We start from the raw sequence: 56,759 nt of genomic DNA on the forward strand, positions 1-56,759 counted from the left end.
CTGATCCACCCCGAAGGGCTTCACCGTTCGACTTGCATGTGTTAAGCACGCCGCCAGCGTTCGTCCTGAGCCAGGATCAAACTCTCCGTGAATGTTTACTCGGCCCCACATTGAAGAGGGCCGGTCGACACCCGCGTTGAGCGGCACGGCAACCACCGGAATAGGGTGATCCCGCGCACTGCGTCCTCGCTAGTGTTTTACTTCAAAAGGAATCTCCAACCCCAGAAGATTCTGAGGCCGGGGATGTCAACATATCTGGCGTTGACTTTTGGCACGCTGTTGAGTTCTCAAGGAACGGACACTTCCTTCGGACCGCCTTCCAGCGGGCCCTCCGGGCGCTTCGTTCTTTCGTGTTCCCAGCTTACCAGATGTTTTCCGCTCCGTTTCCGGTGCTTCGTTCATCCAACTCGCTGGTGTCTTCTGCGGCTTGACGCCCCGTCCGACGTTTCAAACTCTAGCCGATCCCTGCTCCGAAAAGCGAATCGACCGCAATCCAATAAAACGAACAAGCCGAATAGGAACCAAGCCGCGACAAGACGCGACCCAGCCCGAACCGGGAAGTGGTGTTTCGAAAGGATTGGCTACGGCGGGACCGTCCGCGCAAATGCGTGTCCGGTGCTCCCTGCCAGGCAGCTCGAAGAACACTAGACCTCGGGCAAGGCCGAGTCAAGCGCCGGTTCCGCCTCGGTGGCGCTCTCTTCGGCCACCTCTTCCTCCGCCTTCTCCTCCGCCTCCTCCGCCGGCAGGTGGAAGGCCAGGACGGCGACGTCGTCGTCGTGCTCGGAGGTCACGCCCATCGCCCGCAGGAGGCGGGCGCAGATCACCTCCGGGGCCCCGACCGCGCCGGTGAGGGTGCGGGCGAGGAGGTCGAGGCCCTCGTCGATGTCCTCGTCGCGGCGTTCGACCAGGCCGTCCGTATAGAGGACGCCGGTGGTCCCGGGCAGCAGGCGCAGGGTGTGCGAGACGTGGAGGCCGTCGCCGGTACCGAGCGGCGGGCCGTTCTGCTCCTCGCTGCGCAGGACCGTCCCGTCGGGGCAGCGCAGCAGCATGGGGAGGTGCCCGGCGGAGGCGTAGGAGAGGGTGCGGCGCTGCGGGTCCCAGACGGCGTACGTGCAGGTGGCGATCTGGTTGGCGTCGATCTCCATGGCGAGGCCGTCGAGCAGGCGCATCACCTCGTGCGGGGGCAGGTCGAGCCGGGCGTAGGCGCGGACGGCGGTGCGCAGCTGGCCCATGACGGCGGCGGCGCGCAGGCCTCGCCCCATCACGTCGCCGATGACCAGGGCGGTTCGGCCGCCGTCGATGGCGATGACGTCGTACCAGTCGCCGCCGACGGCGGCCTCGGCGCCGCCGGGCTGGTAGGTGGCGGCGACCCTCAGGTCGGCCGGCTGGTCGAGCTTCTGCGGGAGGAGGCTGCGCTGGAGGGTGACGGCGGCCTCGCGCTGGCGGCGTTCGGCTTCGCGGAGCCGGGCGGCGGCGAGGACCTGGTCGGTGACCTCGGCGGCGAAGATCAGGACGCCGGCGGGCGGTCCCTCGGTGGGGGTGTCCCCGGTGTCCCCGGTGTCCCCGGGGCCGAGCGGGACGCAGGAGACGTTGTAGTAGCGGTTGCCGGTGAGGCCGAGGATGCAGCGGGCCTTGACGCTGCGCGGGCGGCCGCCGCGGATGACCTGGTCCATCAGGGCCAGGACGCCCATGGTGCCGAGTTCGGGGAGGGCTTCTCCGGCGGGCAGGCCGGTGGTGCGGTCTCCGAAGAGTTCGCGGTAGGCGCGGTTCGCGTAGCCGAGCTGGTGGAGCGGGCCGTAGGTGACGGCCACCGGGGCGGGGATCCGGTTGAGGACCTCGCGCAGGTTCTGGGGTTTGTGCAGGTCGAGGAGTTCGGCGGCGGTGGCCAGGTTGGTGGGGTCGCGGGGGCCGGGGACGACGACGCCGTCGGCGGAGGGCGCGCCCTCGTCGGTGCCGGCCCCGGTCGGCGGGGCGGCACGCCAAGGGACTCCGGTGAGCCGGGCGCTCCAGCGCATGAGGTTCAAACGACGGCCGCTTCCTCGATTTCCAGGCATATCATCACTTTTTGTGTGCGCATCAGCACACGGGGTAATGACTAGGTTGGGCTGATCCTGTCAGGCAAGGGCCCGATTCCGGAAGTCGCCCGCCCGGCGTGGCCGCCCGTTCCGCCCCGGCGCGGGGCACCGGGGCGCTCACCGCGGGGCGTCCGGACCGCCGTCGGGCCGCGGCCCGGACCCGGCCTCGAACTCCGGACGCGGATGCTCCGCCGCCCCCAGCGAGACCACCTCGCGGGAGAACAGCCCGCCCAGCACCCAGTCCATCAGCACCCGCACCCGGCGCTCCGCGCTCGGCAGGCGCCGCAGGTGCCGGGCCCGGTGCAGCCACCAGGCCCGCCGCCCGGTGATCCGGCGGCCGCGCCGGGTGTGGGCGACGGCCCGGCGCAGGCCCAGCGAGGTCGAGCAGGCGGCGTGGCCCGGCCGGTACTCGGCGAGGCCCGGGGCGTGCGGTCCGGCGTCCAGGGCGACCGCGATGTTCCGGGCGAGCAGCTCGGCCTGGGCGAAGGCGTGCTGGGCGTTGGGCGCGCAGGGCGCCCCGTCCGCGTCGGGGTCCGGTACGGCGGCGCAGTCCCCGGCCGCCCAGACGCCGGGCAGCGCGCGTCCGTCCGGGCCGACGGCTTGCAGGGTGGCGAGGCAGCGGACCCGGCCGAGGGTGTCCAGCGGCAGGTCGGTGTCGCGCAGCAGCGGGGCCGGCCGCACCCCGGCCGTCCAGACCAGGGTGCGGGCACCGAAGCGGCTGCCGTCGGACAGGGCGACGACCCGGTCCGCGGCGGACGCCAGGGTGGTGCGCAACCGGATGTCGACGCCGCGTTCGCGGAGCTGGCCGAGGGTGTGCTCGGCCAGCTCCGGCGACTCCTCGGCCAGGATCCGGTCGGTGGCCTCGACCAGGACCCAGCGCAGGTCCTCGGGGCGGACGTTGTGGTAGCCGCGCACCGCGGTCCGGGCCATGTCCTCCAGTTCGGCGAGCGCGCCGACGCCCGCGTACCCGGCGCCGACGAAGACGAAGGTGAGCGCGGCCTGGCGCAGGGCCGGGTCGCGGGTGGCGGAGGCGAGGTCGAGCTGTTCCAGGACGTGGTTGCGCAGGCCCACGGCCTCGCCGACGGTGGAGAAGCCGCGGCCGTGTTCGGCCAGGCCGGGCACCGGCGCCGTCCGGGAGACCGAGCCGGGCGCCACCACCAGGACGTCGTAGGGGAGTTCGATCGGCGCGGCGGCCTCTCCGGGTCCCGCGGCGTCGGCGAAGGCGCGGCGGGCGGCGTGTTCGATCCGGGTGATCCGGGCGGTCAGCACCCGGCAGTCCGGCAGGGCCCGGCGGAGCGGGACGACCACGTGCCGGGGGTCGATCGAGCCAGCCGCGACCTCGGCCAGCAGCGGGTGGTAGGTGAAGTAGGCCTGGGGCTCGACGACGGTGATCTCGACCTCGCCGCGTCGCAGCCGTTCCCGCAGGCCGCGCTGGAGGTGCAGCGCGGTGGCCATCCCGGCGCAGCCTCCGCCGGCGATCAGGATTCTGATGGTGCACCTCCTGCCGATTGGCGCTTCCTCCCGGCCCCGCGGCCGGGGGTGTCCCCCCTCGCGCCCCCCTATGAAGGACCGGCAGGGGCGGTCTTGTCCACAGTCCGTACCGCGCCGGATGTGACGGGAGTCGACGGGTGGGGCCAGTTGTGCTGCCCGGGCGACTTTCTGACGGACTTTCGGCCGCGAACGGGCGTGAACTATGGTCGGATTGTGTGCCGGAGCGGTTACCGCCATGACAATCGGCGGCGACGCACCGTGGAGCGGCCACTACGGCCAGTTCCAGCGTTGGCTCGAGAACCCGACTGCGGGACAGTCATCCGGGGAAGGGTAGTTCCCGGACAAGGCCCCGGACGGTGCCGACGCGCCGAGCCGGACGCGAGCCGGCCCGGAGGCACGAACCGTGGTCACGAAACGGGACGGGCGGCAACGAGCGATGGGTCATCAGGTCATTTCTGACGGGCTGAGCTGCACCGGGGGGTGCAGGGGCGGGCGACGACAGGGTCCGGGTTCGGGCGCCTGCGGGGGAGAGTTGGGATGATGGAGCAGGAGCAGGTGTTGGGGCGAACGGGAACACCGCACGCCGGCCAGGGCATGGTGCCGGAACAACGCGGCCCGGTGGACCTGCCACCGGAGGTCGGGGCCGCCTATCCGGGCGTCCCCTACCGGGTGGAGCCACCACCGGCCACCGTGCACGTCCCCGGGGCCCGACTACGGGTGGACGCCCGGCGGAATCTGGAGAGCGTGCTGCGGGCCGCCCGCGAGGTGTTCGGCGAGTTCGGCTACGGCGCGCCGATGGAGGAGGTCGCACGCCGGGCCGGGGTCGGCGTCGGGACGGTCTACCGGCGCTTCCCGAGCAAGGAGGTGCTGGTCCAGCGGATCGCCGCCGAGGAGGTGGCCTGGCTGACCGCGCAGGCGCGGGAGTCGCTGTACGGCGGCGGCGGCGCCTGGGAGTCGCTGGCCGGTTACCTGGCCCGGGCGGTCAGCACCGGTGCCGGGCGGCTGCTGCCGCCGGAGGCGTTCCGGTACGCGGAGGAGCTGGGCCGGGTGCCCGAGCAGCGGGTGCCCGAGCCGGCCGCCGTCCGGTTCGACCTGCGCGGCGAGGACGCGCAGAACGGTGCGGCCGTCGAGCCGTCGGCGGCCGACGCCGATCCCCGGCTGCTGCTGCAACTGCTGGCCGCCCTGGTCGCCCGGGTCGGCGCGGCCGGCGAACTGCGGCCGGGCGTCACGGTGTCGGACGTCGTGCTGGTGCTGACCGCCTCGGTGCCGGTGCACGCGGCCCGTACCGCGCCGACCACGGCCGGCTTCTCGGCCGGGGTGCAGCAGGCGGAGGGGCAGCAGGCGGAGGGGCAGCCGACCGCCGGCCCCTCGGACCGGCTGCTGGAGATCCTGCTGGACGGCCTGCGGGCACGCTGACGCGCCACCACGGGCGCGGCCCCCGCAGGTGGCGGGGACGGGAGTTGGACGGGAGACCGGCGCGCGGACCAGTCACGCGCGCCGGGTGCGGGCGGTACGCAACCACCCGCCCTGTGCTGGCCGAACACATCCGCGACGGCTCCTCGGAAGAGTGGGTCCCGGCCGGTCCGGCTACCGCCCATCTCTGCGCTATGCCATCCTTTGCCCGTGGTTGGAGCCAATGTCCCGATGCGCGCCCTTCGCGCGCCCTCGGCGCCGTACAGCGCGGAACCGTGCGCCCACGCGCTCCCGCGCGCCCTGCCACACTGCGGGGGCTGTCGTGGAATCTGGGGTCCGTTGTGAGCGCCGAGGAACAGAACGACTACGGGTACGGCCTCGACTTCGGCCCGTCCGGAGGCTTGACCGGGGGACTGGCCGACGGCTCGTCCGGCAGCACGTCCAGCACGTCCAGTACGTCCGAAGGCCCCGCCACGGCCTCCGGCGGCCCGGCCCAAGTACCCGGCGCCGCACCGGGTTCGGCCACCGGCCCGACCACCGGACACGTGCCCGACCAGGCGGGCATGCCCAGCCGCGAGTCCCTCTCCGCCTCCGCCGCCGCGCTGCCACCCGGACGGGTGCCCGGCCAGGCCCCGGCCGGCCGGGGCGGCGTCGCCCCCGAGGCGTTCGTCGGCGCCGGCCGCCCCGCCCGCCCCACCGTGCCCGCCCCCGCCGACCCGGTCGACGGCGAGCGCCCGGCCTCCGACGCCGAGTTGACCGCCCGGGTCCGGGCCGGCGACGACACCGCGTACGAGGAGATCTACCGCCGGCACGCCGACTCGGTGCGCCGCTACGCCCGCACCTGCTGCCGGGACAGCTTCACCGCGGAAGACCTCGCCGGCGAGGTCTTCGCCCGCACCCTGCAAGCCCTGAGGGCGGGCAAGGGCCCGGAGTTCGCCGTCCGCGCCTACCTGCTGACCGCCGTCCGGAACGTCGCCGCCGCCTGGACCCGCAGCGAGCGGCGCGAGCAACTCGTCGACGACTTCAGCGTGTTCGCCCAGACCTCGGCCGCCGTCGTCGACCTCGACCTGGCCGACCCCGGCGCCGATGCCTGGGCGATGGCCATGGCCGACCAGCGCATGGTCATGCAGGCCTACGCCGAACTGCCCGAGGACGACCGGGTGGTGCTCTGGCACACCGAGGTCGAGCGGGAGTCCCCGAAGACCGTCGCCGTGATGCTCGGCAAGACCGCCAACGCCACCGCCGTCCAGGCCCACCGGGCCCGCGACCGGCTCGCCGCCGCCTTCCTCCAGGCGCACGTCTCCGGCAGCCAGGACCGCACCTGCGAGGCGTACGCCAACCGGCTCGGCGCGTACGCGCGCGGATCGCTGCGCAAGCGGGCCTCGGCGGAGGTCGGACGGCACCTCCAGGGGTGCGACCGCTGCACGGCCGCCTGCCTCGAACTCACCGAGATCAACACCGGCCTGCGCGCGCTGCTGCCCGGCGGCGTGCTCGTCTGGATCGGGGTCGGCGGGTTCGGCGCCGCCGCGGCGGCCGTCGGCGGAGCCGCCGCGGTCGGCGGTGCGGCTGCGGGCACCGCGGCGGCCACCTCCGGAACCGCGGGAGCCGGTTCGGGTGCGGGTGCAGCGGGTGCGGGCGCCGGTGCGGCCTCCGGCGGAGGCGGGGCCGGAGCCGGCGCCGCGGCCGGCGAGGGCCTGGGCACCGCTGCCAAGGCCGGGATCGCCGCCGCCGTCGCGGTGGCCGCAGCCGCCGTCGCCGCGTACGCGCTCACCGGCTCGCCCGAACCCAAGCCCCCCACGGCCGCGCCTCCCGCCGCCGGCGCCCCCGCCACCCCCCGGCCGCAGGCCCCCGCACCCGGGCCGCCCGCGCCCGCCGACCCGGCGCCCAGCAGCACCGCGGCCGCCCCGGCACCGTCCGAGCCGAGCCCGAGCCCGAGCGCGACGCCGGTCACCCGGTCGACGCCCGCCCCGGCAGCCGCCCAGACCACGACGAAGGCCGCGTCGCCGGTCACGCCGAGCTCGACGACGCCCAAGCGGACCCCCACGCCGCCGCCGGCCCCGGACGTCCCCGCCGTGCCGACGCCCAGCGTGCCGCCGCTGCCCACGCCCGAGCCGCCGGTCATCCCCGTCGTGCCCACGCCCACCGTGCCGCCGCTGCCCACCCCGACGGTCACCCCGCCCTCGCCGCCCGCGCCCACCGACTTCTGGGCCGACTCACTGCCCGTGGTCAAGCCCGGCAACAACCGGGTGCCGCCGCCCGGCCCCAGCATCCGGCAGAAGGGCAGCGACTGGTTCTGGCAGCACGACAGCGCCTGGATCGGCGGCGAACGCCACGGGCACGCCATCACCGTGCACGCCCCGGCGACCACCCTGATCGACCTCAACCGCAGCTGCACGTCCTTCGACGCGGTCGCCGGAGTCGACGACGCCACGCTCTCGCCGGGCGGCGTGGTCTTCTCCGTCCAGGGCGGCGACGGCGGCACCCTGTGGCGCTCCCTCCCGCTCGCCGCGGGGGACGACGCGGTACCGGTGCACGTGCCGCTGGCCGGGCAGAAGTCGATCCGGCTGGTGGTCACCCCGGTGCACGGGATCTGGTCGGCGCTCAACGTGGCGGACTGGGCCGAGGCCCGCTTCAGGTGTTCCTGAAACGGGCCTCGGCGGGGGCTGCGTGGGGTGGGACCCACACGGGGTGGGGCTTGTACGGGGTGGGCCTGTGCGGGGTCAGATCGCGCAGGAGCCGTCCGCGCAGGCCTCCCCCGCCGGGGCGACCTGCACCGGCGCCGGGCGGGTCTCGCCGATCTCGGCGGCGACCTGCTCCAGCACCTTGCGGAAGGTCTCGGCGTCCTGGCCGCCCTGCACCGCCCACTTGCCCTCGAACACGAAGGTCGGCACGGCGGTGATGCCCAGCTCCCGGGCCTCGGCCAGCTGCGCGCTCACCTCGGTGGCGCCCTCGTCGCCCGCCAGGTAGGCGGTCACCCGCGCCCGGTCCAGGCCGGCTGCCACGGCGACGTCGGTCAGCGCGGCGCGGTCGCCGACGTCGACACCGTCGGTGAAGTGCGCCTTCAGCAGCTCCTCCTTCAGCCGCCCCTGGACGGCCGCGCCGTACTCGGTCTCGGCGAGGTGCAGCAGGCGGTGGCCCAGGAAGGTGTTGGCGTGCAGCGCGGCGTCGAAGTCGTACGTGATGCCCTCGGCGCGGCCCAGCTCGGCCACCCGTGCGTCCATCGCCACCGACTGCGGGCCGTAGCGCTCGGCCAGCCACGCGCGGTGCGGGCTCGCCGTCGCCGGCGCGTCCGGGACCAGCTGGTACGGCCGGTAGACCACCTCGACGCCCTCCTTGCCGGCGAAGCCCTCCAGGGCCTGCTCGAAACGGCGCTTACCGATGTAGCACCACGGGCAGGCGATGTCGGACCAGATCTCGACCTTCATGAGGGGACTCCAGGGGTGGGGCGGGGACGGGTATCGGGATAGGTGAACGATGAACCATCTCGGTACATTCCCGGCACCCCGGTCAGCTTCCCTGGTCAGCGACGCCCTGACCCGGGCTGGTCAGCACCCCGACCCCGCCCCGGATCAGCCTTCCGCGGGCGCCGGAACCACCAGCACCGGGCACGCCGCGTGGTGCACCGCCGCCGAACTCACCGAACCCAGTAGCAACCGCGCGAACCCCCCGTTCCCCCGCGTGCCGAGCACCAGCGTGTGCTGCCGGGTCGAGGCCTCCAGCAGCACCTCGATCACGTTCCCCAGCACCACGTGCAGCGACATCTCCCCCGCGTACGGCCGGGAACGCTGCCCCTGCACGGCCACCACCGCCCGGCGCAGCCCGTCCGCCATGCTCTCCACCAGCGTCTCGACGCTCTCCTGCACCAGCTCCGCCATCCCCGGCGGGTAGCCGGCCGGCGCCGGGTTCACCACGGCCAGCACGTACAGCGGTAGCCCGAACGACTCCGCCTCGGTCATCGCCCGGTCCAGCGCCCACAGCGACCCGTCCGACCCGTCGCAGGCCGCCAGTACCCCCGGCGGGCGCCCCGTCGGCGGCCGTCCCGACACCGACAGCACGACGGGAACGGACTGCTCCGGGCTCACGCTGGCCACCACGGCTCTCCTCACCGACGGACTCATTGCCCGCCATCATCACCTGCCCCGGCTCCCGGACCCCGCCGCCCGGCCGGGCGCGGCGCCCGGAGGGGGTCAGGAGGGCCGGACGGGGCCGAGGGCCGGGGGTTGGGCCAGGGGAAGGCCGGTCCAGCAGGCTCCGTGGCGGCGGGCGCGGACTCGGCGGAGCCAGAGTTCGGTGGAGACCAGGTCGGCGAGGCCCGCCAGGGCGGCCGGGGAGAGGGGGGTGGCGGGGTCGGCGAGGCCGGCGCGGACGGCGGGGAGGTCGATGAGGCCGGCTTCGGCGAGGAGGGGGGCGTCGAAGAGTTCGGCGAGGCCGTCGGCGGCGAGGCGCAGGCCGGCCCGGGCGGGGGCGGTGCGGTCGGGGCGGGGGCCGCGGCCCCAGTCGGGGGGCAGGTCGGTGCGGCCGGCGCCGGTGAGGACGGCGTGCAGGAGGGCGTGCCGGGCTCCGGGTTGGAGGCGGACGTCGTCGGGGAGCAGGCGGGCGGCGCGGACCACCTGGTTGTCGAGGAACGGCGCGTGCAGCCGCTGGCCGGGCTGTTCGGCGGCGTGGACGAGGGTGCGGTAGGAGCGCGCGTGCCGGTAGAGGGCGTGCCGGGCACGGTGTGCGCCCGGGCGTTCGTCGGGCGCCGGTCTGCGCGCTGCCAGTCGCAGCCGGAGGGCGACGGAGGAGAGCGCCTCGTCGGAGAGCCAGCGGGCGGCCGGGCCGGGGACGCACCAGGCGAGGTCGCCGACCGAACGGTCGCCCGCCGTACGGCCGCCGCCCGGGAGGTGGCGGGCCGTCAACTTGGCGGCGGCGTCGTCCAGCGCCTCGGCGTACCGGACCCGGGAGAGCCGGTGGGCGGCCCGGACCACGGTGAGCGGGGTGCGCAGCGCGCCGGCCAGGACGCCGACGACGGCCCGGTCGGCACCGGCCAGCGCGGCGACCGGGGGCAGCAGTTCGCGCGGGCGGCCGGCCCGGATGAGGTCGGCGAGCCGGGCCGGGTGGCCGTCGAGGACCTGGCGGGCACCGTAGCCGGTGAGGTGGTCGGTGCCGCCGGCGTCGAAGCGGGCCTCGGCACGGGCGGCGGCGACGAGTTCGGGCCCGGGCTCGTCGGTGAGCCGGCCGGGCGGTGCGTCGGCGTGCAGTCCGGCGTACGGGAGGGTGTCGGGGCCGGGGTGGAGCACGGTGTGCCGCAGCCGGGGGGTGTCGGGGGCGAGCGCGAGGGTGGTGGGGGGTTCGGTCTCGCCGAGCGTGACGGCGGCCAACTGTTCCGGGGTGGAGGGTTCTTGGGCGGCGACGCGGGCCCAGGAGCCCTTGACCGCGCCGTTCCTGGCCCCGGCGCCGACGGCCGGCAGGCGCTCCGGGCCCGTGCTCGCGGGCACCGGCGGCAGCGGCACGGCGGCGGCGAGCAGGGCGACGGTGGCGGAGGCGGTGCCGTAGGAGAGGTCGACGCCGAGCCGGGCGCGGCCGGCCGGGCCCCGCGCGGTGGCGGGCGCGGTGGTGCGGACCCGGGAGCGGACGGACTCCAGCAGCGCGCGGGTGAGTTCGCGGACGGCGGGCGCCTCGTCGCGCGGCTGCTCCCGGACGGCGGGGTCGTCGTAGGCGGAGAGGTAGGGGTGGCCACTGCGGATGGCGAGCACGTGGCCGGGCGGCACCCGCTGGACGCCCAGGTACGGGGTTCCGGCGCCGAGGGCCTCGGGCGATTCGGGGCAGGCGAGCCGGGCGGCGAGGTGTCCGGTGTCCAGCGGGGCGCCGACTAGGTCGGCGAGCGGGAGTGCGGCGGTGGCGTACGCGGTGCCGCCGGCCCAGGGGGTGTGGAAGACCGGCTGGGCGCCGGCCAGGTCGGTGAGCAGCAGGGTGGAGCGGGTGCCGGTGCGCAGGACGGCGGTGTAGCTGCCGGGCCAGGCGGTGAGGTGGCGGACGGCGCCGCCGCGGGCGGCGGCGAGGCCGGCTGCGAGTTCCGCGTCGGTGGCGCCGCAGTGGCCGAGGACGGCGAGGCGCAGGGTGGCGGGGGTGTCCTCGACGGGGTCGGGGGCGGTGGGGCCGGTGGTGACCGTGGCGGGGGCGCCGGGGCGGAGGGTGGCGAGGCGGATCTCCTCGGGGCGCCAGTCCCCGACGGCCCAGAGCGGGTTGGGTCCGGTCCACAGGGGGCGCGCGGCGATCGGTGCGACCGTACCGAGTGCCTCGTGCGCTGGTGCGCCCGCCCGGGGCGTGCCCGTGCTCCAGCCCGTCAGCCACCGCATCGCGCCTCCACCGGACGAGGACCTGCACCCGTACGGCGCTTCCGCCGCCGGGCGGCTCCTCGCCGGTCCGCGGTGTGCCGTGGCGGCCGCCCCGGGTACCGGCGCGCCGTCAGGAGACATCGTGCCACCGGTTGGCGCTCCCGTGGCCCGTGTTGCCGGTTCCGGTTCCGCCGGTGGTCCCGGTGCGGGGCGGTTCCGGCCCCGGCGGCGATCCCGTTGCGGGCAACGGGTGTTGACGTGTTCGCGTGGTCCGCGGGGCGGGCCGGGCCTTCCCCTCCCCGGCCCGGACCGCCCCCCGTGCCGCCTTTGGCATGGGCATCGCGAGATGGCCGAAAGGCGTCGCCCAGCCCGGGAGGGCATCCGCATGCCCTCCCGGACTCAGCCGCCGCCCGCGGGGATTGAGGCGGCGGCATCCCCCGGCCCGCCGGGTCCTCGACGGCGGGCCGACCCACGACCACCAGCGAATCGCCGACCAGCCGGTCGAGCCAGGGGGCACGGCCGGGCGCACGTGAACACAGGACCGGAGCACGACGCTCCGGCGCGCGGCACCCCCGGCCCGATCCGAGTGGTCCGGACCAACCCCGGCGAGGAGCCGGCGCCGCACCGCCGGGTGCACGATCCCGCCATCCGGAATGCGGCCTCTTAACCGTCGGAACGCGTCCGACTACTCTAGGTACAGCAGCTACGGCCCGGTGCCGCCCGGGCCCCGAGCACAAGGCCGCAGGAGGTGCCGCCGCCACCATGACCGTCAGCCCACGAGGACCGAACGAACGGCTCGGCACGCTCCTGACCCTCGCCCAGATCAGCAACGCCGGACTGGCCCGCCGGGTCAACGACCTGGGCGCCCAGCGCGGGCTGACCCTGCGGTACGACAAGACCTCGGTGGCCCGCTGGGTCAGCAAGGGCATGGTCCCGCAGGGTCCCGTCCCGCACCTGATCGCCACCGCGATCGGCGGCAAGCTCGGCCGCCCGGTGCCGCTGGAGGAGATCGGCCTCGGCGACACCGACCCGGCCCCCGAACTCGGCCTGGCCTTCCCCCGCGACGTCGCCGAGGCGGTCCGCTCCGCCACCGACCTGTGGCGGGTCGACCTCGACCTGCGCCGCGGCCCCGGCGGCGGCCGCTGGAGCGACAGCCTGGCCGGCACCTTCTCGGTCGCCGCCTACGCGACGCCGGTGTCCCGCTGGCTGATCACCCCGGCGGACGGTTCGGTCGCCCGGGAGGCGCCGCGCGCGCCCAGTGAGGCGTCCTCCTACCGGGTCGGCCACTCGGACGCCGCCAAGCTCCGCGAGGCCGCCCAGGAGGCCCGCCGCTGGGACTCCAAGTACGGCGGCGGGGACTGGCGTTCGTCGATGGTGCCGGAGTGCCTGCGGGTGGAGGCGGCCCCGCTGCTGCTGGCCTCGTACAGCGACACCGTCGGCCGGGCGCTGTTCGGCGCGACCGCCGAACTGACCAGGCTGGCCGGGTGGATGGCCTTCGACACCGGGCAGCACGAGGCCGCCCAGCGCTACTACATCCAGGCCCTGCGGCTCGCCCGGGCCGCCGCCGACGTGCCGCTCGGCGGCTACGTGCTCGCCTCGATGAGCCTCCAGGCCGGCTACCGGGGCTTCGCCGAGGAGGCGGTGGACCTCGCCCAGGCCGCCCTGGAGCGCAACCGGGGCCTGGCCACCGCCCGGACGATGAGCTTCTTCCACCTGGTGGAGGCCCGGGCCCAGGCCAAGGCCCGCAACGCGGCGGCGTGCGCGACGGCGCTCGGCGCGGCGGAGAGCGCACTCGAACGGGCCCGCGCCGGGGATCCCGATCCGGCGTGGATCGACTTCTACGCCTACGACCGGCTCGCCGCCGACGCCGCCGAGTGCTTCCGCGACCTCGGAGTGCCCTCCAAGGTCCGCCAGTTCACCCGCGAGGCACTGGCCAAGCCCACCGAGGGCTTCGTCCGCTCGCACGGACTGCGACTGGTGGTCTCGGCGATGGCCGAGGCCGAGGCCGGCAACCTGGACGCCGCGGTCGCCGCCGGCGAGCGCGCCGTCGAGGTGGCCGGCCGGATCTCCTCCCAGCGCAGCCGGGAGTACGTGGTGGAGATGCTGCGCCGCCTGGAGCCCTTCCAGGGCGAGCGCCGTGTCCGGGAGCTGACCGAACGGGCCCGCGCGGTCCTGGTCGCCCCGGCGTGACCGGGGGCGTGCCCGGCGGCAGTTGAGGTGCACCGGCGAGAGGGGCCCGGGCACTCAGGTACGGCACCGCCACCTGGGCCCGGGCCCCCTCGACCGGTCCCGCCCGGCGTGGCAGCATCGGCGGCGGGGGAGCCGGGCGGACTGCGAGGAGCGGGCGGTGGCGTACGACTTCGACGTGCTGGTGGTGGGCGGCGGGATCGTCGGCCTCGCCACCGCGTACGCGCTGACCCGGGCCCGGCCGGGGCTGCGGCTCGCGGTGCTGGAGAAGGAGCCCGGCTTCGCCGCCCACCAGACCGGACGCAACAGCGGGGTGATCCACAGCGGCGTCTACTACCGGCCGGGCTCGTACAAGGCCCGGTACGCGGTGGCGGGCGCCGCCGAGCTGGTGGCGTTCTGCCGCGAGCAGGGCGTCCCGCACGAGGTCACCGGCAAGCTGATCGTGGCCACCGGCACGGAGGAGCTGCCCCGGCTGGCGGCGCTGGCCGAGCGCGGGCGGGCGAACGGCATCCCCGTCACCGAGGTGGACCGGGCCGGGATCGCCCGGTACGAGCCGCAGGTCACCGGGGTGGCGGGGCTGCACGTCGGCACGACCGGCGTCTGCGACTTCCCGGCCGTCGCCACCGCCTACGCCCGGCTGGCCCGGGAGGCGGGTGCGGAGCTCCGGCTCGGCTGCGAGCTGCGGGCGGTGGCCCGGCGGGCGGACGGCGTGACGGTACAGACCTCCACCGGGGAGCTGCGCTGCCAGGTGCTGGTGAACTGCGCCGGGCTGCACAGCGACCGGATCGCCCGGCTGACCGGGGACGAGCCCGGGGTGCGGATCGTGCCGTTCCGCGGCGAGTACTACGAACTGGCCGAGGGGCGACGGGACTTGGTGCGCGGCCTGGTCTACCCGGTGCCCGACCCGGCCTTCCCGTTCCTCGGCGTGCACCTCACCCGGGGCGTCCACGGGGACGTGCACGTCGGCCCGAACGCGGTGCCCGCGCTGGCCCGCGAGGGCTACGACTGGCGCACCGTGCGCCCGCGCGACCTGGCCGGGACACTGGCCTTCCCCGGCGCCTGGCGGATCGCCCGGCGGCACTGGCGCCAGGAGGTGGGCGAGTTGCACCGCTCGCTGTCGAAGCGGGCGTTCACCGCCGCCGTGCGGCGGCTGCTGCCCGCCGTCGCCCCCGAGGACCTGGTACCGGCTGGCGCCGGGGTCCGGGCCCAGGCCGTGGCCCGGGACGGCTCGCTGCTGGACGACTTCGCCTTCGCCGGTTTCGACCCGGCCGACCCGCGCTCCCCGCGCCGCGCGGTGCACGTGCTGAACGCCCCCTCCCCCGCCGCCACGGCCTCGCTGCCGATCGGCCGCGAGGTGGCCCGCCGGGCGCTGGCGGCACTGGAGGCCGGCGGATGAGCCCGGTCACAGCACCTTCGGGAGGGGCCCGGGGGCCCCGTAGACTCGGGGAACTGTGACTGCCACCGCCCCGATCCCCCAGCCCTCGCCGTCCGCCCGGTTGTCCGCCGCACCGGCCGGCTACCCCGCGCCGATGTACCCGCACAAGGCCACCGAGGCCCAGCACCGCGAGCGGCGCATCCGCAGCTTCCAGCCGCGCCGGGGCCGGATGACCAACGCCCAGGCGGGCGCCCTGGACCGGGGCTGGGAGGCGTACGGCATACCGATCGACGGCAGCCCGCTCGACCTGCGGGAGCTGTTCGGCGAGCTGCCGGTCACCCTGGAGATCGGCTTCGGCATGGGCGAGACCACGGCCGCCATGGCCGCCGCCGACCCGGCCATGGGCATCCTCGCCGCCGACGTCCACACCCCCGGCCACGGCAACCTGCTCGGCCTGCTGGAGCGCGACGGCTCGCGGAACGTGCGGCCGGCCGCCGGCGACGCCGTGATCCTGCTGCGCGACATGCTGGCGGACGCCTCGCTGGCCGGCCTGCGGGTCTACTTCGCCGACCCGTGGCCCAAGCCCAAGCACCACAAGCGCCGGCTGGTCCAGCCGTCCTTCCTGGAGCTCGTGCTGCCCCGGCTCGCCCCCGGCGCCCTGGTGCACTGCGCGACCGACTGGGAGCCGTACGCGGAGCAGATGCTGGCCGTGCTGTCCGCCTCGCCGGAGCTGGAGAACCTGCACCCCGAGGGTGACGGCAGCGGCTGGCTGGAGCCCGCGGACCACCCGGACGGCAGCATCCCCGGCTACGCGCCGAGGCCGGACTGGCGCCCGGTCACCAAGTTCGAACGGGCCGGGCTGGCCAAGGGACACGTCGTCCACGACCTGCTGTTCCGCCGCCGCTGAGCCGCCGCCGGCCGTTCGAACAGGCCACCGCGCGATGACCGGTGGGCCGTTCCCCGGACGGACGGTTCGTCCCGAGTCCTCCCGACGGGCGGGTGCGGTGGCCTACCCTGTGCCGCATGGGCAGCCCGGCCGGCGGCGGGTCCCGGGCCACCGTCCAGGCCGCCGCTGACGCACCGGAGACGGTCCCGCGCACCGGCGACACCCGGACCATCCCGGGGCCCCGGAGGCGCCGGGCCCACCGCCTCGCGCCCTGGGCCGGCGCCGCGTCACCGCCGCCGGCCGGAGCCGTCGCACCGCCCCGGCGCGGCCGCTCGGTGGCAATCTCCTCCGTCACCGCCACCGCCGTACTGACCCTGGCCGGCTGCGGGGTGCTGATCCTGCACCTGGTCCAGCGGCAGACCGGCACCGTCGGGCTGCTGGTCGGCGTCGGCCTGGCGATGGTGCCGCTGCCGTTCGTGCTCGGCGCCCTGGCCTGGCTCAACCTGACCGCCCGGGTACCGCTGCGGCACACCGTGTTCTGCCTCGCCTGGGGCGCCTGCGCGGCCACCACCGTCGCCATCGTGGCCAACAACTGGACCGCCAGCTACCTGACCTCGCACCAGGGCCCGCTCGGCGAACTGCTGGGCGCCGGCATCGCCACCCCGCTGATCGAGGAGACCGCCAAGGCCACCGCCCTGCTGGTGCTGCTGCTGCCGCTCGGCCAGCGGCTGCGCTGCCACGGCCGCCGCACCGGCCGCCCCTGCGCGCCGCTGCTGCACCGGCTGCCGGCCCCCCGGCTCCCCCGGACGTACGCCCGCCGCCCGGCCGGTCCGCACGCCCGGGGCCGGCTGCGGCTGCGCCCGTACCTGCGCCCGCTGCCGTACCTGCGCCCGGCCCCGCCCTCCGGCGGCGGCCCGCACCGCCGCTCCCGGCCCCGCACCCTGGCGGCCGGGGTGGTGCTCGGCGGGATGACCGCCTGCGGCTTCGCCTTCACCGAGAACGCCCTCTACCTGGGCCGGGCGTTCACCACCGACCAGCGGCAGCGGCTGGACAGCATCGGCCTCGGCGATCCGCCCAGCCTGCGCGACTTCGACGGCACCGTGCAGACCTTCGTGCTGCGCGCCCTGCTCTCCCCCTTCGCGCACCCGCTGTTCACCGCGCTCACCGGGATCGGCCTGGCCGTCGCCCTGACCACCGGGCGGCGCTGGCTGGCCCGGCTGGCCGCGCCGACCGGGCTGCTGCTGGCGATGGCGCTGCACGGCACCTGGAACGCCGCCGCCGACCTCGGCACGGACGGCTTCCTGGCGGTGTACGGGGCACTGATGGTGCCCTGCTTCGCCGCGTTGGTCTGCTTCGCGGCCTGGGCCAGGTCCCGGGCGTCCCGGCACGCCGCCCGGCGCGGCAGGCGCTCTGCCGGGGTGGTCTGAAGAACCGATTTCCCATCTCGGCGACTTCCCCGTATTGTTGTGTTCACCGACGCGGGGTGGAGCAGCTCGGTAGCTCGCTGGGCTCATAACCCAGAGGTCGCAGGTTCAAATCCTGTCCCCGCTACTCAGTAGCAACGAAGGGCCCGGAGGATTCGTCCTCCGGGCCCTTCGCGTTCCCCGGCACGGCGAAGGAACGTTCTGCCGCGAAGCCGCAACGGACCTGGGCCCCCGTCAGCGGAGACCGCCCGAACGACGCCGCCGGGCCGCCGATAAATCCGTTGCCCTCCGGCCGGTGGGCTGCCTATCGTGGCGGCACACTGAAGGGAGGTGATCCTGAATTGAGTTCCATCAGGATGCGTGAGGTGGCTGCTCGCTAGAGCCGCCCCTGCCTGCGCGGGGTGAGGCCTGAGGCCTCCGGCAGGCGAAATCCATAGCAGTCACCCGGCCCGCAGGCCCACCGGTACATCCCCGGTGCCTCGGCGCCAGGCCAGTGCACGGGCCGGCGCGGAGGAGCAGCCTGCGGGCTGTCTGCGTTCTCCACCGCTCTCCGGTGTCTTCCGCCGCTCTTCGCCGTCACCCGCGCCCCGTCCGGGGCGCCCCCGCGTCGTACCCGGGGCGCCCCCGGGTCGTTCCCGGGGTGGGGCCGCGGCGCTAGAGTCGGCGCGGGTTCCGGAGCGGAGCGGCGCAGGCACAGGGGGTAGGCGATGGCGAAGGCCCGGCGGCGGAGCGGCACGACGACCCTGCGGACGGCCCGGTGGGCCGCGACCGGGGTGCTGGCCGGGACGGGCCTGCTCGGGCTGCTGCTCTTCTCGCTCGGCCGGGAGCAGGCCTGGCAGGCGTTCGGCGGCGGGCTGGTGGTGGCCGGGGCCTCGACGGTGCTCGGCGGCGCGCTCGGCTTCCTGTTCGGGGTGCCCCGGGTACGCAGCGGCAGCGGCGAGCCGCAGGGCTCGTACGCCCCGAACACCAACCTGGAGCAGGTGTCCGACTGGCTGACCAAGGTGCTGCTGGGCGTCGGGCTGACCCAGCTCGGCTCGCTCGGCGAGCGGCTGCACCAGCTCGGCACCGCGCTGGCCCCCGCACTGGGCGGGGAGGACGCCGCGGTGCCGTTCGCGGCGGCACTGGTGCTGTACTTCGTGGTCTTCGGCTTCCTGGCCGGCTGGCTGGTGACCAGGCTCGCGCTGCCGCAGGTGCTGACCGACGCCGACCAGGCCCTGGACCTCTTCCTCGCCGGGCAGGACCGCGACCGGCGGGGCGACAAGGTGGGTGCCGACGACCTGCGGGTCCGGGCGATGCAGCAGCTCGGGCTGCTGGGGGGCAGCGCGGAGCAGTCGGCCGCGCTCGCCGCGCAGCTGCCGCCCGCCTCCTCGCCCTCGTCCGGGCCGGAGGGCGTGGTGGCCGAGGTCCGCTCGACGGCGCGGCGCTCGGCGCTGACCGCCGACCAGGTGCGGGCCCTGTACGCGGACGGCTCCGAGGGCCGCCGGATCCAGGCGCTCGCGCTGATGCAGGGCGACCCGTCGCTGGCCGACCTGCCGAGCCTGCTGGACGCGATCGAGCGTCCACGCTCCGGCTTCGAGCAGTACCACGCGCTGCTGGCCGCCCGGGGCCTGCTCTCCCGGCTGCCCGGCGCCGAGGCGCAGCGGCTGCGGGACGCGGTGGCCGGGCAGTTGGTGCTGCCGGAGGGGATCCCGTACGGGTCGGACCGCAGCTGGCTGGCGGAGAAGATACTGTCCCGGCTGGAGGCGACGGCCTTCGTCCCGACGCAGCCGGCCCGACCCGCCGAGCCTGACCACCCGGGACAGCCGGGACAGCCGGTCCCACCCGCTCAGCCCGCTCAGCCAGCTCAGCCCGTCCAGTCGGCTCCGTCGGCGGGCGACCCCAGCTAGCTGCCGAACTCCTTGACGGTGAAGCGCAGTTCGGGCTGCTCCCAGGGCGTCTTGACCTGCGGCGGGCGGGTGCCCGTGCGCTCGGCGCCCACCTGGAGGTAGAAGCCCTCGGCGGGCGGGTGGGACACCACCTTGACCGAGGCGATCCCGGCGGCCCGGGCGCGCTCCAGCATGTCCGCGATCAGCTTCCGCCCGATGCCGAGCCCCTGGGCCTCGTCGGCGACGAACATGAGGTCCAGTTCGGCCGGTTCGCGGATCAGGCCGTAGAAGCCGAGCAGCCGGTCGGTGGTCGGGTCCGAGGCCAGGAACACCTCGTGCCGGGCGATGTACTCGGGGGTGACCTGGTAGCCGTCGATCATCGCCGAGTAGTGGCCGCGGTAGGCGGTGGAGGCCTGTATCAGCTCGGTGAGCCGGTCGGCGTCGGCCGCCCCGGCACGCCTGACGGTCGTCTCGTTCATGCGGGCGAGTATAGGGGCGCTGACCAGGAGAGACCATTACTTTTCGGCAGCAGACCGGCGGCGGCGGTCGGCGGCCCGCAGGACCAGGACCCGGCGGGTGCGGCCGTCCGCGGCGCGGGGGAAGCGGCGGATCTCGCTGGCGACGCGGCGCTCGCCGAGCGCGTACCGCAGCGGGTCGAGGTGGGCGCAGCGGAGGCCGTGGCCGTCGTGCAGCGGCTGGACGCGGACCTCGCCGTCCGGGGAGGTCACCCGGACGAGTTCCACCAGGGCGTCCAACTGCCTTTCGGGGCCGAACAGTTCGGGGTAGGCGAAGAGCAGGTAGCCGCTCAGGGTGAGCGCGAAGGCGCCGTCCGCGAACGGCAGTCGGGGCAGCGCGGCGGCCACGTACTGCTGCGGGTGCGCGGCCGAGTCGGCGGCGAACAGGCGACGGGCGCGGTCCCAGCTGCGCAGGTAGCGGTCCGGTCGGCAGGAGCGCGGTGACGGGTACAGGTGCGGACGGGCGGCCATCGCGGTGGCCATCGACGCCCGGGCCGCCAGCGCGTGGGCCGCGACCTCGGGTGCGGGGAGCGCGTACGCCGGGTCGGCGGCGATCACCCGGCAGCCGAGCCGACGCGCCTCGGCGGCCAGGCCGGCCGCACCGCCCGGGCAGTCCAGCACCGGGCCCGGCAGCGCGGCGAGCTGGGCCCGGGTGAGGTCGAACAGGTCGCAGTACTCGTCCAGCGGGCGGGAGGTGACCAGGATGTCCCGGCCCAGGGCGCCCGGGTCGGCGGGGGTGTGTGCGGCGGCCACCCGGCCATCCCAACACGGGCCGGCCCCACCCGCATCCGGAGCACGTCCGGGTGTGGGCGGGGCCGGGGAGGCGGGCGGGGCAGGCGGGGAGGGCCGCGGGGTTCAGCGGCCGAGCAGGCCCTGGGCGGCGGCCCGGTTCACGTTGGTCAGGCCGCGGACCAGCTGGGCGGTGAGGATGATGAGCAGCACCCCGACCAGCGAGAGGCCGGCGATCTGCCAGGCCCCCTCGATGTAGTAGACGTGCTGGACGTTGTCGCTGTCGTAGAAGTCGAAGATCCGGTACCCGCGCCAGGAGGTGAAGGCCGGAAAGACCCAGTGGTAGAGCGGGTACAGCGCCATCGCCCAGCCGAGCAGCAGGAACACCAGCGACAGGACGAAGCTGAGGACCGCCCACGGGAACATCACCACCTGGTAGAACGCGGCCTTCCACCCGGCCGGGTCCGCCAGCCGCGCGGTGATCGCCCCCCAGGTGCCCGGGCGGGTCTGGCGCACCGGCGCCGGGGCGGGCACGTCCAGGGCCAGCATGCCGCGCACCCGGGCCCGCTCCATCCGGCCCATGCCGCGGGCGACGGTGGTCAGGAGGGCGAGGACGGGCAGGCCGAGGACGGTGACGAAGGTGCCGATCCCCATGCAGAACAGCACGATCGAGACGGAGAAGCCGATGACCGACAGCGGCAGGCCGGTGAGCGTGTAGCCGATCTCGCGGTAGTAGTGCCCGGAGAACGGCGCCCGCCAGACGGCCGGCGGCTCCTCGGTCCGGTGGGCCCGAGCGGGACGCGGGTCGTCGCCGTAACCACCGAGGACGTCCCACTCGCGGTCCTGCGTGCTTCGGCTGATGCTCATGTCCCGGCCCCGGTCCCTCGTTCTCGACTGCTGATGGCACCAGTCTGGTCGAACGGCGGGCCGGGGAGGATCCGGAGGCCTGGCGGATCGGGGGTGGGGTTAACCCCCCGGGCCTGACCCGGCAGGCCTGCCCCCAGGTCCGCGTGGACGTCCGCGTCGGACGTCCACGCCGGACGTCCACGCCGGGCCGTCAGCCGGTCGCGCCGCGCCACTCGTCGGCGAGCAGCGAGTACAGGTACGAGTCGGACCAGGCGCCACCCTTGTAGAGGTCGTGCCGGACCCGCCCCTCCAACTGGAACCCGAGCCGGAGGAGCACCTTGGCCGAGGCGCCGTTGTCCACGTCGACCCGGGCCGCCAGCCGGTGCACGCCGAGGGCCTCGAAGGAGAGCTCGCAGAGCAGGCCGGCGATCTCGCCCGCGTAGCCGCGGCCCCAGACGTCGCGGCCCAGCACGTAGCCGAGGTGGGCGGAGCGGTGCTTGCCGAGGGTGAGGGAGGCGTGGGCGATCGGCACGGCGTCCACCGGGTCCTCGGCGTCGTCGCGCCGGGTGACGGCCAGCCGGTAGGTGTCCCGTTCCGGCGCCATCGCCTCCTCCAGGTAGAGCTCGATCTGGTCGGCGCAGGTTTCACGGTCGCGCGGCTCGAAGGGGAGGTAGCGGGTGACCTCCGGGTCGCTGAACAGCCCGTACAGCGCGTCCACGTCGCCGGCGGTGTGGTGATACTCGCGGATGGCCAGCCGGGGGCCGGTGAGTCGTACGGGGACCATGGCAGCCGACCCTACCCCCGGCCAGCGGTTACCGTTCGAGCTATGAACGACGAAGACCTGCGGCTCGCCCCGCGCACCAGGGCCTCCGACCTGCTCGCCTGGGCGGCGGAAGAGGACCGCGCCCCGGTGGCCGAAGCGCCGCTGCGCGCGGTGCTGGCCCTGCTGGAGCTGGGCGAGGGCAGGATGCACGACGGCTGGCCCGAACTGACCTCGAACGCGGTGGAGCACCTGCTGTACGAGCGGCTCTACCTGTACGTCCAACCCGAACCGGAGGCGGACCCGCTGGCGTACGGCGCCGCCGTCCGGCTGCTGACCGACCACCAGCGGGCCGCCAAGCGGCTCAACGCCAAGCGCCAGGAGCGGCTGCACGCCGAGGCCGAGTGGCAGGGCGAGGTCGCGGCCGGGCTGCTGCGCCGCGCCGACCTGGTGACCTGGCCCCGGCTGTACGCGCTGCTGCTGCACGCGTACGGGGCGGACGTCGCGGATCCGGAGGCGGTGCGGGAGTGGCTGACCGGCTTCCGGGAGCTGGCGCAGGAGGAGCGGCTGGCCGTGTTCGCCGCACTGGCGCAGACCGGCTGGCTGGACGAGGTGGACGAGCAGGGCTGGAGCCCGACCCGGGTGATCTCGGTCGGCATGGCCACCGACGGCGCGCGCCGGCTGCTGGAGCAGGGCCTGATGCGGCGCAGCTACCGCAACCTGGCCGAGCTGACCGCGCTGGGCCAGCCGATGCCGGACGAACTGGCCGGGGACTTCGGAGCGTTCGAGGAGGCGGCGGTGGAAGCCGCGCTCGACCTGTACGGGGAGTGGACGGTGCCCGGGCTGCCACGACTGCTGGTGGAGGAGTTCCCGGACCTCGCGCCGGAGCCGGGGCAGGAGGAGATCGACGCGTACCTGGCCGGGCTGGCGCAGGAGGAGTTCGACGCCCGCCTGGAGGGGCTGGCGGGGCCGGCGCAGGAGGAGTTCGACGCGCACCCGGCGGAGCCGGCAGACCCGGCGCAGGAGTGACGCGGCGAAGCCCCGGCCGCGGTGCCTTCTGGTTCCGGCGGCCGGGGCTTCGCGGGTGCGTCAGGGGTTGAGGCCGCGCTGCTGGTTCCGGCGGCCGGGGCTTCGCGGGTGCGTCAGGGGTTGACGCCGCGCTGCTGGAACCAGGTCTCCGGGTCGACGGGGGCGCCGCCACCGGGGCGGACCTCCACGTGCAGGTGCGCGCCGGTGACGTTGCCGGTGGCGCCGACCTTGCCGATCTGCTGGCCGGAGCCGACCTTGCCGGAGCCCTTGATGATCGAGGAGAGGTGGCAGTACCAGATCTCGGTGCCGTCGGGCAGGGTCTCGACGATCCGGTAGCCGTACGAGCCGGACCAGCCGGCCGAGGTGATGGTGCCCTGGCCGACCGCGTAGACGGGGGTCCCGGTGTCGGCGGCGAAGTCCAGGCCGGTGTGCAGGTGGGCCCAGTAGCGGGCGCTCTGGCCGTAGTGGGCGGTGAGGTGGTAGTCGCGCACCGGCAGGGTGAGGGCGGCGGCCTTGGCCCGCTCGGCTTCCTCGGCGGCCCGCTTGGCCTCGGCCTCCTTGGCGGCGGCCTTGGCCTCCGCCTCCTTCGCGGCCTGGACGCGGGCGTCCTCCTCGGCGGCGGTGCGCTGGCTGTCGGCCTGCAGCTGGATGCGGGCGGCGAGCGCGAGGCCGGGGTCGGCGGAGAGGGCGACCGGGGTCTCGTCCGGGGTCTCGATGGCGGGGGCGGCGGCCGGGGTGGCGGAGGCGAAGCCGGTGGCGCCCAGGGTGGCGGCGACGGCGGTGACGCCGAGCAGCGGGGAGGCCCCACGGACCTGACGCGGCATCCGGTGCCGGTTGGTCTCGGCCTCCGGGCCCGCGTACTCGGGGCCGTCCGGGCCGGGGTGGTCGAGGAGCCGGGTACCTGCTGCGAGGCCGGCCGGGTGTGCCGGAGTGTGCGTCGACGCCACGGAGGCGCGCTCCTTTCCTTCCTTCGCGCCTACCGGGTTAGCTGACGGGTTCGGAGCAGGAAGGTCTCCTACGGCCGGGCCGGAGCCCCGCCGATTCACCCCAAGGAACGTGGTTCCCCGGCTCCCTGACCTGCCCGGAGGCCGGTCGGCGGGATTAGGCGACGGCGCACGGTGCCGTCTGGGTACGGCGTTGACGACCGCGCTGCGTTATCAAACGTTAATCCTAGGAGGCCCTGATTCCAAGCCGTTCGCCCGGGACGACCGGAGACGGGCGGGGCACTCCGGGGCACGACGGGCGTTTTGTTCCCCTTGGACACCCCTGCACCCCCTTGAGCACCGTTGACGCCACCTCACGTGATCGGACGTCAACGAACGACCCTTCATCCGCGCACCCCCCGCCGGCCTCCCCCGCTCCGCAGGGCGCGAGGGCTTGACGGCTAAGGCTATTAGCCTTAGCTTTATGGCTATCGGCGGCAGCACCGAAGCCCCGCACCGGCAACCCTCCGGAGGCCCACCATGAACGCCACCAGCGCCCCCACCACCCAGTACCTCGACGTCACCGGCGGCCGCCTCGCCTACGACGACACCCGACAGGGCGACGGCGCCCCCGTCGTGCTGCTCCCCGGAATGCTCGACACCCGCGCCGCCTACCGGCACCTCCGCCCGCTGCTGGCCGCCGCCGGCCGCCGGGTCATCACCATGGACCTGCGCGGCTTCGGGGAATCCTCGATCATCTGGGACGACTACTCCCCCGCCGCCATCGCCACCGACGTCCTCGCCCTGCTCGACCACCTCGGCATCGACCGCGCCGTCCTGGTCGGCAACTCCTACACCGGCGCGACGGTCGTCAAGGCCGCCGGCGACGCCCCCGAGCGGGTCGCCGGCATCGCCCTGATCGACGCCTTCATCGAGAACCCCCCGCCCGGCGCCCTCATGCGCGGCGCCCTCCGCGTCATGGGCTTCCTGACCGTCCACTCGCCCGCCTTCTGGGGCCTCTACCACCGCAAGCTGGCCTACCCGGGCGCCAGGCCCGCCGACTTCGACCCGTACGTGGCCGGACTCGTCGCCGCCATGCGCACCCCCGGCCGCAAGACCGCCACCCGCGGACACGTCAGCGGGGACTCCGCGCCCGTCGGCTGGACCGCGGCCGTGCGCTGCCCCTCGCTCGTCATCATGGGCAGCAAGGACCCCGACTTCCCCGAGCCGGAAGCCGTCGCCGACCGGCAGGCCATCGCGCTCAACGCGCGGAAGGTCATGATCGACGGATCCGGGCACTACCCGATGGCCGACAACCCGCAGGCCACCGCCGACGCCCTGCTGCCCTTCCTCGCCGAACTCGCCTGAGCCCCGCCCGCCCACGTCAGCCCCGCCACGCCACGCCACGTACGCCTTCCACCGACGGAGAGCCCACACCATGCCCCGAGTAGGACTCACCCCCGAGCAGGTCGTCGACCACGCCATCGCCCTCATCGACGAGCAGGGCGCCGACGCCCTCACCCTGGCCGCCGTCGCCGCCCGGGCCGGGGTCGCCACCCCGTCGCTGTACAAGCACGTCAGCGGCGGCCTCGCCGAACTGCGGCGGCTCATCGCCGTCCGGGTCACCGAGGAACTCGCCGACCGGCTCGCCGAGGCCGCCGTCGGCCGCAGCGGCGACGACGCCGTCGACACCGTCCTGCGCGCCTACCACGCGTACGCCACCGAGTACCCGCACCGCTACAACGCCCTCCCGCAAGCCCCGCAGCCGGACGACGACCTCACCCGCGCGGCCGGACGGCTCGTCGGGGTGATCATCGCCGTCCTGCGGGAGTACGGCCTCGACGGCGCGGAGGCGATCCACGCCGCCCGCACCGTCCGCTCCGTCGCCCACGGCTTCGCCTCCCTCTCCATCGGCGGCGGCTTCCAGCTCGCCGAAGACCTGGCCACCACCCAGAGCCGCCTCATCACCCTCCTCACCACCGGGCTCCGCACCTGGCCCACCCCCTGAGACGCCGGCCACCGCACCGGCCGCGGCACGACCCACCCGGTCTCCCACGACGACGGAACGGCCGGCGCACCGGGTGAGGCGTGCGCGAGAAGTCGGACCCGCCGACTTCCCGTGCGGCGGGCAGGCAGCGGGCCTGGGGGTCGTGGGGGCGGACGGGTTAGTGTGGCCGGGCTGACTGGTGGTCATGACAGGGGACCGCCGACCCCTTGGCGGAGGTCCACGTGCCCGCACCGATAGCGAGGGCGCGGCGGTGGTACCTGCGGCTGCTGGACGGGAACGCCCGGGCCGCGCGGTACGCGCTGGGGGTGCTGCTCGGGGTGACCGCGGTGCTGAGCGTGCTGCCGATCGTGCTGCCGTACAGCTGGCCGCCGTCGGCGCTGGTGCTGCCGCTGGTGGTCGGCGGGCTGCTGTTGCGACGCGGGCAGCTGCTGGTGCTGGTGTGCGCGGCGCTGGCCGGCGGGGTGCTGGGGGCGGTGGTGCGGGATCCGCTCGGGGTGCGGATCGGGGTGACGCTGGTACTGGCCGCGACCGCGGTGACGGTGCTGGCCGCGAACCGGTTCCGGCACCGGCTGGGTCTGCGCGGGACCCAGGGCGATTCGATGCTGCTGGAGCTGGCCGAGCACACCCGGACGCTGGCCCGGCTTCCGGAGCGGCTGCTCGACTGGCACTTCGACAGTGCGCTGGCGCCGGCCGGCGACACCTCGTTCTCGGGTGACTTCCTGCTGTGCGCGCACCGCCCCGAGGAGGATCTGCTGGAGCTGCTGCTGGTGGACGTGTCGGGCAAGGGCAGCCGGGCGGCGGCCCGCTCGACGCACCTGTCGGGCGCGTTCGCGATGCTGCTGGGGCGGGTGCCGCCGAAGGCGTTCCTGCCGGCGGCCAACGACCACCTGGTGCGGATGGGCTGGGAGGACGACTTCGCGACGGCGGTGCACCTCGCGCTGCGCCCGGCGACGGGCGACTACCTGCTGTTCAACGCAGGCCATCCGGCGCCCGCGCAGTTCCGCCGGGCGGACGGCGGCGGCTGGGCGCGGTCGGGGCACGGCGGCCCGGCGCTGGGGCTGGTGTCGGGCGCGCTGTATCCGGCGGTGTCGGGGCGGCTGCGGCGGGGCGATTCGCTGCTGCTGTTCAGTGACGGCCTGGTGGAGGTGCCGGGTCGGGATCTGGACGAGGGGGTGGGTCGGCTGCTGGCGGCGGCCGAGCCCGTGGTGCGGCCGTGGCGGACGCAGCAGCAGCTCACCCGGGGTGCGGCGGAGCGGCTGGTCCGGACGGTGGCGCGGGACGCGGCGGACGACCGGACGCTGGTGCTGGTGCGCCGTCTGGGTCACCATTCACCCGCTTCAGCACCCGCTTGAGAAATAAGGTATTAAGAATTAAGTGCCCGTTCGGGCACCCAGAGGGCACCCACCCCCCGAGAGCGGAAAGGCCGGGTATCCGATGGACCTGAGCTCTCCGTGGGTTCCCCCCTCCGAGGACGAGAGCCGGACGCCGCGCAGCAGTCCCACCGCCCGCAGCCCCATGCGCTGCGTGCGCTTATTGCTCGGCTGCACCAGCGCCGCCGAACTGCTCGGCACCGTCCTCGCCGAGGGGCCGGGGTGGATCACCGGCGAGGGTTCCGCGCTCTACCTGCTGGATTCCGCCGGGATGCTCCGACTGACCGCCTCGCACGGGCTGCCGGACTGGGCCCACGAGCGCTACAGCACCGTCGATCCGGCCAGTGACCTCCCCGCCGCGATGGCCCTGCGGTTACGCCGCCCCTACCTGCTCAGTCCCGAGCACACCAGCGTCGACTACCCGAACAAGAACGTCGGCATGGGCACCGGCATGGTCGCCGTGATCGCCCTGCCGATGGTCGTCGACGAGCGGCCGGTCGGCGTCCTCGCCCTCGCGCTGGCCCACCGGGGCACCGTCCCCCGCCGCGACCTGGACGTCCTGGAGACCATCGGCGAGGCCTGCGCCCACCGGCTGTCCCACCTACTCGACCACGCGGACGCCCGGATACCCCAGGATCCGGCCGGGGCACCGCCGGACGGGGCCGGGAGCCTCCCCGCCGGGCTGGCCCACCCGATGCTGTCGCTCGCCGTCCGGGCGGCCGGGCACGGCGCCTTCGAGCGCGATCTGGTCACCGGCGAGAGCTACTGGGACGCCGCGGCGTTCCGGGTCACCGGCCAGCCCGCCACCGCCGACGGCTCCGCTCCGGAGCTGGACCGGATCGTCCACCCGGAGGACCTGCCGGACGTGCAGGCCGCGCTCGCCGAGTCGCTGACCACCGGCGGGTGGTACCGGATCGGGTACCGGGTGCTGCGCGGGGGCGGCAAGGTGGCGCGGATCGAGGAGACCGGCGAGGTGATGCTGGACGTCCACGGCCGGCCGGTCCGGGTCGCCGGGCTGCTCTCCGACCGGGACCAGGGCCGGGCCCAGGGCCAGGACCGGGACCAGCGCCGGGAACACCCCCGGGAGCAGGCCGAGGAGCAGGCCACCCCAGGCGGGGCCCGGACGGCACTGCTGCTCGCGCTCACCCGGTCGCTGTCGCGGGCGGTGACCGTCCGGGACGTCACCACCGCCGTCACCGACGTCGCCCGCCCGGCGTTCGGCGCCGCCAGCATCGTCCTGGACCTGGTGGACGAGGGCCGGCTGCTGCCCGTCTCGCACACCGTGTACGGCGGGCCGAGGCGCACCGAGCTGACCCGGCTGGCGGACCTCTCCGAGAACGTGATGCAGCACGCGCTGACCCGCTCGGCCCCGCTGTTCAGCGAGCCCGACGCGGGCCGGGGCCGGCACGGCCCGCTCACCCCGGCCTCCTGGGCGGTGCTGCCGCTGGTCGCCTCCGGGCGGCAGGTGGGCTCCTGCCTGATCACCTTCTCCGCCGAGCGGGCGTTCGGCCGGGAGGACCGCACCCTGTACTCGGCCTTCGCCGGGATCCTGGCGCAGTCCCTGGAGCGGGCCCGGCTGTACGACACCCACCACCACCGCGCCACCGAGCTGCAGCGCGCGATGCTGCCGCGCACCCTGCCCCGGCTGCCCGGGATCGCCAGCGCCGCCCGCTACCTGCCGAGCACCGAGGGCATGCAGATCGGCGGCGACTGGTACGACCTGCTGAGGCTGCCGGACGGCCGGATCGGGCTGGTGATCGGCGACGTCCAGGGCCACAACGCGGAGGCGACGGCGGTGATGGGCCAGCTGCGCAGCGGCCTGCGGGCGTACGCGACGGACGGGCACGATCCGGCCGCCACGCTGGCCCGGACCAGCCGGCTGCTGACCGAGCTGGACACCGACCTGTTCGCGACCTGCCTCTTCCTGGCCCTGGACCCGGCCGACGGCGCGCTGACCGCGGCCCGGGCCGGGCATCCCGCGCCGGTGCGGATCGCGGACGCCGGGGCCGTCGAGCTCGACCTGCCGGGCGGGCCGCCGCTGGGCGTGGACCCGGGGCAGCCGTACCCGCTGACGGCCGGTCGGCTGGCGGTCGGCGAGACGCTGCTGGTGTACACCGACGGGCTGGTCGAGGACCGCGAGGAGGACTACGACGAGTCGGTGCAGCGGATGCTCGGCGGGCTGGAGCTGTGGGCCCGGCAGACCGGCCCGACCCGGGCCGGCGCGGCGCCCGCGCTGGAGCGGCTGGCCGACCTGCTCACGCTGAACGTGACCGAGCGGCGGTCCCGGCCGGACGACGTGGCGCTGTTGCTCCTGCACCGGACGTCGCCCCTTCCGTAACACCGTGCGCACGTTCCCCACACATCCCAGGACGTGACTCGGCCATCTCCCGCCCGGCCCGGACGACGCGCCGCAGGCGCCCCACCGGGGACGAACCTCCTCGGGCCGCCCGGATCGCGGTCGAACGGCGCCGGTTTGACGCCGTATTGACTGGATATTGACGAGATCTGGTCACTTGGCGAGATCCGTTCACACCTTCGTAGGATCATCACCCTAGAATTCGCGGCGTGACGATGACTCAGTGGTGCGCAACGGCAACCGGCGTACTCGCCGCCCTCGCCCTCGTGGCCACCGCCCGGTACCGCGCCGTGTCCGTCACCCAGCGCCGCCGCGCCGACCGGCTGCGGCGCGACCTCGCCCGGCTCCAGGAGCAGCTCGGCGCCGAACTCTCCCGCCGCGGCGCCGACCTGGCCGCCGTCCAGCAGGAGCAGGAACTCACCGCCTCCACCCAGCGGGCCTTCCTCAGCGTCGCCCGCCGCATCCTCGTCATGGCCCACGACCAGCAGGCCCTGCTCGACGAGATGGAACGCACCCACGACGACCCGGCGCTGCTGGAGGGCCTGCTCAAGGCCGACCACGCCGCCGCCCAACAGGCCAGGCTGGCCCAGACCCTGGCCGTGCTGTGCGGCGCGCGGGCCGGCCGCCACTGGCCCGAGCCGGTCTCGCTGGAGGACGTCGTGCGCGGCGCCCAGTCCCGCATCCTGCCGTTCCAGCGGGTGGTGGTCCGCAGCCGGATCGAGACCGCGGTGGTCGGCGCCGCCGCCGAGGCGCTGATCCACGCCGTCGCCGAGCTGCTGGACAACGCCACCCGCTACTCCCCGCCCAGCACCCAGGTGTTCGTCACCCTGATGCCGGTGCACAACGGAGCCGTCATCGAGATCGACGACGGTGGCGTCGGCATGCCGGAACAGGCCGTCGCCAAGGCCGCCGCCGCCCTCGCCGGCGGCACCAGCCTGGAGGTCTCCCGGCTCGGCGAGGTGCCGCAACTGGGCCTCGCCGCGGTCGGCCGGCTGGCCGAGCAGTACGGCTTCCGGGTCACCCTCAGCTCAGCGCCCTCGCCGTACGGCGGCGTCCGCGTCGTCGTGATGCTGCCGAACGCCCTGCTCACCGAACCGCTGCCGCCCACCGTCCCCGGCCTCGGACCGGACGACCTGGCGTTCAGCACCGACCTCCGGCCGACCGGACACCCCGCCGGACACCCCCTGGTGGAGACCCCGCCGGCCGGCCGACCCCCCGCGGCCGCCGACACCCCGCCGCCGCTGCCCCGCCGGAGCCACCGACGCGACCGCGCCGCCCGCCCCGCCCAGCACGCCTCTCCCGCGCCGCCGCCCGCCCCGCCGTACCGCTCGGCCCGGGACGCGCAGGCGTTCATGGCGATGTTCCAGGCCGGCACCGCCAGCGGCCGATCGGCCGCCCGGGCCCAGGCCCAGCCCGACCCTTCCCTGCCCGCTTCCCCCCGACTTCCCCAGCGCTCCGGAGAGTTCCATGACCACCACCCCTGATCTCGGCTGGATGCTCGCCGACATCGTCAACGTCCCGCAGGTCCAGCACGCCGTCGTCGTCTCCAACGACGGCCTGGAGATCGGCCGCAGCGCGAACATCGCGCGCGAGGACGCCGAACGGCTCGCCGCCGCCTGCTCCGGACTCCAGTCGCTGGCCCGCGGCGTCGCGACCGGGTTCGGCGGACCGGGCAGCGCCACCCGCCAGATCATCATCGAGTACGGCGGCGGCTACCTGTTCATCGTCGCCGCCGGGGTCGGCGCGCACCTGGCCGTGGTGACCAGCGACGCCGTGGACGCCGGCCTGGTCGCCTACCAGATGCAGGTCCTGGTCGAACGGATCGGCAGCCACCTCACCAGCCCGCCGCGGGTCGACCACGCGGCGGGGGGACACCGGTGAGCGGGCCGGTCCGGCCCTACGTCATCACCGGTGGCCGCAGCCGGTCCACCCGGGCCGAGCTGGCCATCGAGAGCCTGGTCAGCGCGTTACCCGAGCCGCCGGAGCTCCCCGACCACGCCCTGCTCAACCGCGAGCACCGGCGCATCCTCGCGCTCTGCCACAGCCTGCTGTCGATCGCCGAGGTGGCGGCCCACCTGGGGCTGCCGCTCGGCGTCGTCAAGGTGCTGGTCGGCGACCTCTGGGACCTCGGCGCCGTCCAGGTCCTCCCGCCCGTCCCGCAGGCCGAACGCCTGCCCGCAACCCTTCTGGAAGAGGTGCTCGTTGGCCTCCGCCAACTCCGCTGAAGCCCCCGGGGCCACCGCCGACCTGCCCGCCGAGCCGCGGTACCTGCCGTCCTCGGTCCAGGGCGCGGTGAAGATCCTGGTCACCGGCCCGTTCGGGGTCGGCAAGACCACGCTGGTCGGCTCGCTCAGCGAGATCACTCCGCTGCGCACCGAGGAGACGATGACCGCCGCCAGCAGCGGCATCGACGACCTCACCGGGCGCGGCGACAAGACCACCACCACGGTCGCGCTCGACTTCGGCCGGATCACGCTCAACCCGCGGCTCGCGCTGTACCTGTTCGGCACGCCCGGGCAGCGGCGGTTCTGGCCGCTCTGGGACGACCTGTCACGCGGCGCGCTCGGCGCCATCGCCATGGTCGACCTGCGCCGCCCGGACGAGAGCTTCGACGTGCTCGGCCGCCTGGAGGAGCAGCGCATCCCGTTCGCCGTGGCGGTCAACACCTTCTCGGACACGCCGAGTTACCCCGAGGAGGAGCTGCGCTCCGCCCTCGACCTGCTGCCGGAGGTACCGATCCTGCACTGCGACGCCCGCGACCGGCGGCAGTCCTACGACCTGCTGATCGACTTCGTCGACCACCTGCACCGCAGCTCGATCCTGGAGCTCCAGGGATGACCGCGCCCGAACCCGGCACCGCCTCCCCCGGCTGCCCGGTCCCGCACGGCGGCAGCCTGCCCACCGGCATCCCGCTGACCCCGCTGTACGGCCACGCCGTCGCCGAGGACCCGCACGGCCTGTACGCCCGGCTGCGCCAGCGCTACGGCCCGGTCGCGCCGATCGAGCTGGAGCCCGGGGTCGAGGCCTGGCTCGTCCTCGGCTACGCCGAACTGCTCGAACTCACCCGCAACGAGGCGCTGTTCTCCAAGGACTCGCGCCGCTGGCGGGTGCCCGCCGAGGGCCGGCTGTCCCCCGACTCCCGGCTGCTGCCGATGACCTCCTGGCGGCCCACCCTGCTCAACCTGGACGGCGCCGAGCACCAGCGGCTGCGCTCCGCCGTCTCGGACACCCTCTCCCAGATCGACCACCGCCAGCTGCGCGAGACCACCGAGGCCTGCGCCAACGACCTCATCGACAGCTGGGGCCCGGACGGCACCGCCGACCTGATCGCCCAGTACGCCCGCCCGCTGCCGCTGCTGGTCTTCACCCAGCTGGTCGGCCTGCCCCGCGAGGCCGGGCCCCACCTGGTCGAGCTGATCAGCCACTTCGTGGACAGCGGCCCCAAGTCGGTGCGCGCCAACGCCGAGTTCCAGGCGATCCTGGTCGACCTGGTCCGGCGGCGCCGCACCGCCCCCAGCGCCGACCTCACCTCCTGGCTGCTCGCCCACCCGGCCGCGCTCACCGACGAGGAGGCCGTGCACCACCTGGTGGTGATGCTGGTCGCGGGCAACGAGACCAGCATCAACTGGACCGGCAACACGCTGCGGCTGCTGCTCACCGACCGCCGGTTCCGGGCCACCCTCACCGGCGGGCGGCTCACCGTCTCCGACGCGCTGGAGGAGGTGCTCTGGCGCGACCCGCCGACGCAGAACTTCCCCGGCCGCTGGGCCACCGGCGACACCGTCCTCGGCGGCCAGTACATCAGCGCCGGCGACATGCTCGTCCTCGGCCTGGCCGCGGCCAACGCCGACCCGGCCGCCCAGGGCGTCGCCTCCGCCGCCCAGGGCTCGCTCGGCGGCAACCGGGCCCACCTCGCCTGGGGCGCCGGACGGCACGTCTGCCCGGCCCAGCACCCGGCCCGGATCATCGTCGAGACCGCCGTCGAGACCCTGCTGCACCGCCTGCCCGATCTCCAACTCGCCGTGCCGTCCGGCGACCTGGGATGGCGCCCGTCCCCGTGGTCACGGGCCCTGCTCGGCCTGCCGGTGCTGTACAGCGCCTTCACCCCGCCCCGCCCGCCAGCCCCCGAGAGGCCCGCATGGACACCGCCGTCGACCCCCGACCCGAGCCCGTCAGACTCGACCCCTTCGGACGCGACCAGCACCAGGAGAACGCCCGCCTCCGGGCGGCCGGCCCCGCGGTCCTGGTGGAGCTCCCTGGCGGGGTGGTGGTCTGGGCGATAACCCACCACGACACCCTCCAGGCGCTGCTCGCCGACCACCGGGTGGGCAAGAACGCCCAGCTGTGGACGACCTTCCGGGAGGGCCGGCTGCCCCAGGGCTGGCCGCTGCTCAACTTCGTCACCGTGCCCGGCATGGTCACCGCCGACGGCGACGACCACCGACGGCTGCGCGGCCTGGTCAGCCAGGCCTTCACCCCGCGCCGAATAGCCGACCTGGCGCCCGCGATCGAGGCCCGCACCGTCTCGCTGCTCGACCGGGTCGCCGAGCTGGACGGCGCGTTCGACCTGCGCGAGCACTTCGCCTACCCGCTGCCGATGCAGGTGATCGGCGAACTGCTCGGACTGGCGCTGGACGAGCAGGACAGGCTGCACGAGCTCTCCGACACCCTGGTCTCCAGCTCGGCCACCCCGGCGGCGGCCGCCGCCGCGCAGCAGGCCCTGTACGCGCTGCTGGGCTCCGTGGTGGCGGCCAAGCGGGCCGCGCCCGGCGACGACCTCACCACCGACCTGATCGCCGCCCGCGAGGCCGGGGACCGGCTCAGCGAAGCCGAGCTGGTCGGCACCCTGCTGCTGATGCTGGTCGCCGGGCACGAGACCACGCTCAACCTGATCACCAACGCCGTCCGGGCCCTGCTCGCCCACCCCGACCAGCTGCGGCTGGTGCTCTCCGGCGAGCAGCCGTGGTCGGCGGTCATCGAGGAGACGCTGCGCTACGACTCGCCGGTCGGCCAGTTCCCGCTGCGCTACGCGACCGAGGACATCGAGGTCGGTGACGTGGTGATCCGGCGCGGCGAGGCGCTGCTCGCCTCCTACGCGGCGGCCGGCCGCGACGCCGGGCACCACCCGGACGCCGACCGCTTCGACGTCACCCGCCGGCCCAACCGGCACCTGTCGCTCGGTCACGGCCCGCACTTCTGCCTCGGTTCCGGGCTGGCCCGGCTGGAGGCCGAGACCGCGCTGCGGCACCTGTTCGAGCGGTTCCCCGGGCTGGCCCTCGCCGAGGGCGACGCGCCGGAGCCGATCGGCTCCTTCATCAGCAACAGCGTGCGAACCCTGCGGGTGACGGTCTGAGCCGTCCGGTTACCTGAAGGCGGCCCGGGTCGTTCGGCAGTGCATGAAGAAACTCGCCACCCTGGCCGCCCTCACCATGGCGGGCCTCGCGCTCGCCGCCCCGGCGGCGTCCGCCACCACCCAGACCGCGAGCTCCCCGGACGCCACCGGGGGCCTCACCGACGGTCTCAACCTCTCCCCGGCCGACCTCGCCATCCACGCCGCCGGCAAGCTGCCGGTGGTCGGCCACGCCGCCCAGGAGGTGGAGGCCGTCGGCACCAACCAGATGACCCACCCGGGGCTCAGCGGTCAGATCGGCTGACCCGGATCGGCCGACCACGCCCGCCGGGCACCGCCCCGGTTGCCGCCACCCCCGTCGACGGCAGCCGGGGCTTCGCCGTGCGCGGGCCCGCCAGGCCCGCCCGGCGCCGCCGGTCGGGCCAGCGCCGCCGGTCCGCTCAGCGCCGGACGGACCGCGAGAAGCCCGCTCAGAAGAGGCCGTTCAGCTCCTGGTAGGTCAGCCCGCCCTCCAGGGCGGTGTAGGTGCCGCTCGCGTACACCTCCGCGGCGGCCCGGCGCACCGCCGCGTACGCCACCTCGGCCAGCCCGGGGCCGAGGCTGACCCGGGCCACGCCCAGCTTCGCCAGCTCCGGGACGGACGGCGCGCCCGGCCCCGCCAGCACGTTCAGCGGCACCGGGACGGCCGCGGCCAGCGCGGCGATCGTCTCCCGGTCCGCGACACCGGGCACGAACACGCCGTCCGCACCCGCCTCGACGTAGGCCCGCAGCCGGCGCACCGCGTCGTCCAACCGGCCCTCCGGCGCGCCGATCCCGTGCAGGAACACGTCGGTGCGCGCGTTGACGAAAGCGGGCACGCCCGCCGCGTCCGCCGCCGCCCGGGCCGCCGCGATCCGCTCGGCGGCCTCGGCCGCCGGCCGGCCCTCGTCCTCCAGGTTGACGCCGACCGCGCCGGTGGCCAGCAGCGCGGCGACGGACTCGCCGACGCCGGCGGCGGTCCGCGCGAAGCCGCTCTCCAGGTCGGCGGTGACCGGCAGGTCCACCGCGCGGACCACCTGCGCCGTCCGTACGAGGACCTGTTCGAGGTCGGCGCCGCCGCCGTCCCGGCTGCCGAGCGACCAGGAGACGCTCGCACTGGCCGTCGCCACCGCCCGCGCTCCGGCGGCGGCGACCAGACGGGCGCTCGCCGCGTCCCACACGTTGGCGAGCACCAGCGGCTCGCCCGGCCGGTGCAGCTCCCGGAGCAGCCGGGCCTTCTCCTGCTGGACGTCCACCATGTCCGTCATGTCCGCCATGTTCCCGGGCCTCACTTGGCGGCCGGGCTGAGCCGGGAGGCCACCCCGATCCGGTTCCAGGCGTTGATGGTGACGATCAGCGCGATCAACTGGGCCAGCTCGGTCTCGTCGAACCGGGCGGCGGCCTCGGCGTAGACCGCGTCCGGGACGTGTCCCTGGGTCAGCAGGGTGACCGACTCGGTGAGGGCCAGCGCGGCCCGCTCCCGGGCGGTGAACCAGGGGGTCTCGCGCCAGGCCGGGAGGGAGAGCAGCCGGTGGTCCTGCTCGCCGCCCTTCAGGGCGTCGGTGCTGTGCATGTCGATGCAGAAGGCGCAGCCGTTGATCATCGAGGCGTGCACCTTGACCAGCTCGGCGAGCGTGTGGTCGATGCCCTTCCGGGCGGCGCGGTCCACCGCGATCATGGCCTGGTAGAAGTCGGGGGCCAGGCTGTGCAGCGCGAGGCGCTGGGCGGGGGCCGGGACGGGCGCTTCGGTCGGCTGGTGCTCGTTCGTCGTCATGACCGCCAGCCTAGGGACCTGGTGGACCCGCTTCCTGGTGCATTCGAACCACAGAATCCTGGGCCACTTCGCGTGCGCCCGGCCGTGGGGCGAGTGTGGCACGGCGGCGGCCGAAAAGGGAGGGCCCGGGGGAACCTCCGGGCGCGGACGCGCACTCCCGGCGCGCGAACGGGAGTGCGAGGATCGACCGCGGGGGCGCCACCACGCGTGCCCCCGCCGGGCGAGGTCAGGGGGCCGCGATCGTGTGTACGGCGTTCGTCAGCATCGAACCGGGGGCGGCTGTGCCGGTGCTGCTCCTCTCCGTCCGGGACGAGTACCTCGGGCGCGACTGGCTGCCGCCGGACCACCACTGGCCGGACCGGCCGGCCCTGGTCGGCGGACTCGACCTCGCCGCCGGCGGCACCTGGCTGGCCGTCGACCCCGGGCGGCGGACCGCCGCCTGCCTACTGAACGGCTTCGGGCCGCTCGCCCCCACCGACACCCGGCTCTCCCGTGGCGAACTGCCGCTCACCGCCGTCCGGGACGGCGGGATCGGCCACCTCGACCTCACCCCGTACGACCCGTTCCACCTCGTCCTGGTCCGGCCCGACGGCGCCCGGGTCGCCAGCTGGGGCGGCGGCCGGCTGGAGGAGCGCGAACTGCCGGTCGGCCTCAGCGTGGTGCTCAACGACGGGCTGGAGGGCGCGGCCGCCAACCGGACCGCCTCCGAGCGGATCCGCGCGCTGATGGCCGCCCGCGCCGACCGCTTCCGGGCCCGCCTCGCCGCCGCGCCCCGGCCGGAGCCGACCGGCGACGGGTCCGCCGAACGGGCCTGGGGCGACTGGCTGCCGATCGTCGCGGGCGACGGCCTGCCGCTGGACGACGACGCGGCGCTGATCCAGCGGCGGGACTTCGGCGACGGGCGGATCTGGGGGTCCTCCTCGATCTCGCTGCTCGCGCTCGGGCCGGACGGGCCGCGCTACGACTTCGCCCCCGCGCCGGTGCCCGCCGGCGGCGGGGCGTGGCGGCGGGTGCCGCTCGGCGGAGGCGGGTCGGCGGCGCGGTCCGGCGACTGACCGGCGGCTGACCGGCGGCGGTGGCGCCCAGACGTCCGCTCGATGAACTTCTGGCGGCGGGGCTGCCGGGCGTCTACATGCCCGTAGTAGCTTCGCGGGGCTCCCCCGGATCCAGACCCCCGAGCGAAGGTGCGCGATGTCCACCCTGACCTACCCGGAAGCGATAGGCGTCGGCCTGCTGCAGGGTGTGACGGAACTCTTCCCGGTCTCCAGCCTGGGCCACAGCATCCTGCTCCCCGCCCTGATCGGCGGGAAGATCCAGCGGGACCTCGACATGACCGCCGAGGGCTCCTCCTACCTCGCCGTCCTGGTCGGCCTGCACCTGGCCACCGCGTTCGCGCTGGTGGTGTTCTTCCGCAAGGACTGGGTCCGGGTGATCGGCGGCTTCTTCAGCTCGATCCGCCGCCGCCGGGTCGAGAGCCGGGACGAGAAGCTCGCCTGGCTGCTGATCATCTCCACCATCCCGGTCGGGGTGGCGGGCCTCGCCCTGGAGAAGGCGCTGCGCAACGCGCTCGGCAAGCCCGTCCCGGCCGCCGTCTTCCTGGCCCTCAACGGGCTGGTGCTGCTCGGTGCCGAACGGCTCAAGCGCGGCGGCACCGGCCGCCGGCGGGCCGGGCACGCCGCCCCGCCCACCGAGGAACCGGGCCTCGACCCGGCGATCGCCTCAGACCACCGCCTCGCCCGGCTCGGCTTCGTCCAGGGCGCCTGGATCGGCGCCGCCCAGATCCTCGCGCTCTTCCCCGGTATCAGCCGCTCCGGTGTCACCATGAGCGCCGGCATCCTGCGCGGCCTGCACCACGAGGACGCCGCCCGCTTCTCCTTCCTGCTCGCGACCCCGGTCATCCTGGCCGCCTCCGTGCTGAAGGTGCCGGAGCTGTTCAAGCCGGAGAACTCCGCCGTCCTCGGCCCGGTCGTCGCCGGCAGCATCGCCGCCTTCGTCGCCGGCTACGTCTCGGTGCGCTTCCTCACCAAGTACTTCGAGACCCGCAGCCTGACGCCGTTCGCGCTCTACTGCTTCCTCGCCGGCGTCGGCAGCGCGGTCTACCTGTCGGTCTGATCCGCCACCGACTCGCGGTCGAGGATGCCGGGCCGCGCGATAATCGGGCCCGTGAGCAGCTCCTGGACCTCCTTCGGCGGCGACTTGCACCTGGACCTCACCGAGCGGCGCGCCGCCGGGGCCGGGCTGCGGGCCGCTCTGGAGGACGCGCTGCGCGAGGCCGTCCAGGACGGGCGGCTCGTGCCCGGCACCCGGCTGCCGTCCTCGCGGGCCCTCGGCGAGGACCTCGGGATCGCCCGGAACACCGTGGTCGAGGCGTACGGGCAGCTCACCGCGGAGGGCTGGCTCACCTCCCGGCAGGGCTCCGGCACCACCGTCGCCCGGCGGGCCGCGCCCGGCCGGAGCCGGCGGGTGGCCCGGCCCGCGGCGGGGCGGCGGGCCGTCCGGCACGACCTGATGGCCGGGCGGCCCGACCTCTCGCTCTTCCCCCGCACCGCCTGGCTCGCCGCCGCCCGCCGGGCCCTCGCCACCGCGCCGCACGAGGCCTTCGGCTACGGCAGCCCGTTCGGCCGGATCGAGCTGCGACGGGCGCTCACCGACTACCTGGCGCGGGTCCGCGGCGTCCGCACCGACCCCGACCACCTGCTGATCTGCACCGGTGTCTCCCAGGGCCTGGGCCTGCTCTGCGCCGCCCTGCGGGAGCGCGGGGACCGCGCCCTCGCGGTCGAGGAGTACGGGCTGCCGCCGCAGCACGCCGTCGCCCGGGCGGCGGGGCTGGCCACCGTCCCGGTGCCGCTGGACGGGGCGGGCGCCCGGGTCGAGCGGCTGGACGGCCGGTGCGGGGCCGTCCTGCTCACCCCCGCGCACCAGTTCCCCACCGGTGCGCCGCTGGCCGCCGACCGGCGGGCCGCCGCGGTGCGCTGGGCGCGCGAGCGGGACGGGTACGTCGTCGAGGACGACTACGACGGCGAGTTCCGCTACGACCGGCAGCCGGTCGGCGCGATGCAGGCGCTCGACCCGGAGCGGGTGGTGTACGCCGGGACGGCCGCCAAGAGCCTCGCGCCGGGCCTGCGGCTGGCCTGGCTGGCCCTGCCCGACGCGCTGGTCGAGCCGGTGGCCCGGTTGAAGACGCTGGCCGACACGATGTCCCCGGTGCTCGACCAGCTGACCCTCGCCGAGCTGATCACCTCCGGGACGTACGACCGGCACGTCCGCCGCTGCCGGCTGCACTACCGGCGCCGGCGGGACCGGCTGGTCGCCGCGCTCGCCGAGCACGCCCCGCGCGTGCGGGTCACCGGGATCGCCGCCGGGCTGCACGCCGTTCTCCAACTGCCGCCCGGTTCCGCGTCCGAGGCTGAGCTGCTGGCCCGGGCCGAGGCCGCCGGCCTGGCCCTCGAAGGGCTGTCCTGGCACCTCGCCGACCGGTCGGCCGCCGCCCCGGACGCCGCTCCCGCTCTGGTGATCGGCTACGCGTCCCCGCCCGAGCACGCCTTCCCGGCCGCGCTGGACGCCCTCTGCGAACTGCTGCGCGAGCGGTGAGGGCCGCGACCACCCCGGTGAACTACTTGTTGCGGTTGCCCAGTTCGAACAGCAGCATGATGAAGCCGGCGAAGGCGTGGATGCCGGCGGTGTAGATCACCAGGCGGATCCCGACCCGGCGGTTGGCCGAGATGCCGGCGTCGACGGTCAGCGGGGCGGGGGTCGGAGCGGCCGGGGCGGTGGCCGCGGCGGCCTTCTCGGGGCTGGTGGGATCGGCCATGAGGGATCTCCTCCAAGGGTTCTGACGTTGGGTCAGTGGGTTGCCGCGGGGCCGCCGAGGCAGAGTTCGCCGCCGGGGCTCTGCAGCAGGGTGTGGACGAAGAGCAGTTCGACGCCGTCCGGTGCGTCGGCGGCGATGCAGTGCGGGGTGAGCGAGTCGAAGTGGGCGGAGTCGCCGACGTCGAGGCGGTGGACGCGGTCGCCGAGGGTCAGCTTGAGCCGGCCCTGCAGGACGTACAGCCACTCCTCGCCGGGGTGGACCCGGACCACCGTGTCCTGCACGCCCGGGGGCACGTGGACGCGCAGCGCCTGCATCGCCCGGCCGGGGGCGCCGGCCCGGCGGTAGCCCCAGCCCCCGGCGCGGCCGGGTTCGATGGCGCCGCCGCGCACGACCGGGTCGGGTTCGGCCATGGTCTCGCCGAGCAGGCCGGAGACGGAGGTGCCGTAGGCGCGGGCGAGGCCGAGCAGGACGGGGAGGGAGGGCTGGCGGCGGCCGGTCTCCAGCCGGGACAGATAGGCTGGGGAGAGCCCGACCCGGGCGGAGGCCACTTCGAGGGTCAGGCGGCTGCTGAGCCGGTGTTCCCGGAGGCGGGCGGCGAGGCCGGCCACTTCCTGGTCGTCGAGCCGGTCTCCCGGGGCGGCGTCCCCGGTCGGGCTGGTGGTCATGTGACCAGTGGACACCCGCCGTGCCGCTCGGGCAAGATTTTTGCCTCAGAGGCAAGAGGCCCGGATCGGATCCCCGTTCTCGGCTAGGGCCGCGGGATGTTGCGCAGGTTGCTGCGGGCCAGGTCGATCATGCGCCCGACCCCGCCGGAGAGCACCGTCCGCCCGGCCGCCAGCGCGAAGCCCTTCAGCTGCGCCGCCGTGATGTACGGCGGGATGGACAGCGCGTTGGGGTCGGTGACCACGTCCACCAGGGCGGGGCCGGGCCGTTCCAGCGCCTCCGCCAGCACCTCCCGGACCCTCGCCGGCTCGGTGACCCGCTTGGCCGGGATGCCCGTCGCCCGCGCGATCCCCGCGTAGTCGACGTCCCCGTTGTCGATCTCGTACTCCGGGTAGCCCGAGACCAGCATCTCCAGCTTGATCATGCCGAGCGCCCCGTTGTTGAAGACGACGGTCTTCACCGGCAGCCGGTGCTTGGCCACCGTCAGCAGTTCACCGAGCAGCATGCCGATCCCGCCGTCGCCGGCCATCGCGATCACCTGCCGCCCGGGGCAGGCCAGTTGGGCGCCGATGGCGTGCGGCAGGGCGTTGGCCATCGAGCCGTGCAGGAAGGAGCCGATCACCCGGCGGCGGCCGTTCGGCTGGAGGTAGCGGGCGGCCCAGACGTTGTTCATGCCGGTGTCCACAGTGAACACCGCGTCGTCGGCGGCCACCTCGTCGAGCACCGAGGCGACGTACTCGGGGTGGATCGGCAGGTGCTTCTCGATGTCCCGGGTGTAGGCGCCGACCACGTCCTCCAGCGAGCGGCAGTGCTTGCGCAGCATCTCGTCGAGGAAGGCGCGGTCGCGCTTGGCGTCCAACAGCGGCAGGACGGCCCGCAGGGTGGCGGCGACATCGCCGTGGACGGCCAGTTCGAGCGCGGTGCGGCGGCCCAGCCGGGTGGCGTCGTGGTCGACCTGGACGGTGTGCGCCTGCGGCAGGAAGGAGTCGTACGGGAAGTCGGTGCCGAGCAGCAGCACCAGGTCGGCGGAGTGCAGCGCCTCGTGGCAGGCGCCGTAGCCGAGCAGGCCGCTCATGCCGACGTCGTACGGATTGTCGTACTGGATCCACTCCTTGCCGCGCAGGGAGTGCCCGACCGGCGCGTTCAGGGCCCGGGCCGCCTCCATCACCTCGCCGTGCGCCCCGCGCACCCCCGCGCCGCAGAACAGGGCGACCTTGCGGGCCGCGTTGAGCAGCCGGGCCAGCTCCTGCACCTGGGACCACGGCGGCGCGGCGACGGCCTGCTCGGTGAGGAAGTGGCTGGTCCCGGTGGGTCCGGCGGCGGGGAGCGCGGCGACGTCCCCGGGGAAGGCCAGCACCGAGACGCCGTGCGAGCCGAGCGCGTGCTGGATGGCGATCCGCATCAGCCGGGGCAGCTGCGCGGGGGTGGAGAGCATCTCGCACCAGGTGCTGCAGTCGGTGAACACCCGCTCGGGGTGGGTCTCCTGGAAGAAGCCGGTGCCGATCTGCCCGGACGGGATGTGCGAGGCGAGCGCCAGCACCGGCAGGCCGCTGCGCTGGGCGTCGTACAGGCCCTGGACGAGGTGGGTGTTGCCGGGCCCGCAGGAGCCTGCGCAGACCGCGAGCCGACCGCTGAGCTCGGCCTCGGCGGCCGCCGCGAAGGCGCCCGCCTCCTCGTTGCGCACGTGCACCCAGCTGATGCCGTCGGTCCGCCGGATCGCGTCCACGACCGGGTTGAGGCTGTCTCCGACCACGCCGTAGACCCGCTCGACCCCGGCCTGCCGGAGCACCTCCACCATCTGTTCGGCCACGCTCGCCACGGGTGCTCTCCAATCACCGGCCGCCGACTGCCGCAGGACACCTGCACCCTCCGACGGCCGGGCCCGCCCCGCACCCGGAGCGGGCCCGAACAGGTGAACGACCGGTCGGCGCGGCTACTCCGCCGCCAAGTGGTCCTGCTGCCCGAGCTTGCCGCTGACCAGGCCCGCCTGCGCCTGCCGCCGGGCGGGCTCGCGGCCGGGCGGCTGGCCGCACCGCTCCTGGGCCGGCGGCGCGGTGGTCGGCAGGGTGACCGGCTCCCCGGCCTTCACCTGCACCGGCTCGCCGTCGTGCCACAGGTGCAGCAGCTCGCCGCGGCGCAGCGCGTACGTCGTCCCCTCGTGGGTGATCTGGACGCCCAGCAACTGCCCGCGGACCATCAGCGAGAACCCGAGCCTCATCAGCCCGCCCGGCAGCCGGGGCCGGAAGGACAGCGACTCGCTGTGGTCGCGCAGCCCCCCGAAGCCCGCCACCAGGGCGATGCAGGCACCCGCGAGCGAGGCCATGTGCAGGCCGTCGCGGGTGTTGCCGCCGAGGTCGTGCAGGTCCATCAGCGCCGCCTCGGCCGTGTAGTCGTACGCGAGGTCGAGCTGGCCGACCTCGGCGGCGATCACCGCCTGGGTGCACGCGGAGAGCGAGGAGTCGCGGACGGTGAGCCGCTCGTAGTAGGCGAAGTTGCGGACCTTCTGCTCGTCGGTGAACGCGTCACCGCGGACCTGCATGGCGAGCACCAGGTCGGCCTGCTTGACCACCTGCTTGCGGTACAGGTCGAAGTACGGGTAGTGCAGCAGCAGCGGGTACTTCTCGGGCGGGGTGTGCTCGAAGTCCCAGACCTGGTGGTGGGTGAAGCCGTCGGCCTGCGGGTGCACGCCGAGGTCCTCGTCGTACGGGATGTACATCGCGGCCGCGGCGTCCCGCCAGGCGGCGGTCTCCTCGGTGTCGACGCCGAGTTCGGCGGCCTCGTGCGGGTGGCGGGCGGCGGCCTCGGCGGCGGCGCGCAGGTTCGTCTGCGCCATCAGGTTGGTGAACACGTTGTTGTCGGCGACGGCGCTGTACTCGTCCGGGCCGGTGACGCCTTCGATGCGGAACTTCCCCGAGACGTCGTGGTGGCCGAGCGAGCGCCACATCCGGGCGGTCTCCACCAGCAGTTCGAGCCCGTACGCGCGCTCGAACTCGGCGTCCCCGGTGGCCCGGACGTAGCGGGCGACGGCGGCGGCGATGTCGGCGCCGATGTGGAAGGCGGCGGTACCGGCCGGCCAGTACCCGGAGCACTCCTCGCCGCGGATGGTCCGCCAGGGGAACACCGCTCCGGCCAGGCCGAGTTGGGCGGCCCGTTCGCGGGCCAGCGGCAGCGTGGTGTGCCGCCAGCGCAGGGCCTGGTTGACGGCCCCGGGCAGGCAGTAGGTGAGCACCGGGAGGACGAAGGTCTCGGTGTCCCAGAAGCTGTGCCCGTCGTAGCCTGGGCCGGTCAACCCCTTGGCGGGGATGGCCCGCTCCTCGCTGCGGGCGCCGGCCTGGAGGACGTGGAAGACGGCGAACCGGACGGCCTGCTGGAGTTCGACGTCGCCTTCGATCTCGACGTCACTGGTCTCCCAGAACTCCTTGAGGTAGGCGGCCTGTTCGGCGGCCAGACCGTCCCAGCCGGTGTACCGGGCGGCGGTCAGCGCGGCCTCCACCTGGTCCCGGACGGCGGGCTGCGAGCGCGTCCCCGACCAGCCGTAGGCCATCAACTTGACCAGCCGCAGCCGCTGTCCGGGCCGGAGCACGGTGGTGACGCTGATCCGGCAGTGGTCGGCCTCGGCCTCGGCGACGGTTTCGAGCTCCTCCGGGCCCTCGATCACGTGGTCCATCCCGGCGGCGACCCGGATCGCGCTGTAGCGGGTGCGGTGCACCAGGACGGCCTTGGTGTCGCTCGCGTGGTGCACCTCGGGCTGCAGCGGCGCCTCCAGGACGGCGGAGGCCCGAGGATCGCCCTCGGGGCCGCCGGGCAGCTGCTCGTTGGCGACCAGCTCGGACTGGAGCACGATCCGCACCGGTCCGTCCACCGCCTCGACGCTGTAGTCGACCGCGGCGATCGCGCGCTGGGTGAGCGAGACCAGCCGGGAGGAGCGCACCCGGATGGTCCGGCCGGCCGGGGAGGTCCACTCGGCCTCGCGGTGCAGTATCCCCTCCCGGAAGTCCAACCAGCGCTTGTGGCGGACGAGTTCGCCGTATCGCAGGTCGAAGGGCTCGTCGTCGACCAGCAGCCGGATGATCTTGCCGTTGGTCACGTTGATGACGCTCTGGCTGGACTCCGGGTAGCCGTAGCCGCCCTCGCCGTACGGCAGCGGGCGGAGCTCGAAGACACCGTTCAGGTAGGTGCCGGGGAGGCCGTGCGGCTCGCCCTCGTCCAGGTTGGCGCGCAGGCCGATGTGGCCGTTGGAGAGCGCGAACAGCGACTCGGCGCGGGCCATCGCGGTCAGGTCCAGGCCCTGCTCGGCGATCAGCCAGGGGTCGACGGAGAAGTTGTCCAAGCCACTCATGCGACTGCCTCGCTCCGCTCACTCATGCCCGCTCCTCCAGCAGTTCGGCGAGGTCGTCGACGACCACGGTCGCGCCGTCCCGGCGCAGTTCGGCGGCCTGCCCGGTGCGGTTGACCCCGACCACGGCCCCGAAGCCGCCCGCCCGGCCGGAGGCCACCCCGGCGAGCGCGTCCTCGAAGACGGCGGCGTGCGCGGGCTCGACGCCCAGTGTGCGGGCGGCGTACAGGTAGGTGTCGGGGGCGGGTTTGCCTGGCAGGCCCTCGCGCTGGGCGACGACGCCGTCCACGATCACGTCGAACAGCCCCTCGATGCCCGCCGCCCGCAGCACGTCCCGGCAGTTGGCGCTGGAGGACACCACGGCGCTGGGCAGCCCGAGCGCGCGCAGCCGGTGCACGTACGCGACCGAGCCGTCGTACGGCTGGACGCCCTGCTCGCGGATCAACCGCAGGACGGTGTCGTTCTTGGCCCGGCTGATCCCGTGCACGGTACGGGTGTTGGGCGGATCGGCGTCGGTGCCCTCGGGCAGGTCGACGCCCCGGCTGCGCAGGAACGCCCGGGTGCCGTCCAGTCTCGGGCGGCCGTCCACGTAGGTGTCGTAGTCGGTGACGGCGTCGAAGGGGACGAACTGCCCGCCGGTGCGGGCGGCTTCGGCGCGCAGGAAGGAGTCGAAGGTGTCCTTCCAGGCCGCGGCGTGCACCTTGGCGGTCTGGGTGAGGACCCCGTCGAGGTCGAAGAGGAAAGCGCGGATGTCGTCCGGTAGCCCCAGCATGGGTGCAGTCTTACCCGGGAACGCGGGGAAGCCGCCCATTTCCCGGCGGCGCGTCGCGGGAAGGGCGGCTTCCGGTTGCCCGGGTGCCCGGGTGCTCGTGGGTGGCCAGGTGGGTTCGTGGGTGGCCAGGTGGGTTCGTGGGTGCCCGGCACTGTCACGGCGAGGGGTGCCCGGCGCTGTTACGGCGAGTCGGGCATCTGCGCCTCGGCGGCCTCCGCCACCGCGAACACCGCGCCCTGCGGGTCCTGGACGACCGCCATCCGGCCGGACTGCATGTCGAACGGCGGCTGGATCACCGAGCCGCCCGCCTTGACCAGGGCGTCCACGGTGGAGTCGGTGTCGTCCACCGAGAAGTAGGCCATCCAGTGCGAGGGCGTGCCCGCCCCCAGGTACCCGGGGATCGGCTGCATGCCGCCCACCGTACGGTCGCCGGCGTTGAGCGAGAAGTACCCCTCCATGCCCTGGATGGTCGCCGGGCGCAGCCCGAGCGCCGGGAGGTAGAAGCGGCCGGCCGCTTCGGTGTCGGCGGTGTTGAGCTCGTTCCAGACCAGTGCGCCGGGCTCGTTGACCACGCCCGCGCCGATGAAGTCCATCGCCTGCCAGACGCCGAACACCGCGCCGGTCGGGTCGGCGGCGACCAGCATCCGGCCGATCACGCCGACGTCCATCGCCGGGTAGAGGATCGTGCCGCCGTGCTCGGCGATGGCGGCCCCGCTCACGTCGGCGTCGTCCGAGGCCAGGTAGGTGGTCCAGGCGACGGGCGGCAGCGGCTGGCCCTCGGGCGCGGACCGCGCCATGATCCCGGCGACCGGTCGGTCGTTGAGCATGCACACGGCGTAGCCGCCGAACTCGGCCGGGCCGACCTCGCCCTGCCAGCCGAACAGGTCGCGGTAGAAGTCGAGCGCGGCCTGCTGGTCGCTCGCCATCAGGTCGATCCAGCACGGGGTGCCGGGCTTGTACGGAGCGGTGACTACGGGCATTGCTGGGCCTCCCGAAGGCAGTGGTCGTCGGGGCGGGCGGGTCCCGGCCGCCCGGTGCCGGGCTGCCGGTGCCGGCCGTCGGCGCGAACGGCGGGTACACCGCCCACCATCGGCCCGGCGCCGCGATCCCGCCACCGGACGGCGCCCTGGCGGGCGATCGGACGGGCCCGGGGCCCGTTCAGCCGCCGGCGGGCCGTTCACGCGGCATCGTGGCGCTCACGCCGTCGCGGGGGCCGTTCACGCGGCGTCGTGCCGCTGGGCCGTGACGAAGTACGGCTGCACCTTGCCGCTCTGCACGTAGTCCTTGAGCCGGACCAGCAGTTCGGCCCAGGTGCCGGCGACCAGCGGGACGCCGTCCTCGCTGCCCGGCTGCCAGCCGCCGTGCCGGAACAGCAACCGGGTGCGGCCGGGCTCGTCGGGCTGGTCGGCGAGGTCCCAGCTGATCCAGGTGCCGGCCCAGTGCGGCGGGAAGGCCCCGGCGTTGGCCCACACCACCCGGTCCAGGTCGGCCCGCTCGCGGCGCAGCCGGAACGGCTCGGGGACGCCGGGGAAGTCGAACAGCAGGACGTCGCCCTCCCGGTCCACGCCGGTGGTCCACCAGCTGGTCAGCCCGCCGTGCGTGTTGAGCGCGGCGAGGACGACGGCCCGGGGTGCGGCGATGTCGAACTGGAGGGCGATCTCGGGCATGGGGGTCCGCCTTTCGGTGCGCGCCCCCCTTGTCCGTGGGCCGGGTCCGGTGTGCCTGGGTCCGGTGCGTCGGGCCCCCGTCCCTCAGGTCGCCCGTGCCGGGCGCCCCCCGGTTTCTCCGGCCACCATGGCACGACCCCCGGGCCCGCGCGCCCTGGACGGCGCCGGCCCGGGGCTCGCCCCCACGGCTCGGGTGCGGTCAGCCGCCGCTGCCGTAGGAGGTGTTCGCGCAGATGTCGTCGTCCGCCGAGCGGGCGTCGTTGGTGACGGTGGTGGGCAGCGGCGCCGGGGGCGCCGGGGTGCCGTTCGCGGCCGCGCCGCCCGTCCCGGTGGCCGGGCCGGTGGGCCCGCCGCCGTTGGCCGCGGAGAAGTCCTTGCCGACGATCAGGGTCACGCCCGCCGAGTTGCCGGCCTCGACGCTGGCGCCCGGGAACAGCGCAGCGACCTTGTCGGCGTTCGCCTTCTGCCCGGAGCCGTACTCGATCATGGTGGTCTTGTACTTGGTGCTCGCCGCCTGGCCCGCCGTGGTGGCGGCGAACTTGGCGGCCTTCAGCTGCGCGGTCGCCTTGCCGGCCAGGCCGTTCTCGGTCGTCCCGTTGTAGACCGCCACCTTGATCGACGAGTTGCCGACGTCCGCGACCGGCGCGGCGGGCGCGCTGGGCGCGGCCGACTGCGGCGCGGCCGGTGCGCTCGGGCTGGCGGCGGCGTCCGGCTGCTGGCCGGTGGCGTTCTGCCCGTCGATGGTCTGGTCGGCCTTGAGGGTCTCCCAGAGCTTGTTGGCGTCCGGCTGGACCAGGTCGAGGTCCTTGTCCTGGGTGCGGTAACGCCAGGGCGCCGTCACGAACTTGAGGTCGTGCATGTCGATGTTCTTGAGCGACAGCCCGAAGGAGAGCAGCTTGTCCGCGGAGGCCAGCCCCGGGTCGACCACCAGCGACTTGGTCGCGGCGTCGGCCAGCGGCAGCAGGTTGGTGGGGCTCAGCCCGTCCTTCTTGACCTTGCTCGCGAGCGAGCTGAGGAAGGCCTGCTGGCGCTTCATCCGGCCGATGTCGGAGCCGTCGCCGATGCCGTGCCGCAGCCGCACGTAGTCCAGCGCCTGCTGGCCCTGCACGGTCTGCTTGCCCTGCGGCAGGACGAGGTCGCCCTTCCTGTGCAGGTTGGGGTTGACGTCGCCCTCGTAGATGGCCTTCGGCAGGCAGACGTCGACGCCGTTCACGGCCTTGGTCATCGCGGAGAAGCCGTTGAAGTCGACCACGATGGTGTGGTCGACCCGGATCCCGGTGAGCTTCTCCACCGTGTTCTGGGCGCAGGCCGGGTTGCCGCCGTCGCTGCCGCCGACCGAGAAGGCCGCGTTGAACAGGTCGCTGGACGACCCCTTGGTCCACTTGCCGTTGGGCAGTTTGCAGGGCGGGATCGGGACCTTCGCGTTGCGCGGGATCGAGATGCCCACGGCGTGCTTGTGGTCGGCGTAGACGTGCAGCAGGATCGTGGTGTCCGAGCGGGCGCCGCCGTCCGCGCTACCGCCGCCGAGGTCGGAGTTGTTGCTGCCGCGGCTGTCCGAGCCGATCAGCAGCACGTTGACCGGCTTGTTGCCGTCCGCGTCGGCCTGCGCCTCCGGCGGGCGGTCGGTTGCTATCGCGTCGCCGTCGAAGGACTTGATGTTGGCGTTCAGCTTGAAGTAGATCGCCCCGCCGGCGCCCGCGATCAGCACCAGCACGCCGGCCGCCGACCAGGCGACGATCTTCTTCACGTTCTTCTTGGGCTTGCGGCTGTTGCGCGCCGCCGCCCGGCCGCCGCCGGCCGCCGCCTCCGGCCTGCCGCCGTCCTTGCCCGCGCCCCGACCGCCGTCCTTGCCCGCGTCCTTGCCGCCGTCCTTGCCACCGCGGCCACCGCCCTTGCCCTGGGCGGCGCGCCGGGCCTCCGCCCGGCCCCCGGTACGCGGCGGAGGCACGGACCCATCGCTCCCCGTCGTGAGCGCGCCGGGTGCGTTCTCGCCCCGAGCCGGGCCCTCGCCCCACTGACCTGACATGCGCGTACCTTTCACCGACGGAAGCGACGCCCCGGACGATCTGGCGCACCGCACACAGGGAGACGGTCGGGACCGTTCCCAGGTTGCACATACGAACATCGGTACAAACCGATGAACGTGGCTTCCGATCATATTTAGGCCCGACGCGATCACCGACCTCCGGTCCACCACCAACCCCGGCCACCACGGCGCAAGCTCGCCACAGAACGCCCGAAACCAGCCGATTACGACGTGACCTACGCCACCTCTCCCCGCCCCTGCGGCACCATCAGGCACCACGCGCCGCACGTCCGCAGCCACCCAGGACGGTCCGGGGGTTTTCCTCACCCCACCCCAGGGGGATGCCCCCGTTTCTCAAGGCCCGTTCGCTAGACCAGACTCAGCACCATGACCACCGACACCGCGGGGACGCCGACCGCGAAAACCCGGCCGCAGCCGCCCGCCGGACCACCGGACACTGCCCCGCCCGGAACCGGCGGGAGCGACTTCGCCCAACTGAGCCGCCGGATCACCGCCGAGGGCCTGCTCGACCGACGCCCGGTCTACTACACCGTCCGCGCGGGCCTCGTCCTCGCCGCGTTCCTCGGCGGCTGGTGGGCCATGTTCGCCCTCGGCGACACCTGGCTCCAGCTCGGACTGGCCGCCGCCATGTCCATCGTCTTCGCCCAACTGGGATTAATGGCACATGACCTGGCGCACCGTCAGGTGTTCACCGGGCGCCGCGCCGGCGAGATCGGCGGCCGCATCGTCGCCAACCTCCTGATGGGCATGAGCTACGGCTGGTGGATGAACAAGCACACCCGCCACCACGCCAACCCCAACCACGAGGAGCGGGACCCGGACGTCTCCCCCGACCTCGTCGTCTGGTCCCAGGACCAGGCCAGGAGGGCCAGCGGAATCGCCCGCTTCATCGGCCGCCGCCAGGCGTTCCTCTTCTTCCCGCTGCTCCTGCTCGAAGGCCTCAACCTCAGCTACAACAGCTTCCGCGCGCTGCGCAGCCCGATCATGAAGCGCCCCTACCTGGAGGGCTTCCTGCTGGTCGCCCACTTCGCCGCCTACCTCGGGCTGGTCTTCGCCGCCCTCCCGGTCGGCAAGGCCTTCGCCTTCCTCGCCGTCCACCAGGCCCTGCTCGGCGTCTACTTGGGCTGCGTCTTCGCCCCCAACCACAAGGGCATGCTGATGGTGACGCCCGGCATGCGGCTCGACTTCCTCCGCCGCCAGGTCCTCACCTCCCGCAACGTCCGCGGCGGCTACTTCATCGACGCCCTGATGGGCGGCCTCAACTACCAGGTCGAGCACCACCTCTTCCCCAGCATGCCCACCCCGGCCCTGCGCCGCGCCGCCGTCCTCACCCGCGACTTCTGCGCCGAGAAGGAGATCACCTACTACGAGACCGGCCTCTTCCGCTCGTACCGCGAGATCCTCACCCACCTCCACCAGACCGGCGCCCCGATCCGCGCCGCGGCCTGATCCGCCCCACGACCCACACCGCACCGCGGCACCCCGGCTACTCGACCAGCCGGGGTGCCGCAGTGCGTTCACCGGCGGCGGACATGCAAAAGGCCAGGTCAGAGGGTGTCTGACCTGGCCTCAGTTCGGTGGGCCACCAGGGGCTCGAACCCTGAACCTACGGATTAAAAGTCCGCAGCTCTGCCAATTGAGCTAGTGGCCCGCGGCCCTCGTCCCGGTTGGGGAGGGCCACCGTGATCCTACCCGGTGGGGCGCAGGGCTCCGCCAGTGGATTGCGCGGGCGCGCCGGGGGCGGGGGGCGGAGCGTAGTGGGCGGCACGGACGCGGCGGAGCCAGGATTCGGCGGGGCGCGGGTCGGGGGCGGCGGGGAGGACGCCGGGGCGGGCGAGGCGGTCGGCGGCGTCGGCGAGCAGGGATTCGGCGACGGCGGGGCGGTCGGCGATGCGTTCGCCGAGGTCGCGGACGTGTCCGGGGTCGGTGAGGCGGACCAGGTTGTGGCCGGTCTCGTGCAGCCGGACGGCCTGTTCGACCAGCCGGACCAGATGCCGGGCGTGCTTGGCGGCCCGGCGGCGGGTGGCCGGGTCGGTCGTGTCGCGGGTCAGCAGTTTGCGGAACTGCTGCTCTGCGTAACCGAGATAGGCCTTCCGGACGCCCGATTCACTGAGGAAGCTCGAGCGGATCTCGACCAGTTCGGCACCGAGCGGAGTGCGGATCTCGTACAGGTCGTCCGGCAGCCAGACGAGCTCGGAGGCGGTCGGATTGCAGGACAGCGCCAGGCGGCACCACTTGGCCGCCTCGTGCAGGGTGACGTCGGGCCCGGTGGTGACGTGCGACTCGGCCGGGCGGTGCAGGCCGTGCAGTTCCTCGGTGGGGGCGGCGTACAGGCCGAGCCGGTCGACGTCGGAGCCGGCGTGGGCGAAGCCGTACGCGGTGGAGCCGACCACCCCGGCGAGCAGGACGGTGCCGGGGACGACGGGTGCGGGTGCGGGTGCGGGTGCGGGTTCGTCGGACATCGCCGGTCTCCTCTCTCGACTCTCTCGACGCCTCACGACCTGGCAGCCGGCAGGGCTGCGGTGGCGGCGCCGCTACCGCATCCTCGCCGGTCCGGGCCGCGCCGGGCGAACGATTTCCGCTCCGGGGCCCGCCCCGGCCGGTCCGCCGGGTAGCGTACCGAGCATGTCGACCACCACCTCCGACGACGGCGTCCTGATCGTCACCGGCGCCGGCCGCGGCATCGGCGCCGCCACCGCCCTGCTCGCCGCCCGGCGCGGCTACCGGGTCTGCGTCAACTACCGCACGGACGAGGCCTCGGCCACCGCCGTGGTGGACGCCGTCCGGGCCGAGGGCGGCACCGCGCTCGCCGTCCGGGCCGACGTCACCCGCACCGCCGAGGTGGAGCGGCTGTTCACCACCGTGGACGCCGAACTCGGGCTGCTCACCGGCCTGGTGAACAACGCCGGCACGCTGGAGAAGCAGTGCCGGCTGGAGGACATCGACGAGGACCGGCTGAACCGGATCTGGGCCGCCAACATCACCGGCCCGTTCCTGTGCGCGGCCCAGGCCGTGCGCCGGATGTCCACCCGGCACGGCGGCCGCGGCGGTGCCATCGTCAACGTGTCCTCGGCCGCCTCGCGGCTCGGCTCGCCCAACGAGTACGTCGACTACGCGGCCGCCAAGGGCGCCGTCGACTCGATGACCCGCGGCCTCGCCCTGGAGGTCGCCGCCGAGGGGATCCGGGTCAACGCCGTCCGCCCCGGCCTGATCCACACCGACATCCACGCCCTCGGCGGCGAGCCCGGCCGGGTCGACCGGGTCGCCCCCGGACTGCCGATGCGGCGCGGCGGACGGGCGGAGGAGGTCGCCGAGGCGATCCTCTTCCTGCTCTCCCCCGCCGCCTCGTACACCACCAACGCCTTCCTGGACGTCTCCGGCGGGCGCTGAAAGGTTCCCTCCGGTTTCCTTCCGCCGGCCCGCCCCCCGCCCGTACCGTGGGGCCATGACCGATGCCTTCATCGACATCCCCGGTGTGCGCAACTTCCGTGACGCGGGCGGGATCGGCGCCCTGCGGCGGGGCGTGCTCTACCGTTCCGGCTCCTTCCACACCCTCACCGAAGAGGGCGCCCGGCGCCTCAAGGCCCTCGGCCTGCGCACCGTCCTCGACCTGCGCAGTCCGGTCGAGCTGGAGGTCTGGCCCGACCTGCGGCACGGCCTCGACCACGAGGCCCTCAACCTCCCGACCCTGCCCGCCAACCGTGAGGACATCGACCAGCCCTGGCCCGAGGACCAGGCGGCGCTCTACCCCTTCATGGCCCGGACCGCCGGCCCGTCCCTCGCCGCCGTCGTCCGCCGCCTCGCCGCCCCCGGCGCGCTGCCCGCCCTCGTGCACTGCGCCGTCGGCAAGGACCGCACCGGCCTGACCATCGCCGTCCTGCAGTCCCTGCTCGGCGCCTCGGAGGCCGACGTCACCGCCGACTTCCTGCTCTCCAACGTCGGCCTCGGCCTCGACCGGGGCCCCACCCCCTACGTCGACGAGACCGGCACCGAACGCGTCTCCCGCCCCGTCACCGCCGAACTCCTCGCCTCCGCCCTGGGCTGGATCCACACCCAGCACTCCTCCGTCCCCGCCTACCTCCGCGCCCACGGCGTCACCGACGAGGAACTGACCGCCCTGCGCGCCAACCTGTCGGCCTGACCGGCCCGGGGACGCACCTACTCCTGGCGTTCGAAGCGCCACCACTGGGCGGGCGAGTCGGTGTCCTCCCACTGGTGGACGGTGGGGTCGGGGGGTGCGGCGGCGGTGAGGGGCTTGCCGCTGATGAAGCTGGTGATGGTGTAGGTGCCGGGGGCGTCCACGTGGGCTTCGAGGAGCCATTCCTGGGCGCCGAAGGCGTTGGCGGACCACTGCTGGATGGGGACGCCGTCGTCGGTGGAGGCGCCGGTGACGTCGAGGCGCTTGCCGCTGGCGGCGTTCTCCAGGTGGCAGAGGGCGCCGCCCGGGTGGACGGCGGTGAGCTGCCAGAGCTGGGCGTCGGAACCGTCGTCCGCGCCCTCGCGGACGCGGGCGCCGCTGCGCCGGCTGCCGTCGGCGACTTCGAGCAGCAGGCCGCTGTCGACGTTGCGGATCCGGTAGCGGCCGTCGGTGATCGCGGTGTCAGTCACGCTCGCAGTCTGCCACCGGGGGCCGACAGGCCTCGGAGTCGAGGACGGCGGAGCGGACGGCGGAGCGGACGGCAGGGAAGACGGCAGGGAAGACGGCGGCCTGCTGGAGGCTGGAGGCCCGGACCGGCGCGCGGGGCGGGCGGGCTATGGTCGGAAGCCGGAACAGGAAGTCAGGACAACCTCTACGAGTGGAGTCGACGATGGCGAAGGTCCCCAACGTGCTCTCGGCCGCCGCGCCCGCCGCGCTGACCGCGGCGAGCGGCCTGGTGGGCGGTTACGGCGTCGCCCGCTGGAGCGGCCGGCGCGAACTGGGCGGCGCCGTGCTGGCGGTGGCCGGTGCCGGGGCGGCCGCGCAGTGGCACCGCAGCTCGGGCGCGGCCACCGCGGCGGCGCTGACCGGTCTGTACGTGGCGGCGTTCGGCGGCTCGCATCCGCTGGCGAAGAAGATCGGCGCCTGGCCGTCGGTCTTCGCCGTCACCGGTGTGGTCGCGGCGGCCTCGACGGCCGCGACGGCGCTGGCCGCCCGCAAGCGGTAGCAGCACCCGGCGCGAGCCGCGCGCCGGCCCGCTCACCGGCCTCGGCAGCGACACCCGGCGGCGACACCCGGCGGCGGCCTCAGCGCACCGCCGCGCCGGGCTGCGCCGCCCCGCCGAACCGCGCCTCGAACGCGGCCCGGTTCGCCGAGACCGGTGAGCGGTCCCAGACCGCGAACACCACCTGTTCGAAGGCCGCCCCGTACCGGGAGAGCGCGCCCTCGAAGGCCTCGGCGACCTGGGCCGGGTCGTTGCGGAACACCCCGCAGCCCCAGGCCCCGAGCACCAGCGTGCGGACCTCGTGCCGGGCCGCCGCCGCGAGCACCCGGACGGCCCGCTCGGCGAGCACGCCCCGGACGTCCACGTCGGCCGAGCGCCGTTCCAGCTGGCCCGCGTTGGGCGCGGGCGAGGTCAGGAAGGTGACCGGGTACGGCCGCGCCAGCAGGTCCCCGCCCCGGCCGCGGATCACCGGTACGTCGGGCGAGACGATCACCCGGTGGCTGTACCGGAGGTCGGTGGAGGCGCGGTGCGCCTCGTAGTAGTCCGGCGCCTCCAGCAGGCAGGTGTAGAGCAGCGCGCTGCGGCACAGGTCCTCCTCCTGGGCGCGGGCGCCGCGCAGGTAGCCGCCGCCTGGGTTGCGCGCGGAGGCGAAGTTGAGCACCCCGACCGGGCCCGCCCCGCCCTCGACCAGGCGCCGGGCGGCCTCGATGCTGCCTTCGGCCGTCACCTCCACCGCCCCGACGGGCCCACCCGGCCCGGGCCCCGGGGCCCCGCCCCTCAGCAGCGCGTCCAGCGCCGGCGGCGCGTACGACACCGTGCCGGCCCTGGCAGCCGCCAACTGCTCCCCCACCGTGACGAGTTCGCCACCGGCCGCCCGGTAGCTCCCCCGCTCGGCGATCTCCTCGTTCACCCGGGCCACGTCGTGCAGTCTGCTGCTCATGTCCGGGACGCTACGGGACTTCCGCCGGGCCGCGCCACAGGTTATTCTCAGCTGCAGAACAACGCCTCGGGGGCGCGAGGGGTACCGGGGGAGGTACCGGGGGCATCGGGGGAACGCGACGGGCCCGCTCCAGTGCATGGAGCGGGCCCGTCGTGTGTGTTCAGGTGTTCAGCTACCGGTGGTCAACCACCGGCCGTACGGCGTCAGTTCTTCCAGCGCGGCTTGCGGTCGTCGCGGTTGAAGCCACCGGAACGGTCGCGGTCGAAGCCACCCGAGCGGGCGCCGCCACGGTCGTCACGGTCACGGCCGAAGCCACCACCGGAGGCCTGCGGACGGCCGCCGGAGCGGTGGTCGTCACGACGCGCGAACGGACGGTTGTTGCTGCCGGCGCGCTCGTCGCGGTCCCGGCCGAAGGACGGGCGGTCACCGAAGGTGCGGGCCGGGCGGTCGCCGAAGGAACGGCCGCCGCGGTCGTCGCGGTCACGGTTGAAGCCACCGGAACGGTCGCGGTCGAAGCCACCACCGGTGCGGGCCGGACGGTCACCGAAGGAACGGCCACCACGGTCGTCACGGTCACGGTTGAAACCGCCCGAGCGGGCGCCGCGGTCGTCGCGGTCACCGAAGGAACGGCCACCGCGGTCGTCACGGTCACGGTTGAAGCCACCGGAACG

48 protein-coding genes, 2 tRNA genes, 1 rRNA gene, 2 pseudogenes and 1 riboswitch are annotated in these 56,759 nt (G+C 74.7%); of the genes and pseudogenes, 28 read left to right on the plus strand and 25 right to left on the minus strand.

Features of this window, described 5'->3' with window-relative positions:
- The 3 genes and pseudogenes from AB0O82_RS07935 to AB0O82_RS07945 all read right to left on the minus strand — a co-directional run.
- Positions 1–92: ribosomal RNA gene (locus AB0O82_RS07935) — 16S ribosomal RNA — on the minus strand; the annotation flags it as partial.
- 663 nt (positions 93–755) lie between these two features.
- A pseudogene (locus AB0O82_RS07940) lies at positions 756–2,024 on the minus strand (SpoIIE family protein phosphatase); the annotation flags it as partial.
- Positions 2,025–2,192: 168 nt separating this feature from the next.
- Positions 2,193–3,584, minus strand: coding sequence for an FAD-dependent oxidoreductase (locus AB0O82_RS07945; protein WP_363581616.1), 1,392 nt, complete (start codon positions 3,582–3,584; stop codon positions 2,193–2,195).
- 519 nt (positions 3,585–4,103) lie between these two features.
- Between AB0O82_RS07945 and AB0O82_RS07950 the strand changes: the two genes are divergently transcribed.
- Together AB0O82_RS07950 and AB0O82_RS07955 are read left to right on the plus strand one after the other, a co-directional pair.
- Positions 4,104–4,982: a helix-turn-helix domain-containing protein gene (locus tag AB0O82_RS07950; protein WP_363581313.1), complete on the plus strand. Its 879-nt coding sequence runs from the start codon at positions 4,104–4,106 to the stop codon at positions 4,980–4,982.
- 338 nt (positions 4,983–5,320) lie between these two features.
- Entirely contained in the window at positions 5,321–7,624 is a 2,304-nt protein-coding gene (locus tag AB0O82_RS07955) for a sigma-70 family RNA polymerase sigma factor (protein WP_363581315.1), read from the plus strand.
- 75 nt (positions 7,625–7,699) lie between these two features.
- Here the strand turns inward: AB0O82_RS07955 and AB0O82_RS07960 are convergent, their stop codons facing one another.
- From AB0O82_RS07960 to AB0O82_RS07970, 3 genes are all read right to left on the minus strand, one after another.
- Entirely contained in the window at positions 7,700–8,404 is a 705-nt protein-coding gene (locus AB0O82_RS07960) for a DsbA family oxidoreductase (protein ID WP_363581317.1), read from the minus strand.
- Between the two features lie 144 nt (positions 8,405–8,548).
- Positions 8,549–9,070, minus strand: coding sequence for a universal stress protein (locus AB0O82_RS07965; RefSeq protein ID WP_363581319.1), 522 nt, complete (start codon positions 9,068–9,070; stop codon positions 8,549–8,551).
- 96 nt (positions 9,071–9,166) lie between these two features.
- Positions 9,167–11,317: an asparagine synthase-related protein gene (locus tag AB0O82_RS07970; protein ID WP_363581321.1), complete on the minus strand. Its 2,151-nt coding sequence runs from the start codon at positions 11,315–11,317 to the stop codon at positions 9,167–9,169.
- Between the two features lie 741 nt (positions 11,318–12,058).
- On the opposite strand from AB0O82_RS07970, the gene AB0O82_RS07975 reads away from it, so the two are divergent.
- The 6 genes from AB0O82_RS07975 (at position 12,059) to AB0O82_RS08000 (ending at position 19,054) form a co-directional block, all read left to right on the plus strand.
- The gene (locus AB0O82_RS07975; protein ID WP_063348294.1) at positions 12,059–13,486 is read left to right on the plus strand and encodes a hypothetical protein; all 1,428 of its coding nucleotides are present in this window, start codon (positions 12,059–12,061) and stop codon (positions 13,484–13,486) included.
- A 157-nt stretch (positions 13,487–13,643) separates the two neighbouring features.
- Entirely contained in the window at positions 13,644–14,879 is a 1,236-nt protein-coding gene (gene lhgO, locus AB0O82_RS07980; protein ID WP_363581323.1) for an L-2-hydroxyglutarate oxidase, read from the plus strand.
- 55 nt (positions 14,880–14,934) lie between these two features.
- A complete protein-coding gene (gene trmB / locus AB0O82_RS07985; protein WP_363581325.1) occupies positions 14,935–15,765 on the plus strand; it encodes a tRNA (guanosine(46)-N7)-methyltransferase TrmB in 831 nt (276 codons plus the stop codon).
- A gap of 116 nt (positions 15,766–15,881) precedes the next feature.
- The gene (locus AB0O82_RS07990; RefSeq protein WP_363581327.1) at positions 15,882–17,171 is read left to right on the plus strand and encodes a PrsW family intramembrane metalloprotease; all 1,290 of its coding nucleotides are present in this window, start codon (positions 15,882–15,884) and stop codon (positions 17,169–17,171) included.
- A gap of 50 nt (positions 17,172–17,221) precedes the next feature.
- Positions 17,222–17,295 (plus strand) — tRNA-Met (locus AB0O82_RS07995).
- A 580-nt stretch (positions 17,296–17,875) separates the two neighbouring features.
- Positions 17,876–19,054 (plus strand): hypothetical protein, encoded by a 1,179-nt coding sequence (locus AB0O82_RS08000; protein ID WP_363581329.1) that lies wholly within the window; start codon positions 17,876–17,878, stop codon positions 19,052–19,054.
- Here AB0O82_RS08000 and AB0O82_RS08005 read toward each other — a convergent pair.
- The 4 genes from AB0O82_RS08005 to AB0O82_RS08020 form a co-directional block, all read right to left on the minus strand.
- A complete protein-coding gene (locus AB0O82_RS08005; protein ID WP_363581331.1) occupies positions 19,051–19,512 on the minus strand; it encodes a GNAT family N-acetyltransferase in 462 nt (153 codons plus the stop codon). The two genes, AB0O82_RS08000 and AB0O82_RS08005, sit on opposite strands and share 4 nt — an antisense overlap.
- Before the next feature lie 36 nt (positions 19,513–19,548).
- A complete protein-coding gene (locus tag AB0O82_RS08010; protein ID WP_363581333.1) occupies positions 19,549–20,301 on the minus strand; it encodes a hypothetical protein in 753 nt (250 codons plus the stop codon).
- Between the two features lie 102 nt (positions 20,302–20,403).
- A complete protein-coding gene (locus AB0O82_RS08015) occupies positions 20,404–21,144 on the minus strand; it encodes a sensor domain-containing protein (protein WP_363581335.1) in 741 nt (246 codons plus the stop codon).
- A gap of 190 nt (positions 21,145–21,334) precedes the next feature.
- On the minus strand, positions 21,335–21,907 hold the full coding sequence (locus AB0O82_RS08020) for a GNAT family protein (protein WP_363581337.1): 573 nt from the start codon (positions 21,905–21,907) through the stop codon (positions 21,335–21,337).
- A gap of 42 nt (positions 21,908–21,949) precedes the next feature.
- Between AB0O82_RS08020 and AB0O82_RS08025 the strand changes: the two genes are divergently transcribed.
- Positions 21,950–22,912 (plus strand): hypothetical protein, encoded by a 963-nt coding sequence (locus tag AB0O82_RS08025; protein ID WP_363581339.1) that lies wholly within the window; start codon positions 21,950–21,952, stop codon positions 22,910–22,912.
- A 113-nt stretch (positions 22,913–23,025) separates the two neighbouring features.
- Here AB0O82_RS08025 and AB0O82_RS08030 read toward each other — a convergent pair whose 3' ends face one another.
- Complete coding sequence (locus tag AB0O82_RS08030; RefSeq protein ID WP_363581341.1) at positions 23,026–23,859, minus strand: M23 family metallopeptidase; 834 nt, start codon at positions 23,857–23,859, stop codon at positions 23,026–23,028.
- A gap of 12 nt (positions 23,860–23,871) precedes the next feature.
- Positions 23,872–24,030, minus strand: a riboswitch (cyclic di-AMP (ydaO/yuaA leader).
- A gap of 345 nt (positions 24,031–24,375) precedes the next feature.
- Between AB0O82_RS08030 and AB0O82_RS08035 the strand changes: the two genes are divergently transcribed.
- The 11 genes from AB0O82_RS08035 (at position 24,376) to AB0O82_RS08085 (ending at position 35,223) form a co-directional block, all read left to right on the plus strand.
- A complete protein-coding gene (locus AB0O82_RS08035; RefSeq protein ID WP_363581343.1) occupies positions 24,376–25,203 on the plus strand; it encodes an alpha/beta hydrolase in 828 nt (275 codons plus the stop codon).
- Positions 25,204–25,273: 70 nt separating this feature from the next.
- The gene (locus tag AB0O82_RS08040) at positions 25,274–25,843 is read left to right on the plus strand and encodes a TetR-like C-terminal domain-containing protein (protein ID WP_363581345.1); all 570 of its coding nucleotides are present in this window, start codon (positions 25,274–25,276) and stop codon (positions 25,841–25,843) included.
- A 221-nt stretch (positions 25,844–26,064) separates the two neighbouring features.
- Entirely contained in the window at positions 26,065–27,195 is a 1,131-nt protein-coding gene (locus AB0O82_RS08045; RefSeq protein ID WP_363581347.1) for a PP2C family protein-serine/threonine phosphatase, read from the plus strand.
- A gap of 82 nt (positions 27,196–27,277) precedes the next feature.
- Positions 27,278–29,551, plus strand: a complete 2,274-nt coding sequence (locus AB0O82_RS08050; protein WP_363581349.1) for a SpoIIE family protein phosphatase — start codon at positions 27,278–27,280, stop codon at positions 29,549–29,551.
- A gap of 233 nt (positions 29,552–29,784) precedes the next feature.
- Complete coding sequence (locus AB0O82_RS08055) at positions 29,785–31,053, plus strand: sensor histidine kinase (protein WP_363581618.1); 1,269 nt, start codon at positions 29,785–29,787, stop codon at positions 31,051–31,053.
- A complete protein-coding gene (locus tag AB0O82_RS08060) occupies positions 31,037–31,450 on the plus strand; it encodes a roadblock/LC7 domain-containing protein (RefSeq protein WP_363581351.1) in 414 nt (137 codons plus the stop codon). Before AB0O82_RS08055 ends, AB0O82_RS08060 begins: the two co-directional genes overlap by 17 nt.
- Entirely contained in the window at positions 31,447–31,794 is a 348-nt protein-coding gene (locus AB0O82_RS08065) for a DUF742 domain-containing protein (RefSeq protein WP_350880532.1), read from the plus strand. Before AB0O82_RS08060 ends, AB0O82_RS08065 begins: the two co-directional genes overlap by 4 nt.
- Positions 31,795–31,816: 22 nt before the next feature.
- Positions 31,817–32,407: an ATP/GTP-binding protein gene (locus AB0O82_RS08070; RefSeq protein ID WP_363581620.1), complete on the plus strand. Its 591-nt coding sequence runs from the start codon at positions 31,817–31,819 to the stop codon at positions 32,405–32,407.
- Complete coding sequence (locus AB0O82_RS08075; protein WP_363581353.1) at positions 32,404–33,852, plus strand: cytochrome P450; 1,449 nt, start codon at positions 32,404–32,406, stop codon at positions 33,850–33,852. The genes AB0O82_RS08070 and AB0O82_RS08075 overlap by 4 nt, the downstream gene beginning before the upstream one ends.
- Entirely contained in the window at positions 33,816–34,922 is a 1,107-nt protein-coding gene (locus tag AB0O82_RS08080; RefSeq protein WP_363581355.1) for a cytochrome P450, read from the plus strand. Before AB0O82_RS08075 ends, AB0O82_RS08080 begins: the two co-directional genes overlap by 37 nt.
- A gap of 43 nt (positions 34,923–34,965) precedes the next feature.
- Positions 34,966–35,223 carry a hypothetical protein gene (locus tag AB0O82_RS08085; RefSeq protein WP_350880538.1) on the plus strand — a complete coding sequence of 86 codons (258 nt, stop codon included), beginning with the start codon at positions 34,966–34,968 and terminating at the stop codon, positions 35,221–35,223.
- A gap of 166 nt (positions 35,224–35,389) precedes the next feature.
- Here the strand turns inward: AB0O82_RS08085 and AB0O82_RS08090 are convergent, their stop codons facing one another.
- Entirely contained in the window at positions 35,390–36,205 is an 816-nt protein-coding gene (locus AB0O82_RS08090; RefSeq protein ID WP_363581357.1) for an isocitrate lyase/phosphoenolpyruvate mutase family protein, read from the minus strand.
- Between the two features lie 20 nt (positions 36,206–36,225).
- Complete coding sequence (locus AB0O82_RS08095; RefSeq protein WP_363581359.1) at positions 36,226–36,711, minus strand: carboxymuconolactone decarboxylase family protein; 486 nt, start codon at positions 36,709–36,711, stop codon at positions 36,226–36,228.
- A 242-nt stretch (positions 36,712–36,953) separates the two neighbouring features.
- Between AB0O82_RS08095 and AB0O82_RS08100 the strand changes: the two genes are divergently transcribed.
- The 3 genes from AB0O82_RS08100 (at position 36,954) to AB0O82_RS08110 (ending at position 40,302) form a co-directional block, all read left to right on the plus strand.
- Entirely contained in the window at positions 36,954–37,766 is an 813-nt protein-coding gene (locus tag AB0O82_RS08100; protein WP_363581361.1) for an NRDE family protein, read from the plus strand.
- Positions 37,767–37,902: 136 nt separating this feature from the next.
- Positions 37,903–38,823 carry an undecaprenyl-diphosphate phosphatase gene (locus AB0O82_RS08105; protein ID WP_363581363.1) on the plus strand — a complete coding sequence of 307 codons (921 nt, stop codon included), beginning with the start codon at positions 37,903–37,905 and terminating at the stop codon, positions 38,821–38,823.
- Positions 38,824–38,874: 51 nt separating this feature from the next.
- Entirely contained in the window at positions 38,875–40,302 is a 1,428-nt protein-coding gene (locus AB0O82_RS08110; protein WP_363581365.1) for a PLP-dependent aminotransferase family protein, read from the plus strand.
- Positions 40,303–40,324: 22 nt separating this feature from the next.
- Here the strand turns inward: AB0O82_RS08110 and AB0O82_RS08115 are convergent, their stop codons facing one another.
- The 8 genes from AB0O82_RS08115 to AB0O82_RS08150 form a co-directional block, all read right to left on the minus strand.
- Positions 40,325–40,522, minus strand: a complete 198-nt coding sequence (locus tag AB0O82_RS08115) for a DUF6126 family protein (RefSeq protein WP_363581367.1) — start codon at positions 40,520–40,522, stop codon at positions 40,325–40,327.
- 32 nt (positions 40,523–40,554) lie between these two features.
- Positions 40,555–41,187 (minus strand): XRE family transcriptional regulator, encoded by a 633-nt coding sequence (locus AB0O82_RS08120; RefSeq protein ID WP_363581369.1) that lies wholly within the window; start codon positions 41,185–41,187, stop codon positions 40,555–40,557.
- Positions 41,188–41,270: 83 nt separating this feature from the next.
- Complete coding sequence (locus AB0O82_RS08125; protein WP_363581371.1) at positions 41,271–43,004, minus strand: pyruvate dehydrogenase; 1,734 nt, start codon at positions 43,002–43,004, stop codon at positions 41,271–41,273.
- A gap of 114 nt (positions 43,005–43,118) precedes the next feature.
- Positions 43,119–45,524: a glycosyl hydrolase family 65 protein gene (locus AB0O82_RS08130; protein WP_363581373.1), complete on the minus strand. Its 2,406-nt coding sequence runs from the start codon at positions 45,522–45,524 to the stop codon at positions 43,119–43,121.
- Between the two features lie 22 nt (positions 45,525–45,546).
- Positions 45,547–46,293 carry a beta-phosphoglucomutase family hydrolase gene (locus AB0O82_RS08135; RefSeq protein ID WP_363581375.1) on the minus strand — a complete coding sequence of 249 codons (747 nt, stop codon included), beginning with the start codon at positions 46,291–46,293 and terminating at the stop codon, positions 45,547–45,549.
- A 179-nt stretch (positions 46,294–46,472) separates the two neighbouring features.
- Positions 46,473–47,273, minus strand: a complete 801-nt coding sequence (locus tag AB0O82_RS08140) for a VOC family protein (protein ID WP_363581377.1) — start codon at positions 47,271–47,273, stop codon at positions 46,473–46,475.
- 237 nt (positions 47,274–47,510) lie between these two features.
- The gene (locus tag AB0O82_RS08145; protein WP_363581379.1) at positions 47,511–47,960 is read right to left on the minus strand and encodes an SRPBCC domain-containing protein; all 450 of its coding nucleotides are present in this window, start codon (positions 47,958–47,960) and stop codon (positions 47,511–47,513) included.
- Positions 47,961–48,159: 199 nt separating this feature from the next.
- Positions 48,160–49,908: an LCP family protein gene (locus tag AB0O82_RS08150; protein WP_363581381.1), complete on the minus strand. Its 1,749-nt coding sequence runs from the start codon at positions 49,906–49,908 to the stop codon at positions 48,160–48,162.
- Positions 49,909–50,373: 465 nt separating this feature from the next.
- On the opposite strand from AB0O82_RS08150, the gene AB0O82_RS08155 reads away from it, so the two are divergent.
- On the plus strand, positions 50,374–51,456 hold the full coding sequence (locus AB0O82_RS08155; protein WP_363581383.1) for an acyl-CoA desaturase: 1,083 nt from the start codon (positions 50,374–50,376) through the stop codon (positions 51,454–51,456).
- Positions 51,457–51,585: 129 nt separating this feature from the next.
- Here AB0O82_RS08155 and AB0O82_RS08160 read toward each other — a convergent pair.
- Both AB0O82_RS08160 and AB0O82_RS08165 read right to left on the minus strand, forming a co-directional pair.
- Positions 51,586–51,658: transfer RNA gene (locus AB0O82_RS08160), tRNA-Lys, on the minus strand.
- Between the two features lie 37 nt (positions 51,659–51,695).
- Positions 51,696–52,469 carry a nucleotidyltransferase domain-containing protein gene (locus AB0O82_RS08165; protein ID WP_363581385.1) on the minus strand — a complete coding sequence of 258 codons (774 nt, stop codon included), beginning with the start codon at positions 52,467–52,469 and terminating at the stop codon, positions 51,696–51,698.
- 163 nt (positions 52,470–52,632) lie between these two features.
- On the opposite strand from AB0O82_RS08165, the gene AB0O82_RS08170 reads away from it, so the two are divergent.
- Entirely contained in the window at positions 52,633–53,397 is a 765-nt protein-coding gene (locus tag AB0O82_RS08170) for an SDR family oxidoreductase (RefSeq protein ID WP_363581387.1), read from the plus strand.
- 55 nt (positions 53,398–53,452) lie between these two features.
- Positions 53,453–54,148, plus strand: a complete 696-nt coding sequence (locus AB0O82_RS08175) for a tyrosine-protein phosphatase (protein WP_363581389.1) — start codon at positions 53,453–53,455, stop codon at positions 54,146–54,148.
- A gap of 17 nt (positions 54,149–54,165) precedes the next feature.
- Here the strand turns inward: AB0O82_RS08175 and AB0O82_RS08180 are convergent, their stop codons facing one another.
- Positions 54,166–54,702: an RICIN domain-containing protein gene (locus tag AB0O82_RS08180; protein WP_363581622.1), complete on the minus strand. Its 537-nt coding sequence runs from the start codon at positions 54,700–54,702 to the stop codon at positions 54,166–54,168.
- 113 nt (positions 54,703–54,815) lie between these two features.
- On the opposite strand from AB0O82_RS08180, the gene AB0O82_RS08185 reads away from it, so the two are divergent.
- The gene (locus AB0O82_RS08185) at positions 54,816–55,151 is read left to right on the plus strand and encodes a hypothetical protein (protein ID WP_063348325.1); all 336 of its coding nucleotides are present in this window, start codon (positions 54,816–54,818) and stop codon (positions 55,149–55,151) included.
- A 79-nt stretch (positions 55,152–55,230) separates the two neighbouring features.
- Here the strand turns inward: AB0O82_RS08185 and AB0O82_RS08190 are convergent, their stop codons facing one another.
- Positions 55,231–56,088: a TIGR02452 family protein gene (locus tag AB0O82_RS08190; RefSeq protein ID WP_363581391.1), complete on the minus strand. Its 858-nt coding sequence runs from the start codon at positions 56,086–56,088 to the stop codon at positions 55,231–55,233.
- Positions 56,089–56,240: 152 nt separating this feature from the next.
- Between AB0O82_RS08190 and AB0O82_RS08195 the strand changes: the two are divergent.
- A pseudogene (locus AB0O82_RS08195) lies at positions 56,241–56,759 on the plus strand (hypothetical protein); the annotation flags it as partial.

This window comes from Kitasatospora sp. NPDC088264 (genome assembly GCF_040685715.1).
Classification (GTDB): Bacteria; Actinomycetota; Actinomycetes; order Streptomycetales; family Streptomycetaceae; genus Kitasatospora.

Bases quoted from the DNA above. Each gene is read 5' to 3' on its own strand.
- AB0O82_RS07950 (WP_363581313.1), top strand. From the start codon at position 4,104: ATGATGGAGCAGGAGCAGGTGTTGGGGCGAACGGGAACACCGCACGCC.
- AB0O82_RS07960 (WP_363581317.1), bottom strand. From the start codon at position 8,404: ATGAAGGTCGAGATCTGGTCCGACATCGCCTGCCCGTGGTGCTACATC.
- AB0O82_RS07970 (WP_363581321.1), bottom strand. From the start codon at position 11,317: ATGCGGTGGCTGACGGGCTGGAGCACGGGCACGCCCCGGGCGGGCGCA.
- AB0O82_RS07975 (WP_063348294.1), top strand. From the start codon at position 12,059: ATGACCGTCAGCCCACGAGGACCGAACGAACGGCTCGGCACGCTCCTG.
- AB0O82_RS07990 (WP_363581327.1), top strand. From the start codon at position 15,882: ATGGGCAGCCCGGCCGGCGGCGGGTCCCGGGCCACCGTCCAGGCCGCC.
- AB0O82_RS08000 (WP_363581329.1), top strand. From the start codon at position 17,876: ATGGCGAAGGCCCGGCGGCGGAGCGGCACGACGACCCTGCGGACGGCC.
- AB0O82_RS08005 (WP_363581331.1), bottom strand. From the start codon at position 19,512: ATGAACGAGACGACCGTCAGGCGTGCCGGGGCGGCCGACGCCGACCGG.
- AB0O82_RS08015 (WP_363581335.1), bottom strand. From the start codon at position 21,144: ATGAGCATCAGCCGAAGCACGCAGGACCGCGAGTGGGACGTCCTCGGT.
- AB0O82_RS08020 (WP_363581337.1), bottom strand. From the start codon at position 21,907: ATGGTCCCCGTACGACTCACCGGCCCCCGGCTGGCCATCCGCGAGTAT.
- AB0O82_RS08025 (WP_363581339.1), top strand. From the start codon at position 21,950: ATGAACGACGAAGACCTGCGGCTCGCCCCGCGCACCAGGGCCTCCGAC.
- AB0O82_RS08035 (WP_363581343.1), top strand. From the start codon at position 24,376: ATGAACGCCACCAGCGCCCCCACCACCCAGTACCTCGACGTCACCGGC.
- AB0O82_RS08040 (WP_363581345.1), top strand. From the start codon at position 25,274: ATGCCCCGAGTAGGACTCACCCCCGAGCAGGTCGTCGACCACGCCATC.
- AB0O82_RS08050 (WP_363581349.1), top strand. From the start codon at position 27,278: ATGGACCTGAGCTCTCCGTGGGTTCCCCCCTCCGAGGACGAGAGCCGG.
- AB0O82_RS08055 (WP_363581618.1), top strand. From the start codon at position 29,785: ATGACTCAGTGGTGCGCAACGGCAACCGGCGTACTCGCCGCCCTCGCC.
- AB0O82_RS08060 (WP_363581351.1), top strand. From the start codon at position 31,037: ATGACCACCACCCCTGATCTCGGCTGGATGCTCGCCGACATCGTCAAC.
- AB0O82_RS08075 (WP_363581353.1), top strand. From the start codon at position 32,404: ATGACCGCGCCCGAACCCGGCACCGCCTCCCCCGGCTGCCCGGTCCCG.
- AB0O82_RS08085 (WP_350880538.1), top strand. From the start codon at position 34,966: ATGAAGAAACTCGCCACCCTGGCCGCCCTCACCATGGCGGGCCTCGCG.
- AB0O82_RS08090 (WP_363581357.1), bottom strand. From the start codon at position 36,205: ATGACGGACATGGTGGACGTCCAGCAGGAGAAGGCCCGGCTGCTCCGG.
- AB0O82_RS08095 (WP_363581359.1), bottom strand. From the start codon at position 36,711: ATGACGACGAACGAGCACCAGCCGACCGAAGCGCCCGTCCCGGCCCCC.
- AB0O82_RS08105 (WP_363581363.1), top strand. From the start codon at position 37,903: ATGTCCACCCTGACCTACCCGGAAGCGATAGGCGTCGGCCTGCTGCAG.
- AB0O82_RS08115 (WP_363581367.1), bottom strand. From the start codon at position 40,522: ATGGCCGATCCCACCAGCCCCGAGAAGGCCGCCGCGGCCACCGCCCCG.
- AB0O82_RS08120 (WP_363581369.1), bottom strand. From the start codon at position 41,187: ATGACCACCAGCCCGACCGGGGACGCCGCCCCGGGAGACCGGCTCGAC.
- AB0O82_RS08130 (WP_363581373.1), bottom strand. From the start codon at position 45,524: ATGAGTGGCTTGGACAACTTCTCCGTCGACCCCTGGCTGATCGCCGAG.
- AB0O82_RS08135 (WP_363581375.1), bottom strand. From the start codon at position 46,293: ATGCTGGGGCTACCGGACGACATCCGCGCTTTCCTCTTCGACCTCGAC.
- AB0O82_RS08140 (WP_363581377.1), bottom strand. From the start codon at position 47,273: ATGCCCGTAGTCACCGCTCCGTACAAGCCCGGCACCCCGTGCTGGATC.
- AB0O82_RS08145 (WP_363581379.1), bottom strand. From the start codon at position 47,960: ATGCCCGAGATCGCCCTCCAGTTCGACATCGCCGCACCCCGGGCCGTC.
- AB0O82_RS08155 (WP_363581383.1), top strand. From the start codon at position 50,374: ATGACCACCGACACCGCGGGGACGCCGACCGCGAAAACCCGGCCGCAG.
- AB0O82_RS08165 (WP_363581385.1), bottom strand. From the start codon at position 52,469: ATGTCCGACGAACCCGCACCCGCACCCGCACCCGCACCCGTCGTCCCC.
- AB0O82_RS08170 (WP_363581387.1), top strand. From the start codon at position 52,633: ATGTCGACCACCACCTCCGACGACGGCGTCCTGATCGTCACCGGCGCC.
- AB0O82_RS08175 (WP_363581389.1), top strand. From the start codon at position 53,453: ATGACCGATGCCTTCATCGACATCCCCGGTGTGCGCAACTTCCGTGAC.
- AB0O82_RS08185 (WP_063348325.1), top strand. From the start codon at position 54,816: ATGGCGAAGGTCCCCAACGTGCTCTCGGCCGCCGCGCCCGCCGCGCTG.
- AB0O82_RS08190 (WP_363581391.1), bottom strand. From the start codon at position 56,088: ATGAGCAGCAGACTGCACGACGTGGCCCGGGTGAACGAGGAGATCGCC.